The organism is Streptomyces sp. NPDC020192, assembly GCF_044388685.1.
GTDB lineage: Bacteria > Actinomycetota > Actinomycetes > Streptomycetales > Streptomycetaceae > Streptomyces.
Window position 1 is genome coordinate 173,015 of sequence record NZ_JBIRXG010000010.1, and the last position, 57,671, is coordinate 230,685.

Sequence of the window (57,671 nt, forward strand, 5' to 3'; positions counted from 1 at the left end):
CTGGCCATGCCCCGCACCCGGCGCACCACCTTCACCACCCTCGTACACCAACTCGCCGAAGAAACCCTCCACTTGGGCGTCGAGTCCGACTGGGCCGAGGCCCGCGCGCGCCTGCTCTCCCTGCCCGGCTTCGGGCCCTGGACGGTCGACGTCATCGCGATGCGCGCCCTCGGCGACCCCGATGCCTTCCTCCCCACCGACCTCGGAATCCGGCGAGCGGCGGGGGAGTTGGGCCTGCCCTCCACCCCGGCCGCGCTCACCGCCCGCGCCGAGGCCTGGCGGCCCTGGCGGGCGTACGCGGTGCAGTACCTGTGGGCGACCGACAGCCACCCGATCAACTTCCTCCCCGTGTAAGAAGGTTCCACCCGTGACACCCGTGACCTGCCACACCGTGACCGACAGCCCGTACGGCCCACTCACCCTGGTCGCCGACGCCGACGGCGCCCTGTGCGGCCTGTACATGGCCGGCCAGCGGCACCGCCCGCCGGAGGAGAACTTCGGCCCGCGCGACGACGACCTGCCCTGCTTCGCGGCTGCGCAGGAGCAGCTGTCGGCCTACTTTGCGGGGGAGTTGAAGCAGTTCACCCTCGAACTCGCCCTGCGGGGAACGCCGTTCCAGCGCGGCGTCTGGGAACAGCTGACGCGGATCCCCTGCGGCGAGACCCGCACCTACGGCCAACTCGCCGACGCCCTCGGCAATCCCCAGGCCTCCCGCGCGGTCGGCCTCGCCAACGGCCGCAACCCCGTCGGCATCATCGTCCCCTGCCACCGGGTGATCGGCTCCGACGGCAGCCTCACCGGCTACGGCGGCGGCCTGGACCGCAAACGCCGCCTGCTGGAATTCGAGCGCGGCACGGCGCTCTTCTAGCCGGCGTACTCCTCGGCGAGGCCGCGCAGCAGCGAGGGCAGCGCGGTGCCGATCGGCTCCCGCACGACTTCCTGTGCGAGGTCGTCGTACGGCGTCGGCTCGGCGTTGACGATGACCAGGTGGGCGCCGTGGTCGGCGGCGATGCCGACCAGCCCGGCGGCGGGCTGGACCCGCAGGCTGCTGCCGACGGCGACGAACACGGTGCAGGCCTTGCTGACCGACAGGGCTTGGCCGAGGACGCCCGGGTCGTGGCCGACTTCAGGATGCCCCCGCACTCCCGGCACGCCGGATCCTCCTCGCCGGCCTCGACCCGGGCGAGTGCGTCGTCCATCGGCTCGCGGGCATCCTCTCCAGCTCGGCGACGGCCCGGTGCGCCGCGTTCGGCTCGGCCTGGGGGGTGCGGTTCTTGCGCCGCATCTGCCAGGACCGCCGCCGGATCTCCGGGTCCGCCATGTAGTACTCGTACGTCACGAGCTTCTCGGCCTCGGGTTCCCGCCGCCACAGCCCGTTGTGCCCGCGGTAGTCCGGGACACTCGGAACGCCGCTTCTGATCCCGTAAGGCGATGAAGGGCCTGCCTCGGTATGGGGCAGGCCCTGATCGATCACGCTCACCGAAGTCGACGGAGTAGGTCGGGCAGGGCCGTGCCGATGGGTTCTCGCACGACTTCCTGGGCGAGATCGTCGTACGGCGTAGGTTCCGCATTGACGATGGTCAGGGCTGCACCGTGGTCGACGGCGAGGCCTGCGAGGCCGGCGGCGGGCTGGACCTGGAGGCTGGTGCCGACGGCGATGAACACCTGACAGGCCTTGGTGATGGAGACAGCCTCGCCGAGCACCATGGGGTCGAGGCGTTCGCCGAACATCACGGTGGCCGACTTGAGAATGCCTCCGCACTCAAGACATGCCGGATCGTCCTCGCCTGCCTCGACACGGGCGAGGGCATCCTCCATGGGGCCGCGCGCATGGCACTGTGTGCAGACGACGTTGCGGGCGGTGCCGTGCAGTTCGAGGACCTTGCGGGCGGGCATGCCCGCGAGTTGGTGCAGGCCGTCCACGTTCTGGGTGATCACCCGGAGCGGCACACCAGACTTCTCCAGTTCGGCGACGGCCCGATGGGCCGCGTTCGGCTCAGCCTGGAGCGCGCGGTTCTTGCGGCGCATCTGCCAGGACCGTCGACGGATCTCGGGGTCGGTCATGTAGTACTCGTAGGTGACGAGCTTCTCGGCTTCCGGATCCCGACGCCACAACCCGTTCGGACCGCGATAGTCGGGGATCCCGGAATCAGTGGAGATCCCTGCGCCGCTGAGTATGGCTACGAGAGGCCTGTTCATGGTGCTGAGAGTAGGACGACTGCCTGGCCGGAGCGAACGGGTATCGAGGCATGCCCCCCGTCCTCTGTTTGTACTGGTCGACGAAGACTCGGCCCCGCAGGAAGCCGGTCCCCCTGGGGGGAACTGAGCAGCTTCTACCGGGCTGGGCCGAGACGAAGTAGCCGGTAGCGCGGTAGGTCCGACGCGGGCGCCGTGGCACCGGCCATTCGCACGGTGCTACGGCCGGCGCTCTCCGTAGCAGTGAACGGCAGTCGAAAATTACTGGCCGCCTGAACCGGCTGCCTCCACGCTGTACGCCATGGAACAACCGCAACGCGAGATCCGTGCAGCCCACACGGACTCCACCATCACCGTCTACCAGGCGTACGCCCCGGAAATCGGCCTGCCCGCTGTCCAGGAGGGCCGTTTCCCCGCCGCGTGGAAGCGCGACAGGATGACGTGGGTCATCAAGCCGCGTTCACAGACCTTTGCCGCCATGTGACCCGTGGGTGATGCCAGCCGTTGTGCCGGACAGCCGGTCAGGGACTCAGGTGGGCGAGTAGCTCTTCACCGGCGGGGTATCCCTGCTCCTGGGGGAGCAGGCGGGTGGCTGTATCCAGTTCGCCGTCCCTGACGAGTGCGTGGATCTCGTTGGCGAGCGGAGTCACGTCACTGATGGACACGACCCACTCGTCCGCGTAGCGCGCCGATGCCTCGCCCGAGATTCCGAGTTGCAGCGAGCGGTGCGGCAGGGGACGCAGATGCAGGTTGCGTTCGGGATCCCACTGGACACGGGCCGGTGCGCGCTTGAGGTCCCGCTGCCAGGCGCCGCGATCGGAGTGCAGTCCGCAGACGTAACTCGCCAGGCAGGCATGGCGCAGCGCCCAGTCGAAGCCGTCGCGAGTGATCTCGACGGCGAGGACCGCCTCCTGACCCTCCTTCATGCCCCAGCCGGAGCGGTACATCATCCACATGATGGTAACGGCCTCTTCGACGCAGTCACGGGGGAGGAGATCCCCCGGGACCGCGACCCGGACCCCGAGGACAGCATTCCCGAGGCAGGGCCGATCTGTCGTGCCCTGGGTTGGGACCGGTTGCCGGTAGCAGGGTGTGTACGGCTGGGCTCTTCGGGGGCGGCCTGCACACCACCACCGCGGGCAGCTGGACTCCGGAGGTCGTCTCCCCGGCCTGGCTCAACGAGCGCGCCCTGCTCTGAGCGCGTGCGTGGCGGCTCGCGTGCGGTAGGCCCGCGAGCAGCCACGGACGTACGGCTGGGTGCGCAGCCAGCTGATGCACGTCAGCGTGCCGAAGTCCACGAGGACGACGCGGCTGCGCAGCTCGGGGCGACCGAGGGCATGTGTGGTCCCTCGATCATGGTCGTCTAGCGGAGCGACCGGAGGCCCGCACGAATCTCCTCAACGAGCAGCTTCGGCTGCTCCCAGGCCGCGAAGTGGCCGCCCTTGGGGAGCCTGTTGTAGTGGACCAGGTTCGGGTAGGCCTGCTCCGCCCAGCTCTTCGGGGCCTGGTACATCTCATCGGGGAAGACACTCACGGCGACCGGCAGGTTCACGCCCTTGACACCGAAGAAGGAGGTCGTGTTCTCCGCGTAGAGGCGAGCCGCGGAGATCGCCGTGTTGGTCAGCCAGAAGAGCGTGATGTTGTCCAGGACGTCGTCCCGGGTGAGGCCTTCGGTGCCTCCGGCGAAGGCTCGGGAGATCATGGCCAGGCTGGCCGCGTCATGGTCGAGCAGGAAGGCCGCCAGGCCGACGGGGGAATCCACCAGCCCGGTCAGCGACTGCGGACGCGAGCCCATCAGGTAGGCGAAGTAGACGTGCCGGTACACGAAGTCCAGCTGCTCGACCGCCGCGTTCTCCTCGTCGGAGAGCGACAGGCTCTCAGGCAGCGGGTTGCCCGCGATGAGCGCAGCGTCGATGGCGGGCGGAATCGCGCCGGCCATGTTGGTGTGGATGCCGATCAGGCCCTCGGGCTCCTGCACACCCATGTAGTCGGCGACGATCGCACCCCAGTCGCCACCCTGCGCGGCGTACTTGGTGTAACCGAGGCGCTTCATCAGCTCGCCCCAGGCACGTGCGATGTGCTCGGGACCCCAGCCGGGCGTGGTCGGCTTGCCCGAGAAGCCGTAGCCGGGCATCGACGGGATGACCACGTGGAAGGCGTCCGAGGCGCTCCCGCCGTGGGCGGTGGGGTCGGTCAGCGGCTCGATGATCTTCAGCTGCTCGATGATCGAGCCGGGCCAGCCGTGCGTCACGATCAGCGGCAGCGCATCCTCATGCTTCGACCGGACGTGGATGAAATGGATGTCCAGCCCGTCGATCTCGGTGATGAAATGCGGCAGGGCCTTCAGCTTCGCCTCGACCTTGCGCCAGTCGTACTCCGACGCCCAGTAACGCGCAAGCTCCTTCATCGTCTCCAGCCGCGTGCCCTGCGACTGGTCCGCAACGGTCTCCTTCTCGGGCCACCGCGCCGCCTCGATGCGCGCGCGCAGGTCCTTGAGTTCCGTCTCGGGGAACTCGAACGTGAACGGCCGGATCGCTATCTGTTCGGGTGTTGCAGACATGTGTGGGGGGGTCTCCTTGTCATCGTCAGCGGCCCTGTGCCGCTGACTCCTCCACGGTGGCAGTGCCGTGCGTGCCTCGCCCCCGTGGAAACCCCGGGGTCGGACCCGTGGCTGGACCCGGGGGCATCGCGTTCGCGCCGGAAGCGAGGAACTTCGGGTCACGTACGGTCTGGGGCAGCCGCTGCCTGCAGCGGGTGGTTGAAACCGGTGCACCAAAGGCGGAGGGTCGTCGGCGGGCCGTGCGGTCATCGGAGCGACCCAGGCTCCGTGCGGGCCTGGACCTGCGCAGCTACTGAAAGTCCCTAAGGCGCACTAAAGTGACCACTGGCTCGACCTGAAAAAAATGTCCTTATTGGTCGCTCCATGTACCAAGCAGCCGACCTGGGAGATCGACCCATGGGCGTGCCCGCCGGCGAAACGCAGGTCGCACTGCGGGGCCGGAGCCAGGAGCTGGCCGCGCTGGAGCGGGTACTGGCCACAGCGCGGGCGGGCAGCAGTGCGGTCCTGGTCCTTCGCGGTGAGGCAGGGATCGGCAAGACCGCATTGCTGGACTACGCAGCCAGCCGGGCCGTCGGATTTCGTACCGCCGGCGTCGCAGGCACCGAGTCGGAGATGGAGCTTCCGTTCGCGGGCCTTCACCAGCTCTGCGGGCCCATGCTGGGTCGCCTTGATGAGCTGCCTGGACCGCAGCGCGATGCGTTGTCCGTCGCGTTCGGACTGCGGGAGGGCGATGTGCCCAATCGGTTCCTGGTAGGCCTGGCTGTGCTCAGTCTGTTGGCCGGCGCCGCCGAGGATCAGCCGCTTGCCTGCCTCCTCGATGATGCGCAGTGGCTCGATGACGAGTCCCTGCAGGTGCTGGCGTTTGTCGCCAGGCGACTGATGGCCGAACCGGTGGCTTTGATTTTCGCCCTGCGAGATCCCGATGACGATCGTGAGCTGGCCGGTCTGCCGGAGCTGATCGTCGAGGGCCTCAGCGAGCCCGACGCGCGTGCCCTGCTGGCTTCGGCCGTCCGCGTGCCGCTCGACCCGCTCGTACGGGACCGGATCGTGGCCGAGGCGCACGGCAACCCGATGGCCTTGTTGCAGGTGACGCACGCGCTCACCCCTGCCGAGCTGGCGGGCGGCTTCGGGCTCCCCGGCAGACGCTCCGTGGCGAGCTGTATCGAGACCGCCTTCCACCGGCAGTTCCGATCACTTCCGCAGGAGAGCCGACGACTTCTGCTGACCGCCGCGGCCGAGCCGACCGGAGACGTGGATCTGTTGTGGCGGGCGGCCGATCTGCAGGAGATACCGGCGGACGCCGCAGCGTCGGCCGAGGCGGCAGGACTGGTCGAGTTCGGCACCAGGGTGCGGTTCCATCACCCTCTGGTGCGCTCGGCCGTCTAACGGAGGACATCCGCGCCGGACCGCCGGGCGGCGCACCGAGCACTGGCGGAAGCCACCGATCCCCACCTTGATGCTGATCGCAGAGCGTGGCATCGCGCGCACGCCGCCACCCGGCCCGACGAGAGCGTCGCCGTCGACCTGGAGCGTTCGGCCGGCAGGGCACAAAGCCGGGGAGGAGCCGCCGCGGCAGCCTCGTTCCTGCGGCGGGCGGCGGAGCTGACGCCAGATCCCGCGCACCGCATCACCCGTGTTCTGGCCGCCGCTCAGGCCGAGATCGACGCCGGCGGGGCCGACCGTGCTCACAACCTGCTGGCGGCCGCGGAGGCCGGCCCGCTCGACGATCTGCAGCGCGCCCGGCTGGAGCGGCTGAGAGCCCGGCTGGTGTTCTCCCAGCGGCGCGGCGGCGACGCGCCCCGGCTTCTGCTCGACGCGGCACACCGGCTGGCGCCTCTCGACACCGCCCTTGCCCGTGACACCCTGCTGGAAGCGGTCGGCGCGGCGATCTTCGCCGGCCGTCTGAGCGCGGGACCCGGGCAGCGCGAGGTGGCCGAGGCCGCCCGCGCCGGACCGCCACCGTCGACGCCGCCGCGGATGGTCGATGTCCTGCTGGACAGCATGGCCGGCCTGATCATCGACGGCCACGCCGCTGGCGTCGACGCTCTCAGGCGCGCCCTGTACACCGTCCGGCAGGAGCAGAGATCTGGCGCGCCGGATGCGGACAGGCGCTGGCTGTGGCTGGCGTTCCGGGTGACACCCGAGCCTCTCGCCCCGGAACTGTGGGACGACGACGCGTGGCATGAGCTGGCGGCCGGCGCCGTCGGAATCGCCCGCCAAGCGGGCGCGCTCGCTGTCCTCCCGATGGCGCTGACCTACCAGGCGTGCTGCCATGTGCACGCTGGCGAATTCGACACCGCGGCGGCTCTGATCGACGAGGCGACGGCGATCTCGGAGGCGGCGGGCGGCGTACCCATGATGTACACGTCCCTGCTACTCGCCGCCTGGCGCGGACAGGAGTCCCAGGCACGGGACCTCATCGAGACCACCATCGAAGAGGTGCGCGCCCGGGGTGAAGGGCGTGTTCTCAGCCTGGCCGAGTACGCGACAGCAGTGCTGCACAACGGCCTCGGCCGCTACGAGGACGCCCTGGCAGCCGCGACGCGCGCATGCCAATACGAGGACCTGGGCTTCTTCGGCTGGGCACTGGTCGAACTGATCGAGGCGGCCGCCCGCAGCGGACAGCCGGCGGCCGCCGCGTCCGCGCTGGACAAACTCACCGAACGCACACACGCCAGCGGAACAGAGTGGGCACTGGGCATGGAGGCCTGCTCGCGCGCGCTACTGAGCGACGGCGAAGCTGCCGATGCGCTCTACCGGGAGGCGATCGAGCATCTGGGACGCTGCCGGGTCGCCGTCCAGCTGTTCCGCGCCCGTCTGCTGTACGGCGAGTGGCTGCGTCGCCAGAACCGCCGTCAGGAAAGCCGTGCTCAACTGCGCTCCGCCTACGAGGCGTTCAGCCGGGTCGGAGCCGACGGCTTTGCCGAGCGGGCCCGCAGGGAGCTTCTGGCGACCGGAGAAACCGTACGCAAGCGGACGGTCGGCGCCGTCGACGAACTCACCGGCCAGGAGGCACAGATCGCCGGCCTGGCCAGAGACGGCCACACCAACTCCGAGATCGCCGCCCAGCTGTTCATCAGCCCACGCACGGTGGAGTGGCACCTCGGCAACGTATTCAGCAAGCTCGGAGTCAGCTCTCGCAGACACCTTCGCTCAGTGCTCGCTCCTCGGTAACCGGCGACGACGATGGCGTATCCAGCAGCGGACGCCCAGGGTCCGCGTCTCGCCGAGCACCGCGTTGATCGCCTCATGAACTCAGCGGGTCGTACCGAAAGCCGCCCATCCTGTGAGCAGCAGAAACCCGCCGCTCACAGCCGGGGACCGCAGTCTTGCCCGACGATCCGTGTCCATGCCGCGTGGCACGTATGTCGGCAGCCGCGCTGACAGCACCGCACCGGCACCCGAGACCCTGAGAGCGGCCCCCGCAATGCCCGGTGCATCGGCAGTCGGCAGTGTGGATGCTTGCGCGGGCGGGAGCGCTCGGCAAAGGGCTGTGAACAAGGCTTGACATGGATCAAGCCGTCGTTCCTGTGGCTGATGTACCGATGCGGCTGGGGCGCCAAGGAAGGGCAGGAGACCGTTCTCGCGGTCGAGATCACCCGCGATGGCTTCGAGTGGGCGCTGCGCCACGCCTGTCTGTCGAGCTACGCCCGCGAGATCCACCCCGACCGCGCCACCTGGCAGCGTCAGTTGAAGCGCGCGCCCACCCGCGTGCAGTGGGACCCGGAGCGGGACCTACACCTGCAACCCCTGCCGTATCGGTCCCTGCAACTCGGCCTCTCCGGTGAGGGCGCACAGCGCTACGCGGACCAGTGGACAGTCGCCATCCGCGACGTGACCCCGCTCGCCCACGAGATCCAAGCCCTGGTCAACGGTGGCGATATGGACTCCGCCGCCCGGCTGCTGCCCCAAGAACACCCCTATCCTGTTGAAGGCGAACTCCTTGCCCACCTACGCGGATGACGGGCCGGTTCACCCGGCAGCCGTCTTCGGCCCCATGGGTCACATGGCAGCACAGGCTCACCGGGGACGGGGGGCAAGCTGAGTACCCCCTTCGAGACCAACTGGGGTGTCTCCTGCCCGACGGGTGCCGCCCCGGCACCAGAGGCAATGGGCAAGTAGCCGGTGACGTGAGACAGGCCGGAGCAGATGAGCGCTGTGCGCCCCCCCGGGGTAGGAGAGACAGTCAGCTTGCCCTGAAGATCGCCGCACGACGGCTTCGAGTGGGCACTGCCCAGCGGGCGCTCGAGCCATGGACGTGGGCCACATCCCGGACGAGGCACCTGGCAGCGTCAGTTGAAGCGTGCACCAACCCGCGTCCAGTGGGCCCCGAGCGCGATCTGCACCTGCGGCCTGCCCCGCCGCTCGAAGGAGCCACTCTTCGGGAAGTCCTGGAAGGTCGCGCGGACGAGTGGCCGCTCTCCACCAGCGACGTGACTCCGCCCGCCCACGAGATCCACGCACTCGTCAGCAGCGGCGACCTCGACTCCGCAACCCGGGTTCCGCCTGTCGGAGAAGTGGCCGAGCCGGCCTGAGTCCGGCCCGACCGGCGTGGCGTCGGTCGTCCTGGGCGCGGTGCGCGCCCGAGTCGTCCGGCTGAGAATGAACGTGGCCACCCCCTGCATCGCACGCGCTGAGCGTCGCCATGGCGCTCCCGCCGAGGCTCCGGGCCGAGAGGACCGGGAGAGTCGCGGACGGAGACCACGGGGAGGAACATCGGAGTCACGGAGGCAAGGTGGTGGCTATGGGGACACCGTCGATGCATTTCAGCGAGAGTCCTGAAGATCCGTTCGCCCTCGGACGTGGCGCCTCGGCTGTGCTCGATGATCAAGGCACCGTGGTCGGCTGGAGCGCACGTGCGCAGGAGCTGCTCGGCTATCCGGCCAAGGAAGTGATCGGACGGGCGTGGCAGGACTTCCTGGTCGACGCCCGTGACCTGCCTGTCGCGCGGTCCGTCGTCGTAGACGCCATGAAGGGGGGAGGATGGTTCGGTGTCCTGCTCGTCCGACACCGCGACGGACGCCGTGTGGAGATGGGGTTCCGGGCCCGCGCGGTCACCCGGGAGAGGGGCGGTCAGGAGTGGCTCCTGGTCGGTGCTCCTGCCGCGGAGGTCATTGCCTGGCAGCGGGACCGTGCGCTGCTGGACGGTCTGTACCGCCGGTCCCCGATCGGTCTGGTCACGTACGGCCCGGACAGGAGAGTGATCCGGGTCAACCGTGCAGTCGAGAAGGCGAGCGGTGTCCCGGCCGAGGCGCCGGTGGGCCACCGCCCCCGCGAATTCATGGTCGACGAGGACGCGGGTCCGGCGGATGAACGGGTCCGGCACGTCTTGGAGACCGGCGAGCCGTTGATCTTCACAGAGCAGTCCGCCCGGTCACGCCACGATCCGGGGCGGGAACGGATCGTGTCCGTCTCGGCGTTCCGGATGGAAGATCCATCAGGCCGGGTTCTCGGCGTGGCCGAGACGATCGAGGACGTGACCGACCGCCACCGGGCGCAGCGCAGACTCGCCCTGCTGAACGAGGCGAGTGCCCGGATCGGAACATCACTGGACGTGGCACAGACCGCTCGGGAACTGACCGAGGTGGCCGTCCACGGCCTGGCCGACTACTGCTCGGTGGACCTCCTCAAGCCCGTGACACTCGGTGACGAACCGGTTCCCGATGCGGCAGGCCCGCTGCTCCGGATTGCCTTCTCACCACCGGAACACCGCGTCCCGTTCCGAGAGGGCGATGTGATCCCACCGCTTCCGGAATCTCCGCAGGCGCGGTGCCTTGCCGAACGTCGCCCGATTCTCGAAGGGCTGCTGTCCCTGCGCCCCGAGTGGTACGCCATGGACCGGCGGCGGATCGAGATCGCCCTGGGGCTCGGCGTTCATTCGCTGATCGCGGTGCCCCTGGTCGCGCGCGGCCTGGTACTGGGCGTGGTGAGCCTGTGGCGGTCGCGTAATTCGGAGCCTTTTGAGGACGGCGATGCCGCGGTGGCCCAGGAGCTTTCCTCGCGTGCGGCCGTCTGCATCGACAACGCGCGCCGCTTCACCCAGCAGCAGAGCGCCGCTCTGACTCTTCAGCGCAGTCTGCTGCCGAGCGCTGCGTCCGACCTGCCGGCCGTGGAAGTGGCCTGCCGATACCTCCCGGCCAGCGGTGAACCGGGCATCGGCGGCGACTGGTTCGACGTGATCCCGTTGTCAGGGGCCCGGGTCGCCCTTGTCGTGGGAGACGTGGTCGGCCACGGGATCCACGCTGCGGCCTCGATGGGCCGCCTGCGGGCCGCCGCGCGCACCCTGGCCAGCCTCGACCTGGAACCGGACGAGGTGGTGGCGCGGCTGGACGATCTGGTCAGTCTGCTGGCCACCGAGCTGGAGACGAACGCTGACGACAACGGGTCGGCGATCGAGCAGGTGCTCGGGGCCACCTGCCTCTACGCGGTCTACGATCCGGTCTCCCAGCACTGCTCCCTGGCACGCGCCGGCCATCCGGCGCCGGTGGTGTCCACCCCGGACGGCGAGGTGAGCATGCTCGATCTGCCCGCGGGTCCGCCACTGGGCCTGGGCGGACTGCCATTCGAAACGTACGATCTGGACCTCCCCGAGGGCAGCCTGCTCGCGCTCTACACCAACGGCCTCCTGGAAGCACGAAACGGCGACATCGACGCCGCGCTGGAGAGCCTGCGCGCATGCCTCACCCACGCCACAGAACCTCTGGACCACACCTGCCACACCGTAATCGAAGCACTGCTGCCCAAGGACCACCTCCCCACCGACGACATCGCTCTGCTCATCGCCCGTACCCGGGTGCTACGGCCACAGAATGTCGCCTCATGGCAGCTGCCCCTGGAAGCGACCGCCGCCGCCCGTGCCAGGGAGCTGACCACGGCGAAACTGACCGAATGGGGGCTGACCGAACTGGCCTTCACCACCGAGCTGGTCGCCAGCGAGCTCGTCACCAACACCTACCGGTACGCAGCCGGTCCCGTCACCCTGCGCCTCATTCGTACGCACGCCCTGATCTGCGAGGTGTCCGACACCAGCCACACCTCCCCCCACCTGCGGCGGGCCCTCAGTACGGACGAAGGCGGACGCGGGCTCTTCCTGGTCGCACAGCTCACAGAGCGGTGGGGCACCCGTTACACCCACGACGGCAAGACCGTCTGGACGGAGCAACCTTTGCCGCCCGCCTGAACCGCGACCTCCATGACCGCAGCCGATTTTGCCTGGCGTCACGATGCGGCCCCGCCCATGTCGCGGGGGTGCCGAGCGGTGAGCTTCGACCGAGTCGGTGCCTGGTCATGCCGTCGGTCATGCCGTCGAGGGGAGGCCGCCTGCCGGGCCGGAGCGAATGGAAATCGGCGCACGTCCCTCACCCCGGGTGCGCCGACAGCCGAGGCCCGGCATGCGCCCCGGGCACTCTCCGACAGCTCCCGCCGACGCCGTGCAGACCGTACGATCGATGCCGAGGTGAGGGGGCACGTGGACATCTCCCAGTTGCGCAATCCGTACGACTACCGCAACCCCGTGCGCGACGCCGCCGTCTTCGCCGGGCGGGGCGAGGAGGTCACGGCGATCGAGTACGAGCTGGCCCAGGCGGCCGTCGACCGGCCGTCGGTCTGCATCGCACTGCACGGCCCCCGGGCCGCTGGGAAGACGAGCCTGCTCTACGCCACGGAACGGATGGCCAGGGCGCGCGGGCTGACGACCACCTGGGTGGAGCTGATCGAGGGCGACGGCGAGCCGATCACGTTCTTCCGCAAGCTGTACGACGAGTTGGTCCCGGCGGTCGTGGCCGAGGCCCAGCGCAGCGGCACGGAGTTGTCGTTCGATGTTCCGGCCGTGCGGCGTGCCATGGCCGGGGCCGGCGACGCTGCATCGGTGTCCCCACTGGAGTTCCCGGAGGCGGTGGCACTGACCGGAGCCGGGGGACGCGTACCGGAGGCCGCGCTGCGGGCCGACCTCTCCTTCTTCAGACGCCTGCTCGGGCATCCGATCGCTCTGCTGGTGGACGAGGCGCAACTGATCGCCCAGGACGTCCGCGCACTGTCGGTGCTGCGGTCCCTCACCACACGCGTCGACGGGCTGGTGCTGGTGCTCGCCGGTACGGTCGGGCTCATCGAGCGGATCAAGGAGGTGCACTCGCCGATCCTGCGGCAGTTCAAGGAGATCGAAGTCAGGGGGTTCGTCGACCGGGACGAGGTCGAGGACTGCATCATGCGCCCGCTCACCAACGCCCGTGTCTACGGCCTGGGCGGCGCCGACCTCGTGTCCTCGCTGAGGCAGCTCACGGACGGCAACCCGTACGAGATCCAGCTGTACTGCCATGAGATGTTCGCCCGCATGCAGCGCGGCCTCGAAGACGACCTGGTCCTGACGCCCGAGGTACTCGAAGGCATCCGCAGCCGTATGGAGTCGGGCGGCCGCGATGTCCTCGGCCGTCCGTTGATCCGCGCCGTGCGTGCGATGGACCGGCGCGAGCTCATCGCGTTCAATGTCCTGACCTCGGCGCTCGGTCACGCGACACCGGACGAGGCCTGGTTTGCCTACTGCCTGACCGGGCCACCGGAGATCACGCGCGAGGAGTACGACGCCTTCCGGAACGCGCTGGTCGAGCGGGGTGTCCTCGCGCCGGAGGAAATCCTCCGGTTCGCCGTCGACGCGGAGCTGTTCGACGAGGTCTACGCCCGGTTGTGGTCTGCCGGCAGCATCGGCAAGGCGTCCCATGCCCGGTCCATCACCAGCCGGACCGACGTACGGGGTCTGCTGACGGGCCAGTTGGGCTTTCTGCTGCGCGCATTCGAACACGAACCCCCGTGGCTCTACGCGACCTTCGGTTCCCAGATGAACGCGGAACACGTCGAAGAGAGCTTCCGCGCCCTGGAGTCACTGCCCGAAGCGGGACCGGACACCGTTCCTCCGGTCGACTTCCTCCACTACGCGATCCTCAAGGCCGGCGAACCGGCCGCCCTCGACCTCACCACCGTCACCTGCACCTACCTCCACCACACCGTCGAACGCTGGCTGTTCGCGGCGGACACGGACGACATCGCGCTGGCGGAGACCGCCGGTTTCCGGGCGGCCGCCGAGCGGATCGAGACGCTCGGCGGCCGCCTCACCGCCGACCGGGTCAGGCTGCCCCTGCGGTCCTGGCCGGCCGATGCCTGGTTCCAGAAGGCCACCGGACAACTGCGGGTGGAACTGGCGAAGAACCACCTCTACGCCGCGTACGACGCCTACCAAGATGCTGACATCCCGCGCGCACAGGCCCGCTTCCGGTCGTCCTTCACCCTGGACCCGGGCTGGGAACAGGCCAACTGCCTGACGTATCTGAGCCTCGTCACCAGGGACGCGGCCGACGCACTGGAGTGGTCCGGTCGTGCCCTCGGGCTGGCCCAGGAGCCGCTCGACCTCGCGCTGAGTCGTTACAACCGGGCCATGGCGCATCTCCTGCTGGGCGAACGCGCCTCGGCTGCCGAGGAACTCGCCGAGGCCGCGGCCGTGGTGGGTGAAGTCTCCTGGGCCACCTACTGGTTCAGCTACCTGCTGCTGCCGGACCCCGACGACGTCACGTGTCTGAGCGAGGAGACCAACGCCGATCTCGAGAAGGCGGTGCAGCGCGCCTGTGCCGCGCTCGGTGTCGTTCCCGAGGCGGCGACGCACGCCACGGATCCGCGGGCAGACGTCTCCGGTACGACGGCATCCGCCGCCCGGCCCCCGGTCGTCCTGTCGGTGGCCACCGAGTGGGCCTCCTCCCACGGCGGGTTGAGCACGTTCAACCGTGAACTGTGCCGGGCGCTGGCCGCCGCCGGAGCACAGGTGTTCTGTGTGGTGCTCGACGCGAGCGACGCCGAGACGGTCTCCGCCAAGGCAGCCGGCGTCACCCTGCTCCCGGCCCCCGCCAGGCCGGGCGCCTCCGAAGACGTACGCCTGACGAGCCGCCCGAAGCTGCCACCGGGTGTCGAGCCCGACCTGGTGCTGGGCCACGGTCGCATCACCGGACCGGCGGCCGAGAAACTGGTCGACGACTTCTTCCCCGCCGCCCGGCGCCTGCACTTCGTACACATGGCTCCGGACGACATCGAGTGGCACAAGCCGGACCGGGCCAACGACGCCGGCCTGCGGGCCGAGGAACGCACGGGCATCGAGCGGGCGCTCGGCAGGACCGCCCACCGCGTGGTCGCGGTGGGGCCTCGGCTGCACCAGCGGTTCCTTGCTGAGGTCAAGAGCCCCTCCGGGCAGCCTCCGCTGCGGATCGATCCCGGGTTCGACGGCGAGGTGCCGGGGCCGGAGGACCGTACTCCACCGCAGGGAGAGCCCCTGAGGGTCCTCCTGCTGGGCCGCGCGGAGGATGCCCGGCTCAAGGGCGTCGATGTCGCCGCCGCGGCGTGCGGCCTGGTCGCGAAGTGGCAGCACAGGGCCGGTCTCGAGGAGGTCCGGCTGATCGTGCGCGGCGCGCCGGAAGCCGGAGTGGACGACGCGAGGGAGGACATCGTGCGCTGGGCTGCGAGTCCGGGACTGGAGGTCGTGGTACGCCCCTACACCTCGCAGCAGGACCGCATCGACGACGATCTGGACACCGCCAGCCTGGTGATCATGCCCTCCAGGACGGAGGGATTCGGCCTGGTCGGGCTCGAGGCGATCACCCGGGGCATTCCGGTTCTGGTCGGTTCGCACAGCGGACTGGCCGATCTGCTGCGTCAGACGCTCGGGCACGAGCGGGCGAGCCGGTTCGTCGTCGAACTGTCGCGCGACGACGTGGAGGACACCGAGAACTGGGCACGGGCCATCGACAGGAAGTTACGGGAGCGCGACGCCGCCTTCGGCCACGCGGCAGAACTGCGCAAGGAACTTGCCCGGCGGGTGACCTGGGGGAAGGCAGCCGCCGTGGTGCTGGGTGAGGCCCCGGAGCGCTAGCGGCGTCACCGCGTGAACGCGGCCTCGGTGACCTCGCGTTCCAGTTCCGCGCGATGGAAGTCGTACGTGCCGATGCCGGAGACCTTGATCAGGACACAGAATCGCTCCAGCGAGGACAAGACCTCGGCCACCTGCATGTACTCGCGGCGCAGGAAGTGGATCGCCGCCAAGTTGGCCACGGACGACTGCCCGGAGACCAGGAAGACAGGGCGGTCGGACTCCTCGGGTGTGAACTTCGCCACCAGCGCGTACTCCTGGTTGCCCCGGTCGAAGAGGAACTTCTCGCCGCCGACCTCGATGGCCACGGAGTCCGGCCGGGTGCCGTCATAGGGATGGACCGTGACTCCGGGAAGATGAGCGGCGAGGTGACCGCCGGTGCGGATGTTGGAGCCGCCCGTGGGGCCGCCCACGCAGAACTCGGTGCTGTCGCCGTTGCTGCCGCGGAAGTCACCGGACTCCACCGAGACCTCGCAGCCCAACTCTCCCGCAAGAAGCGTGAGTTCCACGATCGCCCGCACATCCCGGTAGTGCGCGGTGCCCGGGGCGTTGTACTTGCCGCCCAACACGACCAGGCACGTCTGCCCCGGCCGGACGCCGAAGAATGCCGCGCGCCTGTTCACCGCCCGTGTGCGCTTGGCCCGTTCCCACAACCAGACGAACCCGCCGCCGAGCAGGCTGGTCAGCAGCCCGATCGCGACGTTCGCGACGACCGACAGAATCTCGTCCCCCTCTCCCCACCCGGTATCGTGCCACGACCGGGCGAGGTCCCACCACAGGAACGGTTCCCCGTACGACGGCATCCGGCCCGGAGCCGAAACGGGCCCCGCGCACGGATGACGTGCCGCCCGCGCAGGCGTGGGTCATGCCACCCGGTGGCCGTTCTCCAGCTCCGCCGTGCCGGAGCCGTCCGCGAGGACGTCCAGGGCGGTCAGGACGCGGCGGCCGAGGGCGCCGGGGAGGTGGTCGGTGATCTCCTCGCGCGGCACCAGGCGCCAGGACAGCAGCTCCTCCTCCTGCAGCCGGACGGCCTTCAGGTCGGACTCCGTCAGGACACCCCCGTCGTACAGGTACGCCACCAGCGGCGGCCGGGCCTCGCCGCGCACCCAGTCCACGGCCAGCAGCCGGCCGAGCTCGCGGTCGAGGCCGATCTCCTCCAGCGTCTCCCGGCGCGCGCCCTCGCGCGGGGTCTCGCCGTCGTCGGACTCGATGGTGCCGCCGGGAAGCGCCCAGCCCTCCCGGTAGTTGGGCTCGACCAGCAGCACGCGCCCCTCGGCGTCCCGGAAGAGCGCGGCGGCACCGGCGAGGACGCGCGGCAGGCTCGCGATGTACGTGGCGAAGTCAGGAGTCGTGGTCATTGAGGAAGGGTAACCAGCCGCCGTACGGCTACGGCGCGGCCGTCACCAGGCGCAGGGTGCGTTCCGCCAGCGCACTGATCCGTACGCCGTCGAAGCCGGACACCGCGCCCCGGACCGTGTCCTCGAGCGGCTCCGTCCACTGGGCGGGGATCCCGGCCGCGCCCGTGCGCACCCCGGCCACCGAGCCGGCGGTCGCCCCGTTCGAGTCGGTGTCCAGACCGGCCCGCACGGTCAGGGCGAGGGTCCGGGTGAAGTCGTCGTCGCCGTAGAGCAGCCCGGCGGTGAGCACGGCGGCGTTCGGGACGGTGTGGATCCAGCCCAGCCCCGCGGTCTCCTCGGACAGCACGGCCAGCGTCTCCTCCCAGGCCAGGCCCGACTCGTGCAGGGCCGCGACCCGCCGTACGGTACGGGCGAGCCGGCTCCCCGCCGGGATCACCCCGAGCCCGCTCTCGAGCGCCTCCCGCACGGTCGGCGCGGTGAACGCCGCCGCGATCAGCGCGGCCGCCCACATGGCGCCGTAGACGCCGTTCCCGGTGTGCGACAGCACCGCGTCCCGGCGGGCCAGACCGGCGGCGCGCACCGGGTCGCCGGGGCAGGTCCAGCCGTGCACGTCGGCGCGGATCAGCGCCCCGATCCACTCCTGGTAGGGATTGTGGTACGTCGCCGTCAGCGGCGGCCGGAGCCCGGCGACGAGATTGCGGTACGCCGCCCGTTCCGCGGTGAAGGTCTGCAGGTACGGCAGTCTGAGCAGCCACAGGTCGCCGACCTGCTCGGTGCTGAAGCCGAAGCCGTGGGTCTCCAGCAGGTCCAGGCCGAGGATCGCGTAGTCCACGTCGTCGTCCCGGCAGCTGCCGTGGATCCGGCCGCGCACGCATTCCCGCCACTCCGGGCGCAGCATCGCGCGGTCGGACGGGTCGGCGGGCTCGGGCAGATAGCCGGTGAGCGGCAGCGCCCCGGCCCGCGTCAGATAGCGGTCGATGCGGTCGCGGGTCCACACCTCGCCCTGTTCGACCGGCTTGCCGAGCATGTTGCCCGCGATCCGGCCGAGCCAGCCGCCGTGGACGCGGTCGGCGAGGTCCGGCCCGGTGCGCCGGGGGGCCGCGGCGGGCTGGGTGGTCATGGCAGGGGTTTACCCGTTTTCCCCGGGGTGTTCCCGGCCGCTTCCCAGCCTTCGGTCGGGGCATGACGGCAGGGGCCCGCTGAGGTTAAGGTCGCAGCGGCGCGACTGGCCCTGACGTGCGCGGGGCCCGGAGAGCAAGGGGAAAGCAAGGTGGCTCACGCTGCAGCGGACGAGACCCGTCGGGTGCTCATCGCCGCGGACAAGTTCAAGGGCTCGCTGACGGCCGTGCAGGTCGCCGAGCGGGTGACGGCCGGGCTGCGCCGGGTCGTGCCTGACCTCGCGGTCGAGGCGCTGCCGGTGGCCGACGGCGGCGACGGGACGGTGGACGCGGCGGTCGCGGCCGGTTTCGAGCGCCGCGAGGTGCGGGTCGCCGGGCCGCTGGGCCAGGAGGTGACCGCCGCGTACGCGCTGCGCGGGGACACCGCCGTCGTGGAGATGGCCGAGGCCAGCGGCCTCCAGCGCCTCCCGGCCGGTGTCTTCGCGGCCCTGACGGCCTCGACGTACGGCTCCGGAGAGCTGTTGCGGGCCGCGCTGGACGCGGGCGCGCGGACGATCGTGTTCGGCGTCGGCGGCAGCGCCACCACGGACGGCGGCGCGGGCATGCTGTCGGCGCTGGGGGCACGGTTCCTGGACGAGGATGGCGAGCCGGTGACCCCGGGCGGCGGAGGCCTCGCCGACCTGGCCCGCGCCGACCTGTCCGGCCTGGACCCGCGCCTGTCCGAGGTGGAGCTGGTCCTGGCGAGCGACGTGGACAATCCGCTGACCGGCCCGAAGGGCGCACCGGCCGTCTACGGCCCGCAGAAGGGCGCCTCCCCGGACGACGTGGAGACCCTGGACACGGCGCTCGGGCACTACGCGAAGGTACTGGAGGCGGCCGTGGGACCGCGGGCCGCCGAGGACGCGGCGGCGCCGGGCGCGGGCGCGGCGGGCGGCATCGGTTACGGCGCCCTGCTCCTGGGTGCCCGCTTCCGCCCCGGTATCGAGGTCATGCTGGATGTGCTGGGTTTCGCTCCGGCGCTGGAGCGGGCCTCGCTGGTGATCACCGGTGAGGGGTCGCTGGACGAGCAGACGCTGCACGGGAAGGCACCGGCGGGCGTCGCCGCTGCGGCGCGGGCGGCCGGCAAGCGGGTCGTGGCGGTGTGCGGCCGTCTCGCCCTCCCGGAGGAGGCCCTGCTGCGGGCCGGCATCGAGCGGGCCTACCCGCTGACCTCGGTCGAGCCGGACGTGGCGCGATGCATCGCGGAGGCCGGACCGATCCTCGAGGACGTGGCGGAGCGGATCGCGCGCGACGGCCTGGTCTGAGCCGGAGCCGACGCCGGACGGCGGGCGGCTACTGCAGGGGCGTGAGCTCGCCGTCCGCGTCCCGGAGGTAGCTCCCGGCCGTGAGGCCCTCCACCGTGCCCTCGTCCAGCCACTTCCGTGACATGTGGTGCAGGAACTTTGCCGGGCGTTCCCAGGCCATCATGTGCCCGGCGTCGGCGTAGCAGAACATGAGCTTCTGGGGCCCGGCGATGGCCTGGTAGAGGTCCGGGACGGAGAAGTGCGCGACCGGGGGCAGCGTGGCCGAGTTGTTGGCCTGCCGGTCGAGGGCGCCGTAGACGATGAGCACGGGCACCCGGCCGCCGAGCACGGGTGTGCCCGAGTCGTCGGTCAGCGGGACCGTCTCGCTGTTCCAGCCCCACCAGTAGCTGTTCCGGAAGCGCAGCACGCCCTGGGGCGGGCCGTCCGGACCCGAGGGCGGCCCCCACTTCAGGCCGACGTCGTCGGTGGCGATCACCGTCTCCCACACCTGGTCGGTCATGCCCGGCTCCCGCTGCTCGGGGCTGCCCTGCTCGATGTCCCACGCGGTGGTGAAGCCGGACTTGCTGTTGACGTTCAGCGGGAAGCCGAAGAGGACGGGCGGCCGGGACACCGGCAGACTCTGTCCGTCGGGCGGGCGGCCGAAGGGGTCCGTGGGCTGCGTGGACCAGCGGCCCTGGGGCGGGAAGATCGGGGCCAGCAGGATGAGGTGGGCGACGTTCTCCGGGTGCTGGAGGGTGTAGGGCCCCAGCACGAACGCGCCCGCGGACCAGCCGATGAACTCGATCGGCTTGTTCCGGTCGGGGGACAGACCCCTGATGAACCGGACCACGGCGTCCAGCTCCGCCCATTCGCTCTCGGAATTGCCCAGCTGGTGGGGGTAGGGAGGGACACACACCTGCGGGAGCGGGTTGGGGACCAGGACCGGCAGCTGCTGGGCGGGGTTGGCGTTGCACGGCACGTCCATCACCGCCGGCCGGGTCGACTGGCCGTTGCCCTGGATGTCCATGATGAACACGTCGTAGCCCGCGCCCGCCAGGTACCGCGCCCAGCTGTACCGGTCCTCGGGGCCGCCGGTGCCGAAGCCGCGGGGCAGCATGAGGTCGAACGCCGCGGCCGCCGGCGCGCTTCTGCCGTGCAGCATCAGCACCGGCCTGCGGTCCTGGCCGTGCGGGGTGCCGTCGTACTCCTGCACGAACAGCCGCACCTGGTCGCCGGGGTTGGCCGGGTTGGTGGACCGGAAGGGGATGCTGCGGTCCGTGATGGTGATGGCGGACATGGGTGTCCTCCCATCGGGTGTGCGAGAAGGTAACCCCCTGAATCAGGGCATATGACCCTGACAAACCCCTGAATCCACCGTCCTCCCCTCGGCGGACCACCGCAACTCGGCGGAGAACAGGCCTAGTTGACTGCTCAACAGGCAATCGGGGCGAGCTCTTGAACGCGAAACGGGTGTGGCCCGAGCTGCTGGGGCTCGGGCCACACCCGTCGGTGCCGGTGCGGAGGGTCAGGGCAGCTGCGCCGCCCGCGCCTCGCGCCGGTTGTCGCGGAAGTTGTTCACCCGGCGGGCCGTGGCGAACAGCGGGATCACCGCGCCCATGACCAGCTGCAGCGCGCAGCCCGTCTGGAGCAGCAGCTGGCCGCTGGGCGCGTCGAAGGCCCAGGCCGCCAGCAGGCCCATGGACAGGACGATCCAGCCGAGCATCGCGCCGGCGAGGCGGCCCCTCGGCTTCGGGTACTCCACGCGGCTCACCATCAGCCACGCCGTGCCCAGGATCGCCAGCAGGGTCGCCACGAAGGGCAGCTCCAGCAGGACGATGGAGACCACCGTCAGCGCGCCGAACGGCGAGGGCATGCCCTGGAACATGCCGTCCTTCATCGTCACGCAGGAGAAGCGGGCGAGTCTGAGTACGACCGCCAGGAGCACCACGATTGCCCCCAGCGCCGCCATCCGCTGGTGTGCGTCGTCGGCGACCATGCCGTAGACGAGGACGAAGTACGCGGGCGCGAGGCCGAAGCTGATCAGGTCGGAGAGGTTGTCCAGTTCCGCGCCCATGGGGGACGAGCGCAGCTTCCGGGCCACCAGTCCGTCGAACAGGTCGAAGACGGCCGCGCAGAGCATCAGGATGACGGCCGTGGCGGCGCTGTGCCGCGCCATGCCCGCGGACGCGTCGTTCCCCGTCAGGTGCGGGATCAGGATGCCGGTGGTGGTGAAGTACACCGCCATGAAGCCGCACGTGGCGTTGCCGAGCGTGAGGGTGTCCGCTATTGAGAGGCGGAGAGAGAGGGGCATCTCCTCTTCTTCGTCCACCTCGTCGGCCTCGGGCACCCAGCCCGCCTGGGTCTCCGGATCAATCACGGTCAATGCGAGTCACCCCAGCCACGGTCTTCTGTCCGACCTCGACCGCGACCTCCACACCCTCGGGCAGGTAGAGGTCGACACGCGAGCCGAAGCGGATCAGACCGATTCGGTCGCCCTGCTCGACCTTCGTACCCTCGGGCACGTAGGGCACGATGCGACGGGCCACCGCGCCGGCGATCTGGATCATCTCGATGTCGCCGAGTTCGGTGTCGAAATGCCAGACTACGCGCTCGTTGTTCTCGCTCTCCTTGTTGAAGGCCGGAACAAAGCCGCCGGGGATGTGTTCGACCGATGTCACCATGCCCGACAGGGGCGCGCGGTTGACGTGGACGTTCAGCGGGCTCATGAAGATCGCGACGCGGGTACGCCCGTCCTTCCACGGCATGATGCTCTGCACCACACCGTCGGCGGGCGAGATGACCCGGCCCGTGGCGATCTCGCGCTCGGGGTCGCGGAAGAACCACAGCATGCCCGCCGCCAGCGCGGTGGCGGGCACGGCGACGGCCTTGGCGGCGCCCGAGCGGCGGGCACGGGCCAGGCTGAGGGCTGCGGTGGCGACGGTCGGGAGAAGCCACGGCGATGCTCCGCGCGCGAGGCGTACGCCGGCCAGGCTGTCTCGATGTGCAGAGGTTTGGCTGTGGGGCATGGATGACCTTCGTAGCGGATGATGCCGCGCAGTTAACGGGGGACGGCGGCTTTCCGGGGATCGTACCGGTCGCGGGCCGCAACTGGGCAAGCCAGGAAGCCGAGTCGGCGGCCGAAGAGCGGCTGAACAACGTCTACGGGGTGTGATCTTCTTCTCGAAGAAAACACCCCATATCCGGACAATCAGCCCTGGAAACGATACTCTTCGAGCAGTCTGCGCCCGATGATCATTTTCTGGATCTCGGCGGTACCTTCACCGATGAGCAGCATCGGCGCCTCGCGGTACAGGCGCTCGATCTCGTACTCCTTGGAGAAGCCGTAGCCGCCGTGGATCCGGAAGGCGTCCTCCACGACCTCCTTGCAGTACTCGGAGGCGAGGTACTTCGCCATCCCGGCCTCCAGGTCGTTGCGTTCCCCGGAGTCCTTCTTGCGTGCCGCGTTGACCATCATCGCATGGGCGGCCTCGACCTTGGTCGCCATCTCCGCCAGTTTGAACTGGATCGCCTGGTGCTGGGCGATCGGCTTGCCGAAGGTGTGCCGCTGCTGGGCGTAACTCACGCCGAGCTCGAAGGCACGCTGGGCGACACCACAGCCACGTGCCGCCACATTCACCCGGCCGACCTCGACGCCGTCCATCATCTGGTAAAAACCGCGGCCGGTGACCCCGCCGAGCACCCGGTCGGCCGGAATCCGCAGGCCGTCCATGATCAGCTCGGTGGTGTCGACGCCCTTGTAGCCCATCTTCTCGATCTTGCCGGGGATCGTCAGCCCCGGACGGACCTCGCCGAAGCCCGGCTCCTTCTCGACCAGGAAGGTCGTCATCGACTTGTGCGGCGCCGTGCCCTCGGGGTGTCCTTCGTCACTCCGGACGAGCACGGCCACCAGCGACGACGTGCCGCCGTTCGTCAGCCACATCTTCTGGCCGTTCAGGACGTACTCGTCGCCGTCCTTCACCGCCTTCGAGGTGATCGCCGACACATCGGAGCCCAGGCCCGGCTCCGACATCGAGAAGGCGCCCCGGATGTCGCCGGCCGCCATCCTCGGCAGGAAGTGGTCCTTCTGCTCCTGCGTGCCGTGCTGCTTGAGCATGTACGCGACGATGAAGTGGGTGTTGATGATGCCGGACACCGACATCCAGCCACGGGCGATCTCCTCCACGCACAGCGCGTAGGTGAGCAGCGACTCGCCCAGGCCCCCGTACTCCTCGGGGATCATCAGGCCGAACAGGCCGAGTTCCTTGAGGCCGTCGACGATCTGCTGCGGGTACTCGTCGCGGTGCTCCAGCTCGGTCGCGACCGGGATGATCTCCTTGTCGACGAAGTCCCGGACGGTGGAGAGGATCTCCTGCTGGACGTCGGTCAGACCGGCGGTCTGGGCGAGACGGGCCATGACTACTTCTCCTGCTGCTTCAGCTCCGGGCGGCCGGGCTGCTCGCCACCGCGCTCCTTGATGTACGTCTCGGTCGGCACCATGACCTTGCGGCGGAAGACACACACCAGGGTGCCGTCCTGCTTGTAGCCCTTGGTCTCGACGTAGACGATCCCGCGGTCGTTCTTCGACTTCGACGGCCACTTGTCGAGCACGGTCGTCTCGCCGTAGATGGTGTCGCCGTGGAAGGTCGGCGCCACGTGCTTGAGCGACTCGATCTCCAGGTTGGCGATCGCCTTGCCGGAGATGTCCGGCACGCTCATGCCGAGCAGCAGGGAGTAGATGTAGTTCCCGACGACGACGTTCTTGCCGAAGTCCGTCGTCTTCTCGGCGTAGTTGGTGTCCATGTGGAGCGGGTGGTGGTTCATGGTGAGGAGACAGAACAGATGGTCGTCGTACTCCGTGACCGTCTTGCCCGGCCAGTGCTTGTACGTCGCCCCGACCTCGAACTCCTCGTACGTGCGTCCGAACTGCATCGCGCTCAGGCCTCCGGGATCTCGAACTTCGACGTGCGCTGCATGCCGGCGGCCCGGCCCTTGCCGGAGATGACCAGGGCCATCTTGCGGCTGGCCTCGTCGATCATCTCGTCGCCGAGCATCGCGGAGCCCTTCTTGCCGCCCGCCTCGGACGTGTAGTAGTCGTACGCGTCCAGGATCAGCTCGGCGTGGTCGTAGTCCTCCTGGGAGGGCGAGAAGATCTCGTTGGACGCCTCGACCTGGCCCGGGTGCAGCACCCACTTGCCGTCGAAGCCGAGCGCGGCGGCGCGCTGGGCGACCTCGCGGTAGCCGTCGATGTTGCGGATCTGCAGGTAGGGGCCGTCGATCGCCTGGAGGTTGTTGGCGCGGGCGGCCATCAGGATCTTCATCAGGATGTAGTGGTAGGCGTCCGCCGGGTAGCCGGGCGGCTGCTCGCCCACGACCAGCGACTTCATGTTGATCGACGCCATGAAGTCGGCCGGGCCGAAGATGATCGTCTCGACGCGCGGGGAGGCTTGCGCGATCTCGTTGACGTTGTTGAGGCCCTGCGCGTTCTCGATCTGCGCCTCGATGCCGATCTTGCCGACCTCGAAGCCCATCGTCTTCTCGATCTGGGTGAGCAGGAGGTCCAGGGCGACGACCTGCTCGGCCGTCTGCACCTTCGGCAGCATGATGCAGTCGAGGTTCTGGCCGGCCCCCTCGACGACCGTGACGACATCGCGGTACGTCCACTCGGTCGTCCAGTCGTTGACACGCACGACCCGCGTCTTGCCCGTCCAGTCGCCCTCGTTGAGGAACTTGACGATGGTGTGCCGCGCCTCGGGCTTGGCGAGCGGCGCGCACGCGTCCTCCAGGTCCAGGAAGACCTGGTCGGCCGGGAGACCCTGCGCCTTCTCCAGGAAGCGCGGGTTCGAACCGGGTACTGCCAGGCACGAGCGCCGCGGGCGGAGACGGTTGACGGTCGTCATGCGGGGACCTCCAGGGGGTCGAGCTTGTTCGCTGTCCGGATCTCGTCGACGATGCGGCCGATGATTCCGGTGATGTCGAAGTCCTTCGGGGTGAACACCGCGGCCACGCCAGCGGCCCTGAGCTGTTCGGCGTCACCGTTCGGGATGATGCCACCTGCGATCACGGGTATATCTGTGGCACCGGCCACACGCAGCCGCTGGAGTACGTCCGGCACCAGCTGGGCGTGCGAGCCGGACAGGATCGACAGACCGACCGCGTGCACGTCCTCGGCGAGGGCCGCGTCCACGATCTGCTCGGGCGTCAGCCGGATGCCCTGGTAGACCACCTCGAACCCGGCGTCACGGGCGCGTACGGCGATCTGCTCGGCGCCGTTGGAGTGCCCGTCCAGGCCCGGCTTGCCGACCAGGAAGCGCAGCTTGCCGACGCCCAGCTCGCGGGCGGTGGCCTCCACCCGGGCGCGCACGTCCGCGAGCGCCGAGCCGGCCTCGGCGGGAACCGCGACCGGCGCCGAGGAGACCCCGGTGGGCGCCCGGTACTCGCCGAACACCTCGCGCAGGGCGCCCGCCCACTCGCCGGTCGTGACCCCGGCCCGGGCGCACTCCAGCGTGGCCTCCATCAGGTTCTGGGTGCCCTTGGCGGCCTCCTTCAGCCGCTCCAGCGCCTTGCAGGGGCGCGGGTGGTTGAAGGGCGGCTGGTAGCGCGTGTCGCGCCAGTTCCGGAGCGAGGCGATGACGCGGGCCTCGACCGCCGGGTCGACCGTCTGGATCGCGGTGTCCAGGTCGGCGGTCAGCGGGTTCGGCTCGGTGCCCTCGAAGGCGTTGACCCCGACGATCTTCTCCTCGCCGGACTCGATCCGCGCGCGCCGCTCGGCGTGCGAGGAGACCAGCTGCGACTTCAGGTAGCCGGACTCGACGGCGGCCATCGCGCCGCCCATCTCCTGGATCCGGTCGATCTCCGCGAAGGAGTCGGCGACCAGCTGTTCCACCTTCGCCTCGATCACCTTCGAGCCCTCGAAGATGTCCTCGTACTCCAGCAGGTCGCTCTCGTAGGCGAGCACCTGCTGGATGCGCAGGCTCCACTGCTGGTCCCAGGGCCGGGGCAGCCCGAGGGCCTCGTTCCAGGCCGGCAGCTGTACGGCACGCGCGCGTGCGTCCTTCGACAGCGTCACCGCCAGCATCTCCAGCACGATCCGCTGGACGTTGTTCTCCGGCTGCGCCTCGGTCAGGCCGAGCGAGTTGACCTGGACGCCGTAGCGGAACCGGCGCTGCGTGGGGTCCTCGATGCCGTACCGCTCGCGGGTGACCTTGTCCCAGATGCGGCCGAACGCCCGCATCTTGCACATCTCCTCGACGAAGCGGACGCCCGCGTTGACGAAGAAGGAGATGCGGGCGACCACATCACCCATACGCTCCTGCGGCACCTGGCCGGAGTCCCGGACGGCGTCCAGGACCGCGATCGCCGTGGACATCGCGTACGCGATCTCCTGGACCGGAGTGGCGCCCGCCTCCTGCAGGTGGTAGCTGCAGATGTTGATCGGGTTCCACTTCGGGAGGTGGGAGACCGTGTACGCGATCATGTCCGTCGTCAGCCGGAGGCTCGGTCCCGGAGGGAACACATGGGTGCCCCGGGACAGGTACTCCTTGACGATGTCGTTCTGGGTCGTGCCCTGGAGCCTGGTGATGTCCGCGCCCTGCTCCTCCGCGACGACCTGGTAGAGCGCCAGCAGCCACATGGCGGTGGCGTTGATCGTCATCGAGGTGTTCATCTGCTCCAGCGGGATGTCCTGGAACAGCCGGCGCATGTCACCGAGGTGCGAGACGGGCACGCCGACCCGGCCGACCTCGCCGCGGGCGAGGATGTGGTCGGGGTCGTAGCCGGTCTGCGTCGGCAGGTCGAACGCCACCGACAGACCGGTCTGGCCCTTGGCGAGATTGCGCCGGTACAGCTCGTTGGACGCCTCGGCCGTGGAGTGACCGGCGTACGTGCGCATCAGCCACGGCCGGTCCTTCTGACGCTCAGTCATCTATGGCCTCGTGTCCTCAGATGTTGCGGAAGCGGTTGATGGCGTCGATGTGCTGGGCGCGCATCTCCACGTCGCGCACACCCAGGCCCTCCTCGGGCGCGAGGCACAGCACGCCGACCTTGCCCTGGTGCAGGTTGCGGTGGACGTCGTAGGCCGCCTGACCGGTCTCCTCGAGGGCGTACACCTTCGACAGGGTCGGATGGATCTTCCCCTTGGAGACGAGGCGGTTGGCCTCCCAGGCCTCGCGGTAGTTGGCGAAGTGCGAGCCGATGATCCGCTTCAGGGACATCCACAGGTAGCGGTTGTCGTACTCGTGGTTGTACCCGGAGGTCGAGGCGCAGGTGACGATCGTGCCGCCCTTGCGGGTGACGTAGACCGAGGCACCGAAGGTCTCGCGGCCGGGGTGCTCGAAGACGATGTCGACGTCCTCGCCGCCGGTGAGTTCCCGGATGCGCTTGCCGAAGCGCTTCCACTCCCTGGGGTCCTGGGTGTGCTCGTCCTTCCAGAACCGGTAGTCCTCGGCGTTGCGGTCGATGATCAGCTCGGCGCCCATCCTCCGGCAGATCTCGGCCTTCTGCTCGCTGGAGACCACACAGATCGGGGTGGCGCCGCCGGCGAGTGCGAACTGGGTGGCGTACGAGCCGAGTCCGCCGCTCGCGCCCCAGATCAGCACGTTGTCGCCCTGCTTCATCTGGGCGCCGTTGCGGGAGACCAGCTGGCGGTAGGCGGTGGAGTTGACCAGGCCCGGGGCCGCGGCCTCCTCCCAGCTGAGGTGGGCCGGCTTCGGCATCAGCTGGTTGGACTTGACCAGCGCGATCTCGGCGAGACCGCCGAAGTTGGTCTCGAAGCCCCAGATGCGCTGCTCGGGGTCGAGCATCGTGTCGTTGTGCCCGTCGCTCGACTCCAGCTCGACGGAGAGGCAGTGCGCGACGACCTCGTCGCCGGGCTTCCAGGCGTTGACACCGGGACCGGTGCGCAGGACGACGCCCGCGAGGTCGGAGCCGATGATGTGGTACGGCAGGTCGTGGCGGCGGGTCAGCTCGCTGACCTTGCCGTAGCGCTCCAGGAAGCCGAACGTCGGCATCGGCTCGAAGATCGAGGTCCACACCGAGTTGTAGTTGACCGAGGAGGCCATGACGGCCACCAGGGCCTCGCCCGGGCCGAGTTCGGGCACGGGCACGTCGTCGAGGTGGAGCGACTTGCGCGGGTCCTTGTCGCGGGTGGTGAGGCCCGCGAACATCTCCTGTTCGTCCTTGTGCACGGTGATCGCGCGGTACGACTCGGGGAGCGGCAGGGCGGCGAAGTCGGCGGACGTGGCGTCCTGCGACTGGATCGCGTCCAGGATGTCCTTCACGGTCACGGTGTTGCCTCCGGCGGTGTGCGCCCCCTTGAGGGGAGGGGGCGCTGAGGGTTCGTCGGTGCTGAGATGAGTGCTGCTGAGGGTTTTGAGGGGTGCCGTCGGTTCGGCTCGGTGGTGCTTCGGCAGCGCTTTGTGGCGCGGGAGGTTGCCTGTGACGCAGGCGTCCGGGCGCGGTCAGCCATCGGCTTGCGGGGACAGCCGGCGAGCGAACGGTCTCTGCTCGCCGGCCGCCCGGACATCTTCAACGTATGACACCGCGTGTCAGGTCGCAAGGCACTGAGTGCCAGAACAAGCCCTCAGATGAAATCTTTACGTAACAAATGAGCGATGATCGATCGAACGGGGCTTGAAATCCACTCGAAAACGGGCCCTGACATGGCAAAACGGCCACCCCGTAGGGTGGCCGTCATCACAGCGTGAGAGCGGGGTCAGCGCTCCTTCAGAGCCTGCTCGATGGTCCGCATGACCTCCTCCAGCGGGGCGTCGGTGCGGGCGACGGTCACCAGAATCTCGCCCTGGGCGGACGTCGATGCCGCCGGCGGCCTCGCCGGCGCGGTGCGGCCCGCCCCGATCCCGGTACCGAACGTCTTCCGTACGATCGCGAAGGCGTGGTCGAGCTGTGCCTCGACGTCGCCCTGGCCGCCCGCCCGCAGCCAGCGCCGCAGCACGTGGTTGTGGGCGGTGACGACGGCGGAGGCGGCCACCTCGGCCAGCAGCGGGTCGTCGCCCACGTCGTCGGCGTGCGCGTGCTCGTCGAAGTGGCCGAGGAGATAGCGGGTGAACAGGCGCTCGTAGCGGGCCACCGAGGCGATCTCGGCCTCGCGCAGGGTGGGCACCTCGCGGGTGAGCTTGTAGCGGGCGACCGAGATCTCCGGCCGGCCCGCGTACATCTTCATGACTTCCTTGATGCCGCGGCACACGGTGTCGAGCGGGTGCTCGTGCGCGGGGGCGGCGTTGAGGACCGCCTCGGCCCGGACCAGCGTGTCGTCGTGGTCCGGGAAGATCGCCTCTTCCTTGGAGCGGAAGTGGCGGAAGAAGGTGCGGCGGGCGACTCCGGCGGCGGCCGCGATCTCGTCGACGGTGGTCGCCTCGTACCCCTTGGTCGCGAACAGCTCCATGGCTGCGGCCGCCAGTTCTCGGCGCATCTTGAGCCGCTGGGCGGCGGCGCGACTGCCTGCGGCACTTTCCGGCGCGTCGGGCGTAGCTGGTGTACGTGAGGACTTGGCGGGCTGGGACATGACCCGAACGTACTGCATGTGCGCAGCTCTTTGCGCAGGTGTGGGGGTTTCCCCGCCCCGGAGGGACGGGGGACCGCCTGCCCGGGCGGGGAGGGAATGCGCAGCGGGATCGAGCAGTCCGCCCCAGTCCGTCTCCGCGTGGGACCAGTCGCCGACGCCCTCAGCGGCGGGCATACTCGCGGAAGCCGCGGCCCGTCTTGCGGCCGAGGCAGCCCGCCGCCACCAGGTGCTCCAGCAGCGGCGCCGGGGCGAGACCCGGGTCGCGGAACTCGCGGTGCAGGACCTTCTCGATGGCCAGCGAGACGTCCAGGCCGACGACGTCCAGCAGCTCGAAGGGGCCCATCGGGTAGCCGCCGCCGAGCTTCATCGCCGCGTCGATGTCGTCCAGGGACGCGTAGTGCTCCTCGACCATCTTGATCGCGTTGTTGAGGTACGGGAACAGCAGCGCGTTCACGATGAAGCCGGCCCGGTCGCCGCAGTCCACCGCGTGCTTCTTGATCTTCGCGCAGACCTCGCGGACGGTCGCGTGGACGTCGTCGGCCGTCAGCACGGTCCGCACGACCTCGACCAGCTTCATCGCCGGCGCCGGGTTGAAGAAGTGCATGCCGATCACGTCCTGCGGGCGCGAGGTGGCGCGGGCGCAGGCGACGACGGGCAGCGAGGAGGTGGTGGTGGCGAGGACCGCGCCGGGCTTGCAGATTTTGTCCAGTGTGCCGAACAGCTGCTGCTTGACCTCCAGGTCCTCGGCGATCGCCTCGACGGCCAGGTCGACGTCGGCGAACGCGTCGTAGGACCCGGCCGGGACGATCCGGTCCAGCACCTCGGCGGCGGCCTCCGCGGTCAGCCGGGCCTTGTCGACCGAGCGTGCGAGCGACTTGCCGATCCGGGCCTTGGCGGCCTGCGCCTTCTCCTCGCTGCGGGCGGCCAGCACGACGTCGTAGCCCGCCTTGGCGAACACCTCGGCGATGCCGGAGGCCATGGTGCCGGAGCCGGCGACGCCGACGGAGCGGACTTCGCGGCCGGGGGTCCCGGTGCCGGCGGCGTCGGGGGTCAGGGCGTCGGCGACGACCGTGGCGCTGCCCGGCGCCTCGTAGGTGTAGAAGCCCCGCCCGGACTTGCGGCCGGTCAGGCCCGCCTCGCTGAGCTGCTTGAGGATCGGGGCGGGTGCGTGCAGCCGGTCGCGGGTCTCGGCGTACATGGCCTCCAGGACGGTGCGCGCGGTGTCGATGCCGATCAGGTCCAGCAGCGCGAGCGGGCCCATCGGCAGACCGCAGCCGAGCCGCATCGCCGCGTCGATGTCCTCGCGGGAGGCGTAGCGGGCCTCGTACATCGCGGCGGCCTGGTTGAGGTAGCCGAACAGCAGGCCGTCGGCGACGAAACCGGGGCGGTCGCCGACCGCGACCGGCTCCTTGCCCAGCTCGAGCGCGAGGTCGGTGACCGCGGCGACGGCCCCCGGCGCGGTCAGCACCGAGGAGACGACCTCGACCAGCTTCATCGCGGGCGCCGGGTTGAAGAAGTGCAGGCCCAGCACCCGCTCGGGGCGGGCCGAGTCGGCGGCGAGCCGGGTCACGGACAGGGCGTTGGTGCCGGTGGCGAGGATCGTGTCGGGGCGGACGATGCCGTCCAGCTCGCGGAGGATCCGGTGCTTGATCTCGTACGACTCCGGGGCCACCTCGAGGACGAGGTCGGCGTCGGCCGCCGCCGCGAGGTCGGTGCCGGTGCGCAGCCGGGCGAGGGCGTCGGCGCGCTCGGACTCGGTGAGCCGGCCGCGCTCCACGGCGCGGGCGGTGGAGGCCTCCAGGGCGGCGACGCACCGCGCGGCCTGGGCCTCGCCGACGTCGATGCCGATCACCTCGCGGCCGGCCTGCACGAGGACCTCGGTGATGCCGGTGCCCATGGTGCCGAGGCCGACGACGGCGATCGTCTTGAGCGTGGACGGGGTGCCGGACTGGGGGGACAGGGGAGTGGCCATCGCGGGACTCCTGGAATGAGGGTGACGACGAGGAACGCGCCGGGTGCGCCGAAGGGCGCACCACGGAGCGGAAAGGAGTGCGGGTGTTGCCGGGCTGCGAGCGCACACGCCCGGTGCTGCCAGTGCCACGGGCGCGCACAACGCCCGTACGAACGGCAGGGAATCGACCGGCCCTGTCCCGGAGCCGGGTCGTACAGCGGTACGAGCCGTACCGAACTGATGGTTGCTCGCGACGGCCGCGTCACCAAACCGTCGCCAGCGAGGATGCGAGTGGGTAACTCGCTCGTCTGAGCTTAACCCGCGGGTAACGAGCGCGCTAGAGGAGCGCTCGAATCCGACTTTGTGATGTAGCTCCCCCTGGTCTCGCCACCGCCTACGCTGGACTTCGTGGACGAAGAGTTGCGATCGCTCACGGAGCGCTTACGGCAGGAGTCGCACGGCTCGGCGGCGTTCGAGCGGCTGCTGGCGACCGAGGACCACGACGAACTCGCGGAGGTGCTCAGCGCGCCCGGACAGCCCCTGTGGGCCAGAGAGCTGGCCGCGCTCCGCCTCGGCCGTGCGGGTGACCGGCGTGCCTTCGAGTCCCTGGTGCTGCTCCTGAACCACCGCGACCCCCCGCGCTGCGCCTCCGCCGCCGCAGCCCTGGCCCGCCTCGGCGACCCCCGCACGGCCCGCGCGGCGGCGGCCCTCGCCACCAACGAACTGCGCGTCGCCTACGCCCTGCATCCGGTACGGCTCCTGACCGCCCTGCGCGCCCCCGAGTCCGTGCCCGCGCTGATCACCACCCTGGAACGCCGCCTCAGTCCCCACGACCCCTACCGCAAGGTCGCCCTCGCCTGTGTGGAGGGCCTCGGCACCCTCGGCGACCCCCGCGCCCGCCGTGTCCTGAACGAGGCCCTGGCCCACCCCGCCCTCGCGGAGGCGGCGGTGCACGCCCTGACCCGCATCCCCCAGCAGAAGGAAGCCAGATGACACCGGCTCAGCACATGCCTGGTGCGCTCACCCGTCCACCACCGCGAGCGCCTCGACCTCCATGAGGAACTCCGGCCCCACCAGCCCGGCCACCCGCACCGCGGACGACGCCGGCAGCCGGTCGTCGGGTATGTGCTCGGCACGGGCCGCGCGGATGGCGGGCAGGTGGGCCGTGTCCGTCACGAAGTACGTCAACTTGACGACGTGCTCGAACCCGGCACCGGCGGCGGCCAGACACCGCCTCAGATTCTCGAACACCTGCCGAGCCTGCGCCGCGGGATCCCCGGCACCGACCAGCTCCCCCTTCTCGTCGAGGGGGAGCTGGCCGGAGACGACGACGAGTCGGCCGGTGGCTGTGACGACATGGCTGTACTGGGCGGCGGGGGCGACGCCGTCGGGGGCGGGAATACGGATCGGTTCACTCATGACTCCATGGTGACAGCGCCCCGATGGGGCGCGGGGCTGTATCGATATGCGGCTCCGCCGCGTGGGTGCGACAAGCCACGGCGCTGCCGCAGACGCACGACGGCACATCCCGGCACGTCCGTAGGCGCGTCTACCGACGAAATCCAAGCAACCCGTGCAGCGCAGCCCCCCGCGAAGAAGTGGACGCCGCCTTCGCAGCCAACGGCTCGGGATCGGGGGACTTCGCACACACCGCGTCGGCCACACCGGCGGAGCCACGAGGTACCCGCCCGTCCGCCAGGTACGCACTCAGATACCGGTCCAGGCACGCGTTGCCGCTCAGCGTGATCCCATGGTTCCCGCCACCCTCCTCGACCACGAGGCTGGAACGGGCGAGCAGTCGGTGCACGGTGACCCCGCCCGGATAGGGCGTCGCCGCGTCGTCGGTGGCCTGGAAGAGCAGCGTCGGCGGCAGCTTGGCGTTGGCGACGTTCACCGGCTCGCGCCGCGCCCCCGGCCAGTAGACGCACGGCGCGTTGTACCAGGCGTTGTTCCAGGCGAAGAACGGCGCCTTGCGGTACACCTCCCAGGTGTCCGCCCGCCACCGGTTCCAGGAGCCGGGCCAGGCGGTGTCCCGGCACTGCACCGCCGAGTAGACGCTGTAGCCGTTGTCGCCCTTGTGGCCGACGGCGCCGAAGTTCTCGTACGCCTCCACCAGCGGCTCGGTGTTCCCCTCGCGCACGTACGACGCGAACGCCTCGGCGAGATAGGGCCAGTAGCCGTTGTAGTAGCCGCCGGGGACGAAGGTGTCCTCCAGCTCGGCGGCGCCGACCTTGCCGGCGGCCGGCTTCTTCGCCAGCGCCGCCCGCATCGCGTACCACGTGGCCTCGATCTTCCCGGGGTCCCTGCCGAGGTGGTACGTGGAGTCGTGCCGGGCGATCCAGGTCATCAGGGCGCGGTGGCGGTCGTTGAAGGCGTAGTCCTGGCCGAGGTTGTCCGCGTACCAGACCCCGGCCGGGTCGACCACCGAGTCCAGTACGAGACGGCGGACCCGTTCGGGGAAAAGCTTGGCGTAGACCGCGCCGAGGTAGGTGCCGTAGGAGTAGCCGAAGTACGTGATCCGCGGGGCGCCGAGGGCCGCGCGGACGGCGTCCATGTCGCGTGCGGCGCTGACGGTGTCGATGTACGGCAGCACGTCGGCGTGCCTGCGGCCGCAGGCGGCGGCGAAGGACCTCGCGCGCGTGAGGTTCGCCTTTTCCACTGCCGCCGTCGCGGGCACGGTGTCGGGGCGCACCGCCTTGAAGTGGCCGGGCGCACAGTCCAGAGCCGGGGCCGACCTGCCGACGCCGCGCGGGTCGAAGCCGATGACGTCGTACTGGGCGGCGACGCTCCTCGGCAGCGCGGAGGCGACGAACCCGGCGAGGGTGAGGCCGCTGCCGCCCGGGCCGCCCGGGTTGACCAGCAGCGGGCCCTGGAACGTGGTCGCCGTGTGCGGGACGCGGGACAGGGCGAGCGTGATCTGCCGGCCCGCCGGGTTCGCGTGGTCCAGCGGCACCTTCAGGGACGCGCACTGCAGCGTCGGGTAGTCGCCGGTGCCGCACGTCGTCCAGCCGAGCGGGGCCGAGGGGGCGGCCTGCGCGGGCAGGGCGGTGACCGAGCCCGCCACCACGGCGGCGGCAGCGCACAGCACGGCTGCGCGTGTTCTCATGGGTCCTCCCGGGACGGACGCGGAGGGATCGGCGGACCGCGAGGATCACGGCCCTCGCCGCATCGTCCCGGGACCGGGGCCCTGGAGAACGCGCTGCGCCCGGAGTTGACCCGATTGGGCCCGCGCGATGCCCTCGAACGTCCTCACCCGGACGCCGTCACATGAGAGTGAGCTGGGTCGGTTCTTCCACCTGCTCCGGCTCGTCCGGGGCCGCCGGGCGGATACGGCGGGCCAGCCCCGCGCGCGTGGGTCCGATGCCGTACTCCTGTGCCAGCTCGTGCACCTGACGGGTGATCCGGCGCTGGTACCACGTGGGCGCGTAGGCGCCCGCCGCGTACAGCCGCTCGTAGCGCCGCACCAGGTGCGGATGGTGCCGGGCGAGCCAGGCCATGAACCACTCCCGGGCGCCCGGGCGCAGGTGCAGCGTCAGCGGGGTCACCGAGGTCGCCCCGGCCGCCGCGATCGCCCGTACCGTGGCCCGCAGCTGGTCGGGGTGGTCGCTCAGGAACGGGATGACCGGCGCCATCAGCACCCCGCAGCCGATGCCGTGCTCGCCGAGGGTGCGGACGACGTCCAGCCGGCGCTCGGGCGCGGGGGTGCCCGGCTCCACCGTGCGCCACAGCCCGTCGTCGAGGAAGCCGACCGAGACCGAGATGCCGACGTCCGTCACCTCGGCCGCCCGCACCAGCAGGTCCAGGTCGCGCAGGATGAGCGTGCCCTTGGTGAGGACCGAGAACGGGTTCGCGTGCTCGGTGAGGGCGGAGATGATGCCCGGCATCAGCCGGTAGCGGCCCTCGGCCCGCTGGTAGCAGTCGACGTTGGTGCCCATCGCGACGTGCTCGCCCTGCCAGCGGGGGGAGGCGAGCTGGCGGCGCAGCACCTCGGGCGCGTTGACCTTGACCACGATCTGGGTGTCGAAGCCGAGGCCCGTGTCGAGGTCCAGATAGCTGTGGGTCTTCCTGGCGAAGCAGTACACGCACGCGTGCGTGCAGCCGCGGTAGGGATTGACGGTCCATTCGAACGGCATGCGCGAGGCGCCCGGCACCCGGTTCAGCACCGAGCGCGACCGGACCTCGTGGAAGGTGATTCCCCGGAACTCGGGCGTGTCGAAGGTGCGGATCGTGACCGCGTCCGCGCCGAACAGTGCGGGTTCGGCCCGGCCGTGTTCGCTCCGCTCCGTGAGGTTCTCCCAGCGCATGACGCCTCCTCGGTAGTACTGCCGCAGAGAATAGAACATCTGTTCCCATGATCGTGCGACCTGTGTTGACGCCCCCCGATTTGGGGCGCCGGGCGCCGGGGTGGTTGGCTTGGTCCCATCCCGAGAAACCAGGTCCTGGAGGAACGCAATGGCGCAGGTCGAGGCCACTACGGAGCGGGTCGTCGCGGCGGACGCGGAGAAGGTGTTCGACGCCCTCGCCGACTACCGCGGCACGCGGCAGAAGCTGCTGCCCGAGCACTTCAGCGAGTACGAGGTCCGCGAGGGCGGCGACGGCGAGGGCACCCTCGTCCACTGGAAGCTCCAGGCCACCAGCAAGCGGGTCCGCGACTGCCTGCTGGAGGTCAGCGAGCCCACCGACGGCGAGCTGGTCGAGAAGGACCGCAACTCCTCCATGGTCACCACCTGGCGCGTCACCCCCGCCGGCGAGGGCAGGTCCCGGGTCGTCGTCACCACCACCTGGACCGGCGCCGGCGGCATCGGCGGCTTCTTCGAGAAGACGTTCGCCCCCAAGGGCCTCGGCCGGATCTACGACGCCCTGCTCGCCAACCTCGCCGCCGAGGTCGAGAAGTAGGACCAAAGTCCAGCCGGTGAAGGGGGGTTGGCCCCTTCACCGGTTCGAGTGGATCTCCTCGTTGTCCGGAACGATGCCGTAACTCGCCGCAGTTGTTCACAGTTGACGCCTTACGCGGGACATGTGATCAGGTGTGACGAGGGGAGCGGTACGTGGGCGGGACGACTCTGGTGACACACGAGCCGGTCGCGGCACCGGCCGAGGGGGAGCGGGCCACCGCGCGGGGGGACACCGCCGTACCGTCGCCACCGCCCGGACCGGCGCCTCAACTCGGCGCACGCCGCGTGCGGTTGGTCTTCCTCGGGCTGATGCTCGCCCTGCTCCTCGCGGCGCTCGACCAGATGATCGTCGCCACCGCCCTGCCGAAGATCGTCGGCGAACTGCACGGCCTGGACCGGATGAGCTGGGCGATCACCGCCTATCTGCTCACCTCCACCATCGGCCTGCCGCTGTACGGCAAACTCGGCGACCTCGTCGGCCGCAAGGGCGTCTTCCAGTTCGCCATCGCCGTCTTCGTCCTCGGCTCCGCGCTGGCCGGCCGGGCCCAGTCCATGGACCAGCTGATCGCCTTCCGCGCGGTCCAGGGCGTCGGCGCCGGCGGGCTCATGATCGGCGTGCAGGCGATCATCGCCGACATCGTGCCGCCCCGCCAACGCGGCCGCTACATGGGCCTGATCGGCGCCGCCTTCGGCCTCGCCTCCGTCGCGGGCCCGCTGCTCGGCGGCTACTTCACCGACCATCTCTCCTGGCGCTATTGCTTCTACGTCAACGTCCCCTTCGGCCTGGTCACCCTCGCCGTGGTCACCGTCGTCCTGAAACTGCCGAAACCCGCCACCCGCGGCCGCCTCGACATCCTCGGCGCGCTGCTCCTCGCCACCGCCTCCACCTGCCTGGTGCTGCTGACCAGCTGGGGCGGCACCGACTACGCGTGGGGCTCACGGCAGATCCTCGGCCTCGGCGCGGGCGCCCTCGCCGCCACGGTCCTCTTCCTCGTCGCCGAGCGCTTCGCCGCCGAACCCCTCATCCCGCTCCGGCTGTTCCGCGACTCCGTCTTCAACGTCAGCGGCCTGGTCGGCCTGGTCATCGGCGTCGCCCTGTTCGGCGCCGCCAGCTATCTGCCGACCTTCCTGCAGATGGTCGACGGTGCCAGCGCCACCGAGTCCGGGCTGCTGATGCTGCCCATGATGGCCGGGATCGTCGGCGCCTCGATCATCGGCGGCCAGCTCATCAGCCGCACCGGCCGCTACAAGGTCTTCCCCGTGCTCGGCAGCGCCGTCTCCGTCGCCGGCATGTGGCTGCTGTCCCGCCTCGAGACCGACACGCCCCGGCTGCACTACAGCATCTGGATGGCCGTCCTCGGCGCCGGCATCGGCCTGGTGATGCCCGTCCTCGTCCTCGCCGTGCAGAACTCCGTACGGCCCTCCGACCTCGGCGCCGCCACCAGCGCCAACAACTACTTCCGGCAGATCGGCGGCAGCGTCGGCGCCGCGATCTTCGGCACCCTCTTTGCCGACCGGCTCACCTCCGCGCTGCGCAGGGAACTGCCCCCGCGCGCGGGTGCCCGGCTGCCCGACGCGGACTCCATCACCCCGCAAGCGGTGCACGCCCTGTCGCCGGCCCTGCGCGACGCCTACATCCGCGCCTACGCCGACGCGATGCCCCGGATCTTCCTCTACCTCGTCCCGGTGCTCGTCGCAGGCCTGCTCATCGCCTTCTTCCTCAAGGAGAAACCCCTGGTGTCCCACCCCACCGCCGAGACCGAGCACGAGACCGTGAACCCCCCCATTCCACAGGCCCGTTCGCCCTACGCCGCCGGCATCCCCGTCTGCGGCACCGTGCAGCACCCCGACGGCACCGTGGTGCCCCGCGCCGCCCTCACCCTCATCAACGTCACCGGCCAGCAGATCGGCCGGGGCGCCAGCGGCGAGGACGGGCGGTACGCGCTCAGCACGCCCGGCTCCGGGTCGTACGTGCTCATCGCCTCCGCGGGCGGCCACCAGCCGCAGGCCGTCTCCGTCACCGTCGGCGAACGGCCCGTCGAGCTCGACGTCGTCCTCGGCGGCGCCGGACGCCTCGCCGGCAGCGTCCGCACCGCCGACGGCAGCCCCGTACGGGACGCCACCGTCACCCTCACCAACGTGCACGGCGAGGTCGTCGCCGCCACCCGCAGCGGCCGCGAGGGCGGCTACGTCATCACCGAACTCGTCGCCGGCGAGTACACCCTGGCCGCCAGCGCCCCCGCCTTCCGGCCCGCCGCCCTCCCGGTCACCGTGCAGGCCTCCCGGGAGACCCGGCAGGACGTCGAACTCGCGGGCGGCGCCGTGCTGAAGGGCACCGTCCGGGCGAACGGCGGCCGGCCCGTGGAGGACGCGCGCGTGACGCTCCTCGACGCCGCCGGCAACGTCGTCGACACCCTCACCACCGGAGCGGACGGAACGTTCCGGTTCGTCGACCTGTCCTCCGGCGAGTACACCGTCATCGCCGCCGGCTACCCGCCGGTCGCGACCGTGCTCCAGGTCGCGGGCGGCGGCCGCACCGAACGCGACCTGCAGCTCGGCCACGAGGACTGACGGAGGGGGCAGGGGGCGCTCGCGGGCCGCTGAGCTGCGCGCGGGTGGGATCCGGCGAGGTCAATTCCAGGATTGCCACACATCGCGACCGGCCGCCGCCGTACGGTAGTGGCAGGCTTGACAGATCGTTTGCGAACAGCCGCGGGGAGAAAGGGCCTGGGCCATGGATTTCGGCGACGACCGTGGCAGCACGCGGGACACACCTCCCGGCCACGGCGCGGGTGACGCCGCCGCGGGCCGCATTCCGCTGGCCGTGGTCGTCGTCGACCGCACCGGCCTCGTGTCCCACTGGAGCAGCGGAGCACGGCGGTTGTTCGGCGCCGGACGCGAGGACGCCGTAGGACGGCCCGCCGCCGATCTGCTGCCGGTCTCTGGCGCCCTCCCCGAGGAAGCGCACGACGCGGCGATGCCCGACGCGTACACGCGCTACGACGGGCCCGGCCCCGACCTGGAGGCCTCGCTCGACGGGCACACCGGCTACGCCACCGCCGGCCGCGCCCGCCTCGCCGCACACGGCGATCCCGAGGGCGGGGAGCGGCTCGACGTGCTGTGGTGGGCCTACCCGCTGGTCGGCCCCGGTCCGTCCCGGCTGCTCGTGCTCGCCGCCGACGCCGGCCGGCTGCGCGACGAACGCGGCTACGACGACGAGACCGCCGAGCGCATCTCGCCCGGCTTCGCCCGGCACACCGAACTGCCCGCCTCCGACGAGCTGGAGCGGCGGCTGCCCGAGATCCTGCCCAACATGGGCCCGGGACTCAGCTCCCGCATCGTCGCCCAGGTCCTCGAACTGGGCTATCCGGTCCTGGAGTTCAGCCAGTCCGAGCGGGTGCCCGTCACCCCGTACTGGGGCGTGCCCCGCCGCCCGGGCCGCCGCCGTGCCGAGCCCGTCGTACCGCAGCAGCGGTCCGCGTCCGTCCTGGTCCCGGCCGGCGCCGAGGAGGACCTGGAGTACGCCGCGGTGCGCGAGCGGCTGGAGTTCCTCAACGAGGTCAGCTCCCGCATCGGCTCCTCCCTCGACCTCGGTGAGACCATCCGCGAGGTCACCAGCGCCGCCGTGCCCCGGTTCGCCGACTTCGCCGGCACCCATCTGCGCGCCGCCGTCCTCGCCGGGGAGGGTTTCCCCGACGGCCCGCCCGACGCCAGCACCGTGATGTTCCGCGTCTGGGTCGAGCACAACGACGAACCCGGCCGCTGGGACGACACCGTGCCCGTCGGCGAGGCCTTCGCCTTCCCCGAGCACACGCCGTTCTACAAGTGCATGGTCACCGGTGAGCCGGTGCTCATCCCGAGGGTCACCGAGGAGCTGTCCGAGCGAATCTCCGGCGAGTTCGAGAAGCGCGACCTCAGGCCCCTCATCGGCGGCCGCTCGCTGCTGATCGTGCCGCTCAAGGCCCGCAACGTCGTCCTCGGCTTCATGGTGCTGATGCGCCGCCCCGACCGGCCCGCGTTCGACGACATGGACCGCACCACCGGCGCCGAACTCGCCGCCCGCGCCGGGCTCGTGCTCGACAACGCGCGCATGTACACGTACCAGGAGAACGTCGCCGACACCCTCCAGGACAGCATGCTGCCGCAGGTCACCCCGCGGATGGCCGGCTGTGACGTGGCGACCCGCTATCTGCCCGGCACCCGGCTCGGCAGGATCGGCGGCGACTGGTTCGACACCATCAAACTGCCCGGCTCGCGCACCGCCCTCGTCGTCGGCGACGTCATGGGTCACGGCCTCAACTCGGCCGCGATGATGGGCCAGTTGCGCACCGCCGTCCAGACCATGGCCGCGATGGAGACCCCGCCGGCCCAGCTCCTGCGCAACCTCGACGACCTGGCCCGGCGCCTCGGCGACACCTACCTCGCCACCTGTCTGTACGCGGTCTACGACCCGATCCGCGGCGAACTGCACCTCGCCAACGCCGGCCACATCCCGCCGGTCCTGGTGCGCGCCGAGGACGGCAGCAGCGAACTCCTCGACCTGCCCACCGGTGCCCCCGTCGGCGTCGGCGGCGTCGCCTTCGAGTCCGTCCGGGTCAGGGTCGCGCCCGGCGACCGGCTGGTGCTGTGCACCGACGGCCTGGTCGAGGTCCGCGGCTCCGACATCGGCGAGGGACTGGCCGCGCTGTGCGAGTCCGCCGCGCACCCCGCCGCCTCCATGGACGACGCCTGCGACACCATCATCCGCGCCCTCAACACCCACGGCGGCCGCAAGGACGACGTCGCCCTGCTCATGGCCCGCCTCAACGGCATCCCCGGCGACCACGTCGCCGAATGGCGGCTCGACCCCGACCCGCGCGAGGTCGCCCGGGCCCGCCGCCTGGTCCGCGCCCAGCTCCTCGCCTGGGGCCTGCCGCAGGCGGTGGAGACCGCCGAACTGCTGGTCAGCGAGGTCGTCACCAACGCCGTACGGCACGCCGGGAGCGAGCCGGTCGACCTGCGCGTGGTCCGCGCCGACGCCCTGCTCTTCGAGGTCACCGACGACGAACCCGCCCTGCCCGCGATGCTCGGCGCCGGCCCCCACGACGAGTCGGGCCGCGGGCTGCGCGTGGTCAGCCGACTGGCCCGGGAGTGGGGCGCCACGGCGAGCGGGCACCGCAAGACGGTCTGGTTCGAACAGGCCGTCGGCGCGAGGGGATGAGCGGGCGCGGTGTACGACGGTGAGCCGGGGGGCTTACGGGTGTGAGCGGGGGCGTGCGCCCTGGTCCTGCGCGCCCCTGATCCGTCCGGGCGGGCCCGTACATCTCGTGAAGGTGGGCACCATCCCCTTGCCCCGCTCCGGACGCCCGCGATATCCCGATCACGGAACCGAACCGTGGGGAGAGCGCATGAACGTCTCGGACAACTACCGCGACGCCTGGGAAAGTTACTGGAAAGAGACCTCCGACGAGGCGGGCGAGGCGATCTGGGACTGCGATCCCTCCCTCTCCGCCGAGCCGCACAGCGCCCTGCTGCTGCCCCACGCCGACCCGGGGCGCACCATGGTCGACCTCGGCTGCGGCAACGGCACCACGACCCGCTACCTGGCCACCCGGTTCGCGCGCGCCGTCGGCGTCGACCTCTCGCACGCCGCCGTCGAGCACGCCCGCCGCGCCACGACCGACGACACCGTGGAGTTCGAGCAGCTCGACCTCACCGACGCCGACGCCGTCCGCGCCCTGCACCACCGGCTCGGCGACGCCCACGTCTACATGCGGGCCGTCATCCACCAGAGTGAACCGGAGGCGCGGCCCGCGGTCGCCGCCGCCGTCGCCGAGATCATCGGCAGCGAGGGGCGCGCCTTCGTCGTGGAACTCACCTCCGGCTCCCGGGACGTGCTGCGCCGCGCCGCGTCCCAGCCCAGTGGCCCGGGGCCCAAGCTCCAGCGCGTCTTCCAGCACGGGCTCAAGCCCGCCGACGCCGACGACGAGGAGATCCCCCGCCTGCTCGAGGCGGCCGGTCTGACGGTCCTCGCCGAGGGCGGGACGACCCTGCCGCAGACCGAGTACCTCACCGACGGCACCCGCATCGACCTGCCGGCCCACTGGTTCGTCCTCGCCGCGAAGTGAGCCACTGAGGGCCGCCCGGGCTGAGGCCCCCGGACGCTGAGGAGCGGTCCGGGGGCCTCGGTGCCGTCCCCCCGGTAATGCCGGGGGCGTGGCGTTACGGCGTGGGTGTCTTCCAGATGCCGCGGCCGTGTGTGGCCACGTAGACCTGGCCGCCGTCCGGGCTCGGCGAGAGGTAGACCGCCGGCGAGGTGGGCAGGTTGGTGCCCAGGCGCGCCCAGTGGCCCGCCGAGGTGCTGGTGAACACGCCCAGGTCGGTGGCGACCACGAGGGTGCCGTTCCTGGTGATCAGCGCCGCGTTGGCCGGGGCGTCCGGGAAGGAGTCCGATGCCGCGGGGTCACCGCTGACGTCCGTCCAGGTCGTGCCGCCGTCGGTGGTCTTCCAGACGTGGCCGTAGCCGGCGCCGGGGCCCTCGTTCCAGTGCCGCGAGAAGCCGTTGACGACCGCGTAGACCGTCCTGCCGGAGGCGTCGGACGGGTCGATGGCCAGAGAGGAGATGTAGCGGTTGGGGAAGGCGGCGGGCAGGCTCACCTGGTGCCAGCTGCCGCCGTAGTTGGTGGCGATGCCGCGCCCGAAGGTGCCGTCGACCTTCGAGCAGGGTCCGCACCAGGCCGCCCACGTCACGTGGTCGCGGCTGGCGACCGCCGAGGCGGAGTGGCCGGCGCCCAGGTCGTACAGCTTGGTCCAGTCGGCGCCGGAGGTGCTGTTCCAGGTCCTGGTGTTGCCCCAGACGTACTGGCCGCCCGCGACCCACAGGCCGTTCGGGTCGGTCTCGTCCGCGCTGAAGGGGGCGATGAAGCGGGCGCCGGGGTCGCCGGGAGCGATGTCGGTGATGACGTCCTCGGAGCCGTCGTCGCTCGCGGTGTAGCCGCAGTTGTTCGTGATCTGCAGCGCCAGGTCGACGTACTCGCCGACCGTCTGGCAGCCGTTGTCCGGGTTGACCAACTGGTCGCCGCCGTCACCGCCGTACGGGGAGACCATCTCGCCGTCCGGGTTGAGCTGCTGCCCCTGGTCGGTGGCGCCCTTGGGCGCGAGCAGCGAGACGCCGTTGTCCTGCAGACCGCCCCAGACGGCCTCGCCGCTGCCGTCGGTCATCTTCCCCGCGCGCACCGAGTAGTACTGGAGGTCGCGCAGGGTGCCGGACTCGTTGAGGTTGCGCCAGCCGGCGGTGGTCTGCGTGGTGGGACGGGCGTAGGCGCCGCCGTCGTTGCCGACGAACACCTCCGGCGTGCCGCCCTTCCACTGGGAGAAGGCGAGGGCGTGCTGGTCGGAGTGCATCACGTCGCCGTCGCAGGAGTTCGCGGCCGGCTCGTACGAGAAGCACGGCATGCCGAAGTTCCAGTAGCGGCCGATCGCCTTCCAGGTGGCGCCGCCGTCCCGGGACTCGAACATCTCCTCGAGGCCCAGGTAGACGTGCTTCGGGTCGCTCGGGTCGACCGCGATGACCTGGTCGTACCAGGCCTGGGAGCCGGGCTGGTAGCCGGAGCCGATCTCGTTGATCTTCATCGCGGAGCCGGACGCCGACAGCGACGAGGAGGTCGCGATCTGCTGGAACGAGCCGCTGGCGTTGCCGCTCGGGCTGACGTACACGCCGGCGAGCACCGAGTACACGCCGGAGCCGGACGTCTTGTTGAGGAGTTTGGGGGACTCCATCGAGACGTACAGCCTGCTGCCGTCGGCCGCGTAGGCGAAAGCGGCGTTTCCGATCTCGGCGGGGTTGATCGCGCCGGTTGGGTTGGCGCGCTTCCAGGTGGTGCCCGCGTCGTCGGAGTAGTAGAAGCCGTTGTAGTCGGCGCCGCTGCGCCAGGCCACGTTGGCCAGCAGCTTCTTGCCGTCGCTGCCGGGCTGTACGGCGATGTCGTTGGCGATGTCCGCGTAGTGGCTGTCCACCCCGCAGCCCACGCCGCTGATGCCGATGCCCGCGCAGGGGGCGAGGACCTTCGTCCAGGCGGTGGACTGCCCGGCCGACAGCGGACGCCGGAAGACGCCGTGCGAGGAGGCCGCGAAGACGTAACCGGCGGCCTTGTCGAAGGTCAGGGTGTGGATCGAGCTGCTGTCCAGCTCGGTGCCGCCCACCTTGTCGCTCTCGCTGAAGCTGCCGCTGACCGGGTCGGCGAGACGGTAGACACCGCTGCCGAGGTAGTTGTCGGAGGCGGTGGTGGCCTCGCCGGTGGCCAGCCACAGCGAGCCGTCGGGCGCGACCGTGAGGGCGCCCACGGACAGGGCGGGCAGCCGGTCGGCGATCGGCGTCCAGGTCCTGCCGTCGTCGGTGGAGCGGAACACACCGCCGCCGGCGGCACCCGCGTAGACCACGCCCTGGTGGGTGGGGTCGGTGGCCAGAGCGGCGATACGGCCGGCCGAGTGGCCCGCACCGGCACCGGAGTTGGAGGCCGAGCGGTCGCGGTAGTGCAGCGCGTCCTCGTTGTACGGGGAGGTGGTGACCTCCGTCCAACTGCCGGACGTGACCGGCATGTTCTTGATGTGCGCCCAGGCGCCGGCGTACGCGCCCGCCGCGATCTGGCCGCTGGGGGAGAGCCTTGGCTCGTTGAACGCGTCGAGGGACTCCATCAGTTCACGGGACGCCTCGCCCGCCACGTCATGGCGGCTGTGATCCGTGACGCTCGCCCCGTAGGCGGCGACCGGTCCGGTCCCCGCTATCAGGAGTGTGGCGGCGACGACGGCGAGTGCCGCTCTGCCGCCGCTCTCCGCCCCGCGGCGCGGTCTGCGCCGTGCGGAATACACACGCATGGACTGTCTCCGGCTTCTTCGGCGTCAGTCGCGGCCGCCCCTACGGCCGCACTTGATCTCCTGCTGCCGAGCGCCGGAACCGTACTCCCGTCCGCTCCTCCAACCACAGAGGTTTACAGCGACTTTATAACCTGACAAACGTAACGATTGTCAAAAATGGCCTCGTTCGCCCTTCGGTCTCTCGGAGTGACGGCGCACCTCATCAGGTGCAGCGCAGTTGGTCGGCTTTCTGTTACCAGAGCCCCGACACGCCGCAGAAGTCCACTTGCACCGAGCGGAAGTTCAGGTTCATGTGAGGTGCAAGGTAAACAACCCATCATTTTTCCTGTGAGCCCTTTGTGTGACTGTTGTGCTCACGCCAAGATCCTCCTGCGCCGGGGCACCCCCATATGCCTGGTGCAGGGAGGAGAGGGCATGTTGCCCCCGAAGTACCAGCGACGGTTCATGACCTGCACCGTCGTGGCGGCCGCGTTCGGACTGGTCAGCACCCAGTCGTTCGCGGCGTCGAACGACACCAGACCCCGGCCCTGGCAGGCGGGTCACCAGGCCGCCATCGGCCGCGAGCACATCAAGGCGGTGCACGCGGGCCACGGCATGTCCGCGTTCGCCGCGGAGGGCGATGACGGCGGTGCTGACGAGGCGGAGAACTCCGCCGAGGCGACGGCCCAGTTCACCGAGGCCCGCACCGCGCCCGGCGTGGTCGCGCCCGGCGCCTACGGGGCTGCCTGGCAGCAGCTTCAGTCCATGCGGCACACGGCCGGCGGCTGGGACCACGTCACCAAGAAGGCGTACAACTCCGACGACCCCCGCTACCGCGATGTGAACTCCAACTCCAGCGGTGGCGCGGGCGACGTGACCGGCCGGATCACCGGGATCGCCGCCGACGACCACGGCTATGTGTACGCGGGCGGCGCCAACGGCGGTGTCTTCCGGTCCACGACCGGCGGCGGGCACTGGAAGCCGATCTCCGACAAGCTGCCGTCCCTGTCGACGGGCACCCTCTCGCTGGACGGCCAGAACCGGCTCTGGTACGCGACCGGCGAGTCCAACACCGGGGCGACGTCCTTCGTCGGTACCGGCGTGTACGTCCTCAAGGACCCGCGCCACGGCCAGTTCCAGCCCGGCGACCGCGTGGGCGGTGCCGAACTGGAGTCCACCGTCATCCACGCCCTGCGCTTCGCCGGCACCAGGGTGTGGGCGGCGACCAGCACCGGCGTCTGGTCGCACTCCATGACCACCCTGTCCGGGCCGTGGAAGCACGAGTTCGCGCCCAACCCGGACTATCTGCCGGGTGGTTCGAAGGCGGACGACCCGAGCGCGCCGTACAAGAACATCGCCAACGACATCGCCGTCGACCCCAAGGACCCGGACAAGGTCCTGCTCGCGGTCGGCTGGCGCGGCGGCGACACCTACAACGGTCTGTACGCGAAGGCGGACGACGGCAGCTGGAAGCCGGTCAGCGGTCTCGGTGACCTGCCCACCACCAGCGCCGACGTCGGCAACATGACGTTCGCCGCGGCGGCCGACGGCTCCCGCCTGTACGCCATCGACCAGTCGCCGGCGCAGATGGCCGCCAACCCGGACAGTGGGCTCAAGGGCGTGTACGTGTCGAAGAACGGCTCGCCGTTCGGCCCGTGGACGCTGATCGCCGACTACACCAAGCTGAAGGCGTCCGGCTCGGCCCTGCAGAGCGCGGGCTACATGCCCGGAATCCAGGCCTGGTACAACCAGTTCCTCCAGGTCGACCCGGCCAACGCCGACCACGTCTACCTCGGCCTGGAAGAGGTCTTCGAGACCAAGAACGGCGGCCAGAGCTGGACCGTGCCGGGCCCGTACTGGAACTTCCCCTTCCCCTGCTGGAGCATCGACCCGGCCAAGCAGACCGGTGACTGCTCGCCGACCACGCACTCCGACCAGCACGCGGTCGCGATCGGCAGCTACCAGGGCAAGACCTGGGCGTACGTCGGCAACGACGGCGGCATCTACCGGCGCCCGCTGAACGGCGCCGTCGACTCCGGCGGCCACGCCAAGGACTGGCAGTCCCTGAGCGACGGCACCCTCGACACCCTCCAGTACTACTCGGTGGGCGTCGGCAAGGACCTCGCCAACGGCGGCGTCTCGGTGACCGGAGGTCTGCAGGACAACGGCCAGTCGATCCTGCGCGGCCACGACAAGGTCATGGGCTCGAACTTCGGCGGTGACGGCGGAGACACCATCGCCGACCCCGCCAACGGCTGCAACATCGCCGCCGAGTACGTCTACCTCGACATGTGGGTCACCCAGAACTGTGGCGTGAACGACGGTTCCTGGTCGACGGACCCGTCCAAGGCCACCGAGTACGAGGTCGCCCCGCCGGACAAGGACCAGGGTGGCGCGGGCGCCCGCTTCATCGCCCCGATCGCTGCCGACGCCAAGGACTCCAACACCTGGGTGGCGGGCGGCCGGCACGTGTGGGTGCAGACCAAGGGCTTCGCGATCCGCTCCGGCAAGGAGTGGACGAACGCCTACGACCTCGGTGAGGGCCACGTGGCCACGGCCGTGGCCTCGTCGGGCGGCACGGTGTACGTCGGCTGGTGCGGACCGTGCAACAATCAGGGCTTCACCCGGGGCATCGCGGTCGGCAACGCCGACGGCACGGGTTGGCACCAGCTGAACCTCCCGGTCGACGGCACCGTCCCGAACCGCTACGTCTCCGGCTTCGAGATCGATCCGGCGAACGCCCAGCACGTGTATGTGGCGATCAACGGCTTCTCGCGCCGGTTCACCGAGGGCCCGGGCGCGGGCGTCGGCCACGTCTTCGAGTCCAGGGACGGCGGCGCGAGCTGGACGGACATCTCCGCCAACCTGCCCGACGTGCCCGCCGACACGGTCAAGCTCCTCCCGAACGGCGGCCTCGCCCTCGGCACCGACCTGGCCACCTTCTACCGCCCCGCCGGCGCCACGAAGTGGCTCGTCCTGGGGCACAACCTGCCCACCACGGCCGTCATGGAACTGCGCCTCGGCCCCGACGGCAAGCTGTACGCCGCCACCCACGGGCGAGGCATCTGGTCCTTCGACGTACGGCGCCTCAAGGGCCGTAAGGACTGACCACGGCGGACGCTCGTCACACCACGACGGCCGGTGCGAACCCCGCTCCCGGGGGCGCACCGGCCGTCTGGCGTTCGCCTCAGGACGACGGAAGGGCGCGGGGGTGCCGACTCCGCCTCGGAGCCGGCGCCGCTGCCTGCGCAGGCGGTCGGAAGGGCCTCATCGGATGCCCGAGTCGAAGTGGATGACGACCGTGGTGAACCGCCCGTCGGTGACGGTGACGGTCACCGGTCGGGCGATCGGGTCCACGGCGCCGGTGAGGTTGGCGGGGCGGACGGCGTAGGTGCCTGGTGGCAGTGCGATGCGGAAGTGGCCGTCCGTGCCGCTGGTGGTCTCGGTGACCTTCTTTGAGTGATCGCCGCTGGTGATGGTCACCCGGGCCCGCAGGGGCCGGTCGGGGCAGGGGCTGTGCCGGCGGACCACCGGGCAGCCGCCGTCGACCATGGTGCGGCCCTGGATCCCGGAGCCGGACGCGTGCGGCGACCCGGCTCCGCGGGAGACCCCGCATCCGGCGGCCGAGACCGCGGCGGCCAGCGCCAGGACGGCGAGCGCGGTGCGAAGGGGGCTCTTCATACGGGTCGGACTTCCCGCGGCGCCGGTCGGTTCCTCGGCCGGCGGGGACCGAGGGCCGGGCGGAGAGGTGCACTGGCCGAGGTGCGTGCCGACGGACACCGGAACGCACCTCGGAGCGAACAGTGGAGAGATCAGCGTCGGATCGGCAGAGGCACGGATCCGGCGGGCCCCTGTGGTGCGGCTACGGTCGCGGCCCCATGGGTTGTGGCGGCGGTGCTGCCGCCGGTGACGGTGAGGGGCCCAGCGGTGTAGAGGGCCTCGTCGAAGGCTTGCCCGTTGGCCGGGGTCTTGCCGACGGCGAAGACGGAAACAGCCTTGCCGCTGATGACGGAGGTGGAGATGTAGTCACCGACCATGCTGCCCTGGGTGGAGTTGGCGATCTGGGACAGGGACATGGGGCCCGCGACGGTGGTCGGGCTGCTCCAGGTGCTGCCGCCGTTGGCGGAGGAGATGTAGCCGACCTCCAGTTGGCAGGTGGAGGCGGTGCAGTTGGCGTTCGGATAGAAGTAGTAATAGAGGCCGATCTTCGCCGTCGTGCCGGAGGTGGCGGGGTCGACGCCGATGCCGGGGATGAAGTGGTCCACGCCGCTGGAGGTGGCGTCGATCGGTACGCGGGTCACCGACGACCAGGTGGTGCCGTTGGTCGAGGTGGCGTAGACGATGTCGTTCGCCGGGCAGCCGGAACGGAAGCGGCAGTCCTGCCAGGCGACGTAGACCTTGCCGGAGCCGTCGATCTCGGCGGACGGCAGGCCCTCGCCGTCGCGCAGATTGCCGGCCACGCCATGGCTGGAGACGTTCGCGATCAGCGTGCTGGAGGACCAGCTGGAGCCGCCGTTGGTGGAGCTGAACGCCCGGACGGCGCTGCCGTTGGCGGAGTAGGGGACCACGACCGTGCCGTTCGGCTGGACCAGCGGCTGGCCGCCGAGCCCGCCGGGGTTCCCGGAAGGCGAGACGGGGCTGGACCAGGTGGCGCCGCCGTCGGTGGAGCGGCTCATGACGATGCCGTTGCCGGACGAGGTGACGTCGACCTCGACGTAGCAGGTGCCGTAGAAGCCGCTGGCGGCCGTGTTGTCGCAGACGATCCATTCCTTGTCGTAGCCCTGGCCGTCATTGCCGACCGCCATGACCGGGTTCTGCCAGCTCGTGCCGTTCGACGAGCGGCTGACCGTCACGCCCGCGCCATTGGCGTTGGAGTCGATGACCAGCCCGGCCACCATCCAGGTGCCGTGCTTGGCGTCGTAGGCCACGGCCGGGTCGGAGACTCGGGCCCAGCTGCCGCCCTGGTAGGTGGTGATGCCGGGGAGCATGCCGTGCTGCCAGGTGGTGCCGCCGTCGGTGGAGGTGTTCCAGCCGATGTCGGAGGAGCCGCCGTCGGTGAACCGGCCGACCTGGGAGGAGGCGACGATCGTGTTGCCGTACGCGAAGGTGTCCGGCTCCAGCTCGGTGGCGTGCTGGCTGGAGGTGTTGGTGAACGGGTCCGTGCTGACCTGGGTCAGGCCGGGCGGCGGGGCGGTCGTGGTGAAGGCCACGTCGTCGTAGAGCGTGTAGGTGGCGTCGCCCGCGTAGTTGTCGTCGTGGCTGACGAGGGTGAGCGTGTAGCTGTGCCCGGCGGTCACGGAGGACGTGACCTGCTTCCAGCCCTGGCCGTTGGTGCAGGTCTTGGCCAGTGCGGTCGTCATGGTGCCGGTCGTGGTGTCGGCGAGGGTGGCCGTGGCCCAGTCGTACGTCACCGTGTCGGGACAGGTGACGCTGTACCAGAAGGACATCTGTGTAGCACCGGTGGGTGCGGTGAAGCTCTGGGCGATCGAGGAGTCGCCGTTGGTGGGCGACGTGCCGCCGACCCGGGCGGCGTATGTACCGCTGTGCGCACCGGAGTTGACGACGCTCGTGGTGCCGGTGGTGGTCCAGCCGGTCAGGCTGCCGGATTCGAAGCCGCCGTTGGAGACGTCGGCCAGTGCCGGATGGGACGCGAGGAGCAGACCGCCCAACGAGAGCAGAGCGGCGGTGGCAGTTGCCACGGATCTGCGGACAGCAGTGCGCGACATGAGGAGACCCCTTGCCGTTGGGGAGTGGGGGAACGGGGGTGGGCCGACGACGCGCGGCCGGCGGCCCACCCGGGGACGACGCGCTGATCAGGACAGGGTCACGTCGTCGTAGCGGGTGTACGTGGCGTCACCCGTGTAGTTGTCGTCATGGCTGACCAGGGTGAGCGTGTAGCTGTGCCCGGCCGTGACCGAGGCGGTCTTCTGGAGCCAGCCGGAGGACGACACGCAGGTCTTGGCCAGCACGGTGGTCGTGGTGCCGGTCGTGTTGTCCTTGAGCGTGGCCGTGGCCCAGTCGTAGGTGAGTGTGTCCGGGCAGGTCACGTTGTAGGAGAAGCCGAGCGTGCTGGTCCCGGAGGGCGCCGTGAACGTCTGGGCGATCGAGGAGTCACCGTTGGTCGGCGACGTGCTGCCGAGCTGGGCGGCGTACGTTCCGCTGTGCGCACCGGAGCTGACCACCGATGTGGTCCCGGCCGGGGTCCAGCCGGACAGGCTGTCCGTCTCGAAGCCGCCGTTCGTGATCCCGCCGCCGCTGCCGGAGGTGACGGTGAGCGTGTAGGTGGCGGTGTGCGTGGCCGAGGCGCCGGTGCCGGTGACGGTGATGTTGTACGTCCCCGCCGGCGTCGACGAGGAGGTGGCCACTGTCAGCGTGGAGGAGCCGCCCGCGGTGACCGACGTCGGGTTGAAGCTCGCGGTCGCACCGCTGGGCAGCCCGGACGCGGACAGGCTCACCGACTGCGCCGAACCCGAGGTGACGGCAGTGGACACCGTGGTGGTCGCCGACGAGCCGGCGGCGACACCGGACGAGGCCGGGCTGACGCCGATCGAGAAGTCGTTGCTCGCGGTGGAACCGCAGTTGGGCAGCGTGAACGAGGCCAGCCGGGTGTGCCAGTTGAAGTTGCCGTTGGCGGGGATGTACTCGTTCGTGTACCAGAAGGTGCAGTCGTCCGTCGGGTCGACGGACATCGAGGTGTAGTCGCCCCAGCGGCTGTAGCTGGTCTGCGAGCCGCCGCCGGTGATCGCGGTGACCTCGCCCTGCGTCATCGTGCCGAGCGTGTCCCCGGCCAGACGGCCGGTGTAGCGGACCGACGGATGCACCGAGGAAGAGGACTGCGAGTAGCCGAGGGCGATGTTGCCGACCTTGTCCTCGGCGATCGAACCCATCCAGCGGTACGTGGAGTCAGGTGCGTAGGTGCCCTGCTGGTAGACGGTCGGGCTGCCGCCGGACATGCGCAGCTCGTACCACCGCACGCCCACCGAACTCCCTGCCGTGACCGCGTCGTTGACGACCAGCGACTCGTGGTCGCCGAAGTTGCGGTAGGCCAGTCGGAACATCAGCCGGTCGGAGAGCGAGTCGAGCTGCTGACTGGTCCCGCTCTGCGGGATGCACGTGCCCGAACTGCCGCAGGCGGTGGTGTACGAGGCGACGGTCAGTGTCGACGGCCCGGCGAAGGTCGAGTTGGACGTCGTGGTCCAGTCGACGTGGAACTTCCAGTAGGCCAGCGTCGTACTCGTCGTGCCCAGGCCCACCATCAGCTCCGGCTCGCCGGACGGCGGCGCGGTCGAGCCGTCCAGGTCCGCGCCGAGCAGGCCGCCGTAGGAGGACGAGGTGGTGAAGCACTGCTGGGTGGCGCTCGCGCCGGTGAGCATGGCGGAGCGGTTCAGGGCGCACGCCTCGGCGTTCAGGAAGCTGCCGGAGGCGGTGAACATGTTGTACGTGACGTAGTACGCGTCCGGCCACACCGACAGCTTCGGGTAGTCGGGGAAGTTGGCGTACTGGAACGAGTAGCGGTAGTAGCTGCCCGTCGCGTCCGCGCCGGTGGAGACGGCCACGCACTCGTAGTACGGGCCGGAGGACGAGGAGACGTTCGCGAACTGCGTCACCACCCAGCGGCCGGCCAGGGTGTCCCAGCGGACCACGGCGTCACCGTCGTTGGTGGTCTCGCACGAGCCGCCGAACCCGGACCAGAGCGTGCTGGTGTTGGTCGGCGCGAGGACGGTGGTCCCGGACTTGGAGTACACCGCGTAGGCGGTGTTCACGGTCTCGACGATCTGGCTGGAGCCGACGGCGGCGTTCGGGTCCGGCGGGACACCGGTGATCGAGTAGTTCCCGGCGCCGACGCCTTCGAAGTTCGTGCCCGTCGAGGGGGCAGAAGGTCCGCCGGGGCTGGACTGCACGACCGGGTCGGGGATGGGGGACGCGGGCGGGTGGGGCAGCCGCGTCTCGCCGGGGTCGTCGCCCTGCTCCTTTCTGCCGTGGCGGCCGTGGTGCGCGTGGGCCGCCATGGAGCGCAGGGTGGGAGAGGTGTCGTGCCGGACGGCGGGGCCGGTGTCGGCCGAGCGGTGGGCCGTCGGGGTGTGGGGTGCGGGGTCGGCCTGGGCGGCGGGGGCGGCGAGCCAGAGGGCGGGAACGGCGGTCAGGATCGCGGTGAGCGCGGCTATGCGACCGCGTCTGCGTCTGCGTCTGCGTCTGGATCGGGACACGGAACATCCTTTCGGCCAGCCGGAGTTCGTCCGGCATGTAGGGAGAAGAAGGACGTTCACGCCGATGGAGCGCGTGTTCGCAATCCGGGATGGTTGCACTGGACATGTCACGCAACAAGAGAGAAGAAGCCTGCGTGGCGCGAAGCAACCGAGAATTTACAGAGTGCAGTCAACTCACAGTAAAAACACAGGGTTTCCTCTGTATCGCCCAAGGGATTCCCCTGTATCGCCCGTAACGGGGGCATGAGTGCCCGTCGGGCCGGGGAACGGATCGAGCAACAGCGGCGTCCCACCGCCGGCCTGTCCCAACTCCGCCCGGAAGCACCGTGAGACCCCGCCACACGGGCGCCCGCTCGCTCGCCGTTGTCGCCCTCGTTGTTTCAGCCGCCGCCTGCGCATCCGGTACCGGGGCCATCGTGCCTGCCAAGGAGCCCTTCCGGTCTCCACTTCGGCCCCGGCGTCCCACGGGAGCCCGGCCTCCTCCACCTCGGCGCCCCACGACACATCGGCCACGGCCGGCGCTCCCGCTCGCCTGTGCCTCAGCGACACTGTCAGGGTTCGCTACCCGCCTGCCGACAACCCCCTGCGCACTAGCTGCGTCCGCGTCGGCACGACGATCCACATCACTCAAGCCGCCACCCCACTAGCGCTGGGCGCCGGTCACGAGCTCGAGCCCGAAGGCGGTCACGGTGCTCGACGACAGCCTGGCACCCGACGGCACCAGGTCCGCGACCGCACGCGCCGCGTCTCCAGGCACAGCCACCCTGGCTCAGCCGACACCTGCACCCCGACCGCACAGCCCGCCCTCGCGAGTCTGGAAACCGACCTTCACCGTGGCCCCATGACGGTCGCACGTCTACAACGGTTCGACGTGCACCAGCAGCCGCCACATCCGCGTTTGCGGCCCGAACGGATCCCCGCGGAACGACGACATCGACCGCAGCTCCGCCTCACCGGCGCCGGCCGCCCTGACCGTGACCCGTACGGTCCCCTCGGACATGTCCGCAGCGGTCACCGCCAAGGGTCCCGTGACCACCTCGACCGGCGTCCACCCGTAGGCGGGTGATCCGTGGAGAGTGATGACGACCTCGTCCCCCACCCGTACCTGTAGCGGCGGCCCTGGCGGATCCCCCGGATGGTGGACCACGTCCACCTGTCTGGGCCTGTCGTATGCCATGTTCACGAAACCTAGCGGGCAAGGTCCATCAGCTGAAGGAGAGTCCGCGTAGGCGTTGCGGACGTCGGTGTCGGAATTCCCGAGTGGGCTCAGCCACCTCTCCGCCTCGTAGGAAGTTCCCTCACCGGCGCGTAACGTGAAGCAGCATGAAGATCCTCGTCTCCTGGGGCTGATGCTGTGGCCTGCGGCAGAGAGCGGAATGCGGCACGTCGTCGGGGCACTGACGGCCGCTGAAACCCATGGCGGCTCAGGGCGGCCGATGTCAGCACTGATGTCGGGCGCTTGGCGGACTCACTCCTGGTAGTCGGCCAGTGGAGCTGTCGTGGCGTGTCGCCCTCATGTCCGCCAAGGCGGATGCGCTCTGCAACGCCGAATACGGGCAGGTCAGCGAGGAGAGAGTCAACCACCGCAACGGTTGTCGCCCGCGCGAGTGGGACACGAGGGCCGGCACCGTCGAACTTGCCCTTCCCAAGCTCAGGTCCGGCAGCCACTTCCCGCACTGGCTCCTTGAACGCGGGCGGCGGGCCGAGCAGGCCCTCATCAGCATGGTCGCCAGCGCCTACCTGCTCGGCGTCTCCACCCGCCGCGTCGAGAAGCCGGCCGAGTCTCTGGGCGTCACCCAGCTGTCGGAGTCCCAGGTCAGCGCGATGGCCAAGCACCTGAGCAGGTCGCCGCCTTCCGCAACAGGCCCCTGGACGCCGGCCCCTACACGTTCGTCCGGGTCGACGCGCTCACGCAGAAGGTCCGCGAGGGCGGCCGCATCATCAACGTCCACGCGCTGATCGCGGTCGGCATCAACGCCGACGGTCACCGCGAGATCCTCGGCCTGGACGTCGCCACCACCGAGGACGGTGCCGGCTTGCTTGCCTTCCTGTGCTCGCTCATCGCCCGCGGCCTGTCCGGCGTCCAACTGGTCATCTCCGACGCACACATGGGCCTGATCAACGCGATCGGCGCCACGCTGCCCGGGGCGAGCCGGTAGCGATGCCGCACCCACTACGCCCGCTCGTTGCTGAGCCAGGTGCCCAAGTCGGGCCAGCCCTGGGTCGCCACGCTGCTGCAGACCATCGTCGAACAGCCCGACGCCGACGCCGTCCAGCCCCGGATGAGGCACGTGCTCGACGCTCTGGAGGCCAAGTTCCCCAAGGCCGCAGAGCATCTCGACATCGCGCAGGCGGACGTGCTGGCGTTCACCGTCTTTCCGCGCGAGATCTGGCGGCAGATCTGGTCCAAAAATCCACAGGAACGGCTGAACAAGGAGATCAGGCGCCGCACCGACGTGGTCGGCGTCTTCCCCGACCGCACCGCCCTGATCCGCCTGGTCGGCGCCGTCCTGGCCGAGCAGAACGACGAATGGACCGAGGCCCGCCGCTCCATGGGACTCGACCTGCTGGCCAAGGTCCGCCTCCACCCGATCGAGTCAGAAACCGACGACACCGTCCTGCCCACCGGACTCACCGCATGGCCTCGAAGAAGAGATCACCGAGTGGCCGTCGATACACCACTCCATCAATGGACGTGACCGTCGGACGGCCCGGTTGGCTCCCCGGTCGGCTCCCGCAGCGCGTGCACGTGTTGCCTCGCCAGACCTGCGCACATGGCTCCGGAGTGATTGTGCCGATCAGCCTTACAAGGCTCTGACGGGCGCACACAACTGCGAAAGCTTGGAGTCGTCTGGATACAGCCGTGCCCCGGCCAGGTTCTGGCCGGGGCACGGACCTAGCCATAGCCGGCCCGCGTGCAGCATCAGCCCGATCCCCACGACCAGCAGACCCGCCGCCGCGAGCCGGGGCGCGCCGAGGCGCTCCTTGAAGTAGACCGCGCCGATCGCGGCCCCGACGATGATCGAGGTCATGCTGATGGGCATCGAGCGGGCGAACTGCCGCACGCCAGCACTCGGGCGCCCTGGGCGGGGTCGGGCTGTGCCAGGTCGCCGCCCACCTCGCCTACGTCACCGCCGCAGGGCGCGCTGATCGGCCGGGCCGTGTACCTGACCCGGGACTGGGTCGCCGACGACGAACGCCGCGAGTAGACGGGTGTCCCCGACAACCTCGCCTTCGCCAGCACACCCCAGCTGGCCGACGCGACGCCTGAGGGGCCGCGCCAGGCGGGGCGTCCGGCCCGCTGGGTGGCCGCCGACGCGGTCTCGGCGGGCGTGAACCACGCACGCGGTACGCGAGCTGGGCTACACCCGTCTGGGTGACTTGCCGCTCTTCGGGCGATGTGCGATACGTGGAGAGAGGGCCCCTTCAGCGCTCGCCGAGGAACCCCTGCTGGCCGTCCTGGAAGAAGAGTGCCATGACAGGAGCGCAAGAGGCCGCCGGGCGCGTGATCACCGGACGCTACCGGCTTCTGCGTCGGCTCGGCACCGGCGGCATGGGACGTGTGTGGCTGGCGTACGACCAGGAACTGGCCTGCGAGGTCGCGCTCAAGGAGATCATTCTGCCGCCGGACGTCCCCGAATGCGAGGTGGGATCCCGGATTGCGAGGGCCCGCGGCGAGGCCCGGCACGCCGCCCGGCTGCGCAACCATCCGCATGTCGTCACCGTCCACGACATCGTGGAAGAGGACGGCCTGCCGTGGATCGTCATGGAATACGTCCCCGACTCCATGGACCTGGAGGCGGTGGTGCGCGAGCGAGGGCCGCTGCCGCCCCGCGACGTCGCCCGGATCGG

39 protein-coding genes and 6 pseudogenes (2 of these 45 running past the window's edge) are annotated in these 57,671 nt (G+C 70.4%); 19 read left to right on the forward strand and 26 right to left on the reverse strand.

Translation table 11 applies throughout. The annotated features are described in order from the left end of the window. Both ACH47Z_RS20850 and ACH47Z_RS20855 read left to right on the forward strand, forming a co-directional pair. On the forward strand, positions 1 to 354 hold the final stretch of the coding sequence (locus ACH47Z_RS20850; protein WP_399075671.1) for an AlkA N-terminal domain-containing protein. It extends 1,128 nt beyond the left edge of the window; 354 of the gene's 1,482 nt are visible here — the last part of the coding sequence; the start codon falls outside the window, past its left edge; its stop codon occupies positions 352 to 354. Positions 355 to 376: 22 nt separating this feature from the next. Then, positions 377 to 868 carry a methylated-DNA--[protein]-cysteine S-methyltransferase gene (locus ACH47Z_RS20855; RefSeq protein ID WP_399075886.1) on the forward strand — a complete coding sequence of 164 codons (492 nt, stop codon included), beginning with the start codon at positions 377 to 379 and terminating at the stop codon, positions 866 to 868. Here ACH47Z_RS20855 and ACH47Z_RS20860 read toward each other — a convergent pair. Together ACH47Z_RS20860 and ACH47Z_RS20865 are read right to left on the reverse strand one after the other, a co-directional pair. Then, positions 865 to 1,420: pseudogene (locus ACH47Z_RS20860) on the reverse strand (SIR2 family NAD-dependent protein deacylase). The gene ACH47Z_RS20855 and the pseudogene ACH47Z_RS20860 overlap by 4 nt on opposite strands. 56 nt (positions 1,421 to 1,476) lie before the next feature. Beyond that, entirely contained in the window at positions 1,477 to 2,199 is a 723-nt protein-coding gene (locus ACH47Z_RS20865; RefSeq protein WP_399075673.1) for an SIR2 family NAD-dependent protein deacylase, read from the reverse strand. 298 nt (positions 2,200 to 2,497) lie between these two features. On the opposite strand from ACH47Z_RS20865, the pseudogene ACH47Z_RS20870 reads away from it, so the two are divergent. After that, positions 2,498 to 2,653 (forward strand): annotated as a pseudogene (locus ACH47Z_RS20870) (DUF4291 family protein); the annotation flags it as partial. Positions 2,654 to 2,717: 64 nt separating this feature from the next. On the opposite strand, the pseudogene ACH47Z_RS20875 reads toward ACH47Z_RS20870, so the two are convergent. Further along, positions 2,718 to 3,158 (reverse strand): annotated as a pseudogene (locus tag ACH47Z_RS20875) (DUF4291 family protein); the annotation flags it as partial. On the opposite strand from ACH47Z_RS20875, the pseudogene ACH47Z_RS20880 reads away from it, so the two are divergent. Continuing rightward, positions 3,153 to 3,391: pseudogene (locus tag ACH47Z_RS20880) on the forward strand (hypothetical protein); the annotation flags it as partial. The pseudogenes ACH47Z_RS20875 and ACH47Z_RS20880 sit on opposite strands and share 6 nt — an antisense overlap. 168 nt (positions 3,392 to 3,559) lie before the next feature. Here the strand turns inward: ACH47Z_RS20880 and ACH47Z_RS20885 are convergent. Next, positions 3,560 to 4,756, reverse strand: a complete 1,197-nt coding sequence (locus tag ACH47Z_RS20885) for an epoxide hydrolase family protein (protein ID WP_399075675.1) — start codon at positions 4,754 to 4,756, stop codon at positions 3,560 to 3,562. Between the two features lie 396 nt (positions 4,757 to 5,152). Here ACH47Z_RS20885 and ACH47Z_RS20890 point away from each other — a divergent pair, with 396 nt between their 5' ends. The 5 genes from ACH47Z_RS20890 (at position 5,153) to ACH47Z_RS20910 (ending at position 15,659) form a co-directional block, all read left to right on the forward strand. Further along, positions 5,153 to 6,142, forward strand: a complete 990-nt coding sequence (locus tag ACH47Z_RS20890; RefSeq protein WP_399075677.1) for an AAA family ATPase — start codon at positions 5,153 to 5,155, stop codon at positions 6,140 to 6,142. Positions 6,143 to 6,523: 381 nt separating this feature from the next. Further along, complete coding sequence (locus ACH47Z_RS20895) at positions 6,524 to 7,930, forward strand: LuxR C-terminal-related transcriptional regulator (RefSeq protein WP_399075679.1); 1,407 nt, start codon at positions 6,524 to 6,526, stop codon at positions 7,928 to 7,930. A 288-nt stretch (positions 7,931 to 8,218) separates the two neighbouring features. Then, complete coding sequence (locus tag ACH47Z_RS20900; protein WP_399075681.1) at positions 8,219 to 8,719, forward strand: DUF4291 domain-containing protein; 501 nt, start codon at positions 8,219 to 8,221, stop codon at positions 8,717 to 8,719. Positions 8,720 to 9,500: 781 nt separating this feature from the next. Continuing rightward, positions 9,501 to 11,936: a SpoIIE family protein phosphatase gene (locus ACH47Z_RS20905; RefSeq protein WP_399075683.1), complete on the forward strand. Its 2,436-nt coding sequence runs from the start codon at positions 9,501 to 9,503 to the stop codon at positions 11,934 to 11,936. Positions 11,937 to 12,224: 288 nt separating this feature from the next. Beyond that, complete coding sequence (locus tag ACH47Z_RS20910; protein ID WP_399075685.1) at positions 12,225 to 15,659, forward strand: glycosyltransferase; 3,435 nt, start codon at positions 12,225 to 12,227, stop codon at positions 15,657 to 15,659. 5 nt (positions 15,660 to 15,664) lie between these two features. Here ACH47Z_RS20910 and ACH47Z_RS20915 read toward each other — a convergent pair whose 3' ends face one another. The 3 genes from ACH47Z_RS20915 to ACH47Z_RS20925 are packed head-to-tail and all read right to left on the reverse strand — an operon-like array spanning position 15,665 to position 18,134. After that, positions 15,665 to 16,459: a hypothetical protein gene (locus tag ACH47Z_RS20915; RefSeq protein WP_399075687.1), complete on the reverse strand. Its 795-nt coding sequence runs from the start codon at positions 16,457 to 16,459 to the stop codon at positions 15,665 to 15,667. Between the two features lie 60 nt (positions 16,460 to 16,519). Continuing rightward, on the reverse strand, positions 16,520 to 17,014 hold the full coding sequence (locus ACH47Z_RS20920; RefSeq protein WP_399075690.1) for an NUDIX domain-containing protein: 495 nt from the start codon (positions 17,012 to 17,014) through the stop codon (positions 16,520 to 16,522). A 28-nt stretch (positions 17,015 to 17,042) separates the two neighbouring features. Continuing rightward, positions 17,043 to 18,134: an ADP-ribosylglycohydrolase family protein gene (locus ACH47Z_RS20925; RefSeq protein ID WP_399075693.1), complete on the reverse strand. Its 1,092-nt coding sequence runs from the start codon at positions 18,132 to 18,134 to the stop codon at positions 17,043 to 17,045. A gap of 183 nt (positions 18,135 to 18,317) precedes the next feature. Here ACH47Z_RS20925 and ACH47Z_RS20930 point away from each other — a divergent pair, with 183 nt between their 5' ends. Next, on the forward strand, positions 18,318 to 19,436 hold the full coding sequence (locus ACH47Z_RS20930; RefSeq protein ID WP_399075888.1) for a glycerate kinase: 1,119 nt from the start codon (positions 18,318 to 18,320) through the stop codon (positions 19,434 to 19,436). A gap of 28 nt (positions 19,437 to 19,464) precedes the next feature. Here ACH47Z_RS20930 and ACH47Z_RS20935 read toward each other — a convergent pair whose 3' ends face one another. From ACH47Z_RS20935 to ACH47Z_RS20945, 3 genes are all read right to left on the reverse strand, one after another. After that, on the reverse strand, positions 19,465 to 20,712 hold the full coding sequence (locus tag ACH47Z_RS20935) for an alpha/beta hydrolase (protein ID WP_399075695.1): 1,248 nt from the start codon (positions 20,710 to 20,712) through the stop codon (positions 19,465 to 19,467). A 228-nt stretch (positions 20,713 to 20,940) separates the two neighbouring features. Next, positions 20,941 to 21,762, reverse strand: a complete 822-nt coding sequence (pssA, locus tag ACH47Z_RS20940; RefSeq protein WP_399075890.1) for a CDP-diacylglycerol--serine O-phosphatidyltransferase — start codon at positions 21,760 to 21,762, stop codon at positions 20,941 to 20,943. 22 nt (positions 21,763 to 21,784) lie between these two features. Further along, positions 21,785 to 22,441 carry a phosphatidylserine decarboxylase gene (locus tag ACH47Z_RS20945; protein WP_399075698.1) on the reverse strand — a complete coding sequence of 219 codons (657 nt, stop codon included), beginning with the start codon at positions 22,439 to 22,441 and terminating at the stop codon, positions 21,785 to 21,787. Positions 22,442 to 22,443: 2 nt separating this feature from the next. Between ACH47Z_RS20945 and ACH47Z_RS20950 the strand changes: the two genes are divergently transcribed. Beyond that, on the forward strand, positions 22,444 to 22,587 hold the full coding sequence (locus tag ACH47Z_RS20950) for a hypothetical protein (protein ID WP_399075699.1): 144 nt from the start codon (positions 22,444 to 22,446) through the stop codon (positions 22,585 to 22,587). A 36-nt stretch (positions 22,588 to 22,623) separates the two neighbouring features. Here ACH47Z_RS20950 and ACH47Z_RS20955 read toward each other — a convergent pair whose 3' ends face one another. From ACH47Z_RS20955 to ACH47Z_RS20985, 7 genes are all read right to left on the reverse strand, one after another. Beyond that, positions 22,624 to 23,829 (reverse strand): acyl-CoA dehydrogenase family protein, encoded by a 1,206-nt coding sequence (locus ACH47Z_RS20955; protein WP_399075701.1) that lies wholly within the window; start codon positions 23,827 to 23,829, stop codon positions 22,624 to 22,626. A 2-nt stretch (positions 23,830 to 23,831) separates the two neighbouring features. Then, positions 23,832 to 24,344, reverse strand: coding sequence for a MaoC family dehydratase (locus ACH47Z_RS20960; protein WP_019757884.1), 513 nt, complete (start codon positions 24,342 to 24,344; stop codon positions 23,832 to 23,834). A gap of 5 nt (positions 24,345 to 24,349) precedes the next feature. Then, positions 24,350 to 25,312 carry an HpcH/HpaI aldolase/citrate lyase family protein gene (locus ACH47Z_RS20965; protein ID WP_399075703.1) on the reverse strand — a complete coding sequence of 321 codons (963 nt, stop codon included), beginning with the start codon at positions 25,310 to 25,312 and terminating at the stop codon, positions 24,350 to 24,352. Continuing rightward, entirely contained in the window at positions 25,309 to 27,336 is a 2,028-nt protein-coding gene (locus ACH47Z_RS20970) for a protein meaA (protein ID WP_399075705.1), read from the reverse strand. Before ACH47Z_RS20970 ends, ACH47Z_RS20965 begins: the two co-directional genes overlap by 4 nt. Before the next feature lie 16 nt (positions 27,337 to 27,352). Beyond that, complete coding sequence (gene ccrA / locus ACH47Z_RS20975; protein ID WP_399075892.1) at positions 27,353 to 28,690, reverse strand: crotonyl-CoA carboxylase/reductase; 1,338 nt, start codon at positions 28,688 to 28,690, stop codon at positions 27,353 to 27,355. 434 nt (positions 28,691 to 29,124) lie between these two features. Next, positions 29,125 to 29,934: a TetR family transcriptional regulator gene (locus tag ACH47Z_RS20980; protein ID WP_399075707.1), complete on the reverse strand. Its 810-nt coding sequence runs from the start codon at positions 29,932 to 29,934 to the stop codon at positions 29,125 to 29,127. Positions 29,935 to 30,094: 160 nt separating this feature from the next. After that, positions 30,095 to 31,906 carry a 3-hydroxyacyl-CoA dehydrogenase family protein gene (locus tag ACH47Z_RS20985; protein ID WP_399075709.1) on the reverse strand — a complete coding sequence of 604 codons (1,812 nt, stop codon included), beginning with the start codon at positions 31,904 to 31,906 and terminating at the stop codon, positions 30,095 to 30,097. Between the two features lie 387 nt (positions 31,907 to 32,293). Between ACH47Z_RS20985 and ACH47Z_RS20990 the strand changes: the two genes are divergently transcribed. Continuing rightward, entirely contained in the window at positions 32,294 to 32,878 is a 585-nt protein-coding gene (locus ACH47Z_RS20990; RefSeq protein WP_399075711.1) for an adenylosuccinate lyase, read from the forward strand. Positions 32,879 to 32,905: 27 nt separating this feature from the next. Here the strand turns inward: ACH47Z_RS20990 and ACH47Z_RS20995 are convergent, their stop codons facing one another. The 3 genes from ACH47Z_RS20995 to ACH47Z_RS21005 all read right to left on the reverse strand — a co-directional run bounded on the left by ACH47Z_RS20995 (position 32,906) and on the right by ACH47Z_RS21005 (position 36,189). Further along, positions 32,906 to 33,304: a RidA family protein gene (locus ACH47Z_RS20995; protein WP_399075713.1), complete on the reverse strand. Its 399-nt coding sequence runs from the start codon at positions 33,302 to 33,304 to the stop codon at positions 32,906 to 32,908. A gap of 130 nt (positions 33,305 to 33,434) precedes the next feature. Then, positions 33,435 to 34,991: an alpha/beta hydrolase gene (locus ACH47Z_RS21000; protein ID WP_399075716.1), complete on the reverse strand. Its 1,557-nt coding sequence runs from the start codon at positions 34,989 to 34,991 to the stop codon at positions 33,435 to 33,437. Between the two features lie 157 nt (positions 34,992 to 35,148). Beyond that, on the reverse strand, positions 35,149 to 36,189 hold the full coding sequence (locus tag ACH47Z_RS21005; RefSeq protein ID WP_399075894.1) for an Rv2578c family radical SAM protein: 1,041 nt from the start codon (positions 36,187 to 36,189) through the stop codon (positions 35,149 to 35,151). Positions 36,190 to 36,337: 148 nt separating this feature from the next. Between ACH47Z_RS21005 and ACH47Z_RS21010 the strand changes: the two genes are divergently transcribed. From ACH47Z_RS21010 to ACH47Z_RS21025, 4 genes are all read left to right on the forward strand, one after another. Continuing rightward, a complete protein-coding gene (locus tag ACH47Z_RS21010; RefSeq protein ID WP_399075718.1) occupies positions 36,338 to 36,781 on the forward strand; it encodes an SRPBCC family protein in 444 nt (147 codons plus the stop codon). A 152-nt stretch (positions 36,782 to 36,933) separates the two neighbouring features. After that, positions 36,934 to 39,351, forward strand: coding sequence for an MFS transporter (locus tag ACH47Z_RS21015; RefSeq protein WP_399075720.1), 2,418 nt, complete (start codon positions 36,934 to 36,936; stop codon positions 39,349 to 39,351). A 163-nt stretch (positions 39,352 to 39,514) separates the two neighbouring features. Further along, positions 39,515 to 41,980 carry a SpoIIE family protein phosphatase gene (locus ACH47Z_RS21020; protein ID WP_399075722.1) on the forward strand — a complete coding sequence of 822 codons (2,466 nt, stop codon included), beginning with the start codon at positions 39,515 to 39,517 and terminating at the stop codon, positions 41,978 to 41,980. Between the two features lie 187 nt (positions 41,981 to 42,167). Further along, complete coding sequence (locus tag ACH47Z_RS21025; RefSeq protein ID WP_399075725.1) at positions 42,168 to 42,887, forward strand: class I SAM-dependent methyltransferase; 720 nt, start codon at positions 42,168 to 42,170, stop codon at positions 42,885 to 42,887. Between the two features lie 94 nt (positions 42,888 to 42,981). Here the strand turns inward: ACH47Z_RS21025 and ACH47Z_RS21030 are convergent, their stop codons facing one another. Then, positions 42,982 to 45,633, reverse strand: a complete 2,652-nt coding sequence (locus ACH47Z_RS21030; protein WP_399075728.1) for a WD40/YVTN/BNR-like repeat-containing protein — start codon at positions 45,631 to 45,633, stop codon at positions 42,982 to 42,984. Between the two features lie 414 nt (positions 45,634 to 46,047). Between ACH47Z_RS21030 and ACH47Z_RS21035 the strand changes: the two genes are divergently transcribed. Continuing rightward, positions 46,048 to 48,720: a glycosyl hydrolase gene (locus ACH47Z_RS21035; protein WP_399075730.1), complete on the forward strand. Its 2,673-nt coding sequence runs from the start codon at positions 46,048 to 46,050 to the stop codon at positions 48,718 to 48,720. A gap of 159 nt (positions 48,721 to 48,879) precedes the next feature. On the opposite strand, the gene ACH47Z_RS21040 is transcribed toward ACH47Z_RS21035, so the two are convergent. The 4 genes from ACH47Z_RS21040 to ACH47Z_RS21055 all read right to left on the reverse strand — a co-directional run bounded on the left by ACH47Z_RS21040 (position 48,880) and on the right by ACH47Z_RS21055 (position 54,996). Then, entirely contained in the window at positions 48,880 to 49,293 is a 414-nt protein-coding gene (locus tag ACH47Z_RS21040; RefSeq protein ID WP_399075731.1) for a hypothetical protein, read from the reverse strand. A gap of 131 nt (positions 49,294 to 49,424) precedes the next feature. Next, entirely contained in the window at positions 49,425 to 51,338 is a 1,914-nt protein-coding gene (locus tag ACH47Z_RS21045; RefSeq protein ID WP_399075733.1) for a hypothetical protein, read from the reverse strand. Positions 51,339 to 51,425: 87 nt separating this feature from the next. Further along, entirely contained in the window at positions 51,426 to 53,819 is a 2,394-nt protein-coding gene (locus ACH47Z_RS21050) for a hypothetical protein (RefSeq protein ID WP_399075735.1), read from the reverse strand. Positions 53,820 to 54,675: 856 nt separating this feature from the next. Beyond that, positions 54,676 to 54,996 carry a hypothetical protein gene (locus ACH47Z_RS21055; protein ID WP_399075738.1) on the reverse strand — a complete coding sequence of 107 codons (321 nt, stop codon included), beginning with the start codon at positions 54,994 to 54,996 and terminating at the stop codon, positions 54,676 to 54,678. Between the two features lie 332 nt (positions 54,997 to 55,328). On the opposite strand from ACH47Z_RS21055, the pseudogene ACH47Z_RS21060 reads away from it, so the two are divergent. Beyond that, positions 55,329 to 56,518 (forward strand): annotated as a pseudogene (locus tag ACH47Z_RS21060) (IS256 family transposase); the annotation flags it as partial. 210 nt (positions 56,519 to 56,728) lie between these two features. On the opposite strand, the pseudogene ACH47Z_RS21065 reads toward ACH47Z_RS21060, so the two are convergent. Beyond that, positions 56,729 to 56,848, reverse strand: a pseudogene (locus ACH47Z_RS21065) (EamA family transporter); the annotation flags it as partial. A gap of 446 nt (positions 56,849 to 57,294) precedes the next feature. Between ACH47Z_RS21065 and ACH47Z_RS21070 the strand changes: the two are divergent. Next, positions 57,295 to 57,671: part of a serine/threonine-protein kinase coding region (locus ACH47Z_RS21070; RefSeq protein WP_399075740.1), annotated on the forward strand (this coding region is incomplete at its 3' end). 1,507 nt of the annotated region lie beyond the right edge of the window; the window shows 377 of its 1,884 annotated nt.

Bases quoted from the DNA above. Each gene is read 5' to 3' on its own strand.
- ACH47Z_RS20865 (WP_399075673.1), bottom strand. From the start codon at position 2,199: ATGAACAGGCCTCTCGTAGCCATACTCAGCGGCGCAGGGATCTCCACT.
- ACH47Z_RS20885 (WP_399075675.1), bottom strand. From the start codon at position 4,756: ATGTCTGCAACACCCGAACAGATAGCGATCCGGCCGTTCACGTTCGAG.
- ACH47Z_RS20890 (WP_399075677.1), top strand. From the start codon at position 5,153: ATGGGCGTGCCCGCCGGCGAAACGCAGGTCGCACTGCGGGGCCGGAGC.
- ACH47Z_RS20905 (WP_399075683.1), top strand. From the start codon at position 9,501: ATGGGGACACCGTCGATGCATTTCAGCGAGAGTCCTGAAGATCCGTTC.
- ACH47Z_RS20915 (WP_399075687.1), bottom strand. From the start codon at position 16,459: ATGCCGTCGTACGGGGAACCGTTCCTGTGGTGGGACCTCGCCCGGTCG.
- ACH47Z_RS20920 (WP_399075690.1), bottom strand. From the start codon at position 17,014: ATGACCACGACTCCTGACTTCGCCACGTACATCGCGAGCCTGCCGCGC.
- ACH47Z_RS20925 (WP_399075693.1), bottom strand. From the start codon at position 18,134: ATGACCACCCAGCCCGCCGCGGCCCCCCGGCGCACCGGGCCGGACCTC.
- ACH47Z_RS20935 (WP_399075695.1), bottom strand. From the start codon at position 20,712: ATGTCCGCCATCACCATCACGGACCGCAGCATCCCCTTCCGGTCCACC.
- ACH47Z_RS20945 (WP_399075698.1), bottom strand. From the start codon at position 22,441: ATGCCCCACAGCCAAACCTCTGCACATCGAGACAGCCTGGCCGGCGTA.
- ACH47Z_RS20950 (WP_399075699.1), top strand. From the start codon at position 22,444: ATGACCTTCGTAGCGGATGATGCCGCGCAGTTAACGGGGGACGGCGGC.
- ACH47Z_RS20955 (WP_399075701.1), bottom strand. From the start codon at position 23,829: ATGGCCCGTCTCGCCCAGACCGCCGGTCTGACCGACGTCCAGCAGGAG.
- ACH47Z_RS20960 (WP_019757884.1), bottom strand. From the start codon at position 24,344: ATGCAGTTCGGACGCACGTACGAGGAGTTCGAGGTCGGGGCGACGTAC.
- ACH47Z_RS20965 (WP_399075703.1), bottom strand. From the start codon at position 25,312: ATGACGACCGTCAACCGTCTCCGCCCGCGGCGCTCGTGCCTGGCAGTA.
- ACH47Z_RS20970 (WP_399075705.1), bottom strand. From the start codon at position 27,336: ATGACTGAGCGTCAGAAGGACCGGCCGTGGCTGATGCGCACGTACGCC.
- ACH47Z_RS20980 (WP_399075707.1), bottom strand. From the start codon at position 29,934: ATGTCCCAGCCCGCCAAGTCCTCACGTACACCAGCTACGCCCGACGCG.
- ACH47Z_RS20985 (WP_399075709.1), bottom strand. From the start codon at position 31,906: ATGGCCACTCCCCTGTCCCCCCAGTCCGGCACCCCGTCCACGCTCAAG.
- ACH47Z_RS20995 (WP_399075713.1), bottom strand. From the start codon at position 33,304: ATGAGTGAACCGATCCGTATTCCCGCCCCCGACGGCGTCGCCCCCGCC.
- ACH47Z_RS21000 (WP_399075716.1), bottom strand. From the start codon at position 34,991: ATGAGAACACGCGCAGCCGTGCTGTGCGCTGCCGCCGCCGTGGTGGCG.
- ACH47Z_RS21005 (WP_399075894.1), bottom strand. From the start codon at position 36,189: ATGCGCTGGGAGAACCTCACGGAGCGGAGCGAACACGGCCGGGCCGAA.
- ACH47Z_RS21010 (WP_399075718.1), top strand. From the start codon at position 36,338: ATGGCGCAGGTCGAGGCCACTACGGAGCGGGTCGTCGCGGCGGACGCG.
- ACH47Z_RS21020 (WP_399075722.1), top strand. From the start codon at position 39,515: ATGGATTTCGGCGACGACCGTGGCAGCACGCGGGACACACCTCCCGGC.
- ACH47Z_RS21025 (WP_399075725.1), top strand. From the start codon at position 42,168: ATGAACGTCTCGGACAACTACCGCGACGCCTGGGAAAGTTACTGGAAA.
- ACH47Z_RS21030 (WP_399075728.1), bottom strand. From the start codon at position 45,633: ATGCGTGTGTATTCCGCACGGCGCAGACCGCGCCGCGGGGCGGAGAGC.
- ACH47Z_RS21035 (WP_399075730.1), top strand. From the start codon at position 46,048: ATGTTGCCCCCGAAGTACCAGCGACGGTTCATGACCTGCACCGTCGTG.
- ACH47Z_RS21040 (WP_399075731.1), bottom strand. From the start codon at position 49,293: ATGAAGAGCCCCCTTCGCACCGCGCTCGCCGTCCTGGCGCTGGCCGCC.
- ACH47Z_RS21045 (WP_399075733.1), bottom strand. From the start codon at position 51,338: ATGTCGCGCACTGCTGTCCGCAGATCCGTGGCAACTGCCACCGCCGCT.
- ACH47Z_RS21055 (WP_399075738.1), bottom strand. From the start codon at position 54,996: ATGGCATACGACAGGCCCAGACAGGTGGACGTGGTCCACCATCCGGGG.